This window comes from Actinoplanes lutulentus (assembly GCF_003259845.1).
Taxonomy (GTDB): Bacteria; Actinomycetota; Actinomycetes; order Mycobacteriales; family Micromonosporaceae; genus Actinoplanes; species Actinoplanes lutulentus.
The window spans coordinates 1-54931 of the sequence record NZ_QLMJ01000015.1 but is presented as its reverse complement, the minus strand read 5'-3'; the positions used below and the strand labels follow the sequence as shown (position 1 = coordinate 54931).

General features: G+C 69.9%; 59 protein-coding genes and 1 pseudogene (1 of these 60 cut by a window edge). 22 read left to right on the top strand and 38 right to left on the bottom strand.

Annotated elements, in window-relative coordinates; translation table 11 throughout:
- A protein-coding gene (locus B0I29_RS28430) for an NACHT domain-containing protein (RefSeq protein WP_111652179.1) crosses the window boundary here: on the top strand, nucleotides 1–963 show its end. Its footprint begins 1803 nt before the window's first position; the window shows 963 of its 2766 coding nt (coding positions 1804–2766); the start codon falls outside the window, past its left edge; its stop codon occupies nucleotides 961–963.
- On the opposite strand, the gene B0I29_RS28425 is transcribed toward B0I29_RS28430, so the two are convergent.
- Complete coding sequence (locus tag B0I29_RS28425) at nucleotides 960–1439, bottom strand: GNAT family N-acetyltransferase (RefSeq protein WP_146616908.1); 480 nt, start codon at nucleotides 1437–1439, stop codon at nucleotides 960–962. The two genes, B0I29_RS28430 and B0I29_RS28425, sit on opposite strands and share 4 nt — an antisense overlap.
- 56 nt (nucleotides 1440–1495) lie before the next feature.
- Here B0I29_RS28425 and B0I29_RS28420 point away from each other — a divergent pair, with 56 nt between their 5' ends.
- Nucleotides 1496–2443: a DUF2332 domain-containing protein gene (locus B0I29_RS28420; protein ID WP_111652178.1), complete on the top strand. Its 948-nt coding sequence runs from the start codon at nucleotides 1496–1498 to the stop codon at nucleotides 2441–2443.
- 94 nt (nucleotides 2444–2537) lie between these two features.
- Here the strand turns inward: B0I29_RS28420 and B0I29_RS28415 are convergent, their stop codons facing one another.
- Entirely contained in the window at nucleotides 2538–3650 is a 1113-nt protein-coding gene (locus tag B0I29_RS28415) for a hypothetical protein (RefSeq protein WP_111652177.1), read from the bottom strand.
- Complete coding sequence (locus B0I29_RS28410) at nucleotides 3647–4144, bottom strand: SigE family RNA polymerase sigma factor (RefSeq protein ID WP_111652390.1); 498 nt, start codon at nucleotides 4142–4144, stop codon at nucleotides 3647–3649. Before B0I29_RS28410 ends, B0I29_RS28415 begins: the two co-directional genes overlap by 4 nt.
- Nucleotides 4145–4225: 81 nt before the next feature.
- On the opposite strand from B0I29_RS28410, the gene B0I29_RS28405 reads away from it, so the two are divergent.
- Nucleotides 4226–5194, top strand: a complete 969-nt coding sequence (locus B0I29_RS28405) for a DUF4034 domain-containing protein (protein WP_245972790.1) — start codon at nucleotides 4226–4228, stop codon at nucleotides 5192–5194.
- Nucleotides 5195–5232: 38 nt separating this feature from the next.
- On the opposite strand, the gene B0I29_RS28400 is transcribed toward B0I29_RS28405, so the two are convergent.
- The 7 genes from B0I29_RS28400 to B0I29_RS28370 form a co-directional block, all read right to left on the bottom strand.
- Nucleotides 5233–5802 carry a TIGR03086 family metal-binding protein gene (locus B0I29_RS28400; RefSeq protein WP_111652175.1) on the bottom strand — a complete coding sequence of 190 codons (570 nt, stop codon included), beginning with the start codon at nucleotides 5800–5802 and terminating at the stop codon, nucleotides 5233–5235.
- 98 nt (nucleotides 5803–5900) lie between these two features.
- Nucleotides 5901–6680 carry a CbtA family protein gene (locus tag B0I29_RS28395; RefSeq protein WP_111652174.1) on the bottom strand — a complete coding sequence of 260 codons (780 nt, stop codon included), beginning with the start codon at nucleotides 6678–6680 and terminating at the stop codon, nucleotides 5901–5903.
- Nucleotides 6671–6874 carry a CbtB domain-containing protein gene (locus B0I29_RS28390; RefSeq protein WP_111652173.1) on the bottom strand — a complete coding sequence of 68 codons (204 nt, stop codon included), beginning with the start codon at nucleotides 6872–6874 and terminating at the stop codon, nucleotides 6671–6673. Before B0I29_RS28390 ends, B0I29_RS28395 begins: the two co-directional genes overlap by 10 nt.
- Before the next feature lie 262 nt (nucleotides 6875–7136).
- Nucleotides 7137–8159 (bottom strand): LCP family protein, encoded by a 1023-nt coding sequence (locus B0I29_RS28385; protein WP_111652172.1) that lies wholly within the window; start codon nucleotides 8157–8159, stop codon nucleotides 7137–7139.
- Between the two features lie 145 nt (nucleotides 8160–8304).
- On the bottom strand, nucleotides 8305–9138 hold the full coding sequence (locus B0I29_RS28380; RefSeq protein WP_111652171.1) for a nitroreductase/quinone reductase family protein: 834 nt from the start codon (nucleotides 9136–9138) through the stop codon (nucleotides 8305–8307).
- 139 nt (nucleotides 9139–9277) lie between these two features.
- Entirely contained in the window at nucleotides 9278–10249 is a 972-nt protein-coding gene (locus B0I29_RS28375; protein ID WP_111652170.1) for a phosphotransferase family protein, read from the bottom strand.
- A gap of 16 nt (nucleotides 10250–10265) precedes the next feature.
- On the bottom strand, nucleotides 10266–11150 hold the full coding sequence (locus tag B0I29_RS28370) for an EamA family transporter (RefSeq protein ID WP_220091415.1): 885 nt from the start codon (nucleotides 11148–11150) through the stop codon (nucleotides 10266–10268).
- Between the two features lie 69 nt (nucleotides 11151–11219).
- On the opposite strand from B0I29_RS28370, the gene B0I29_RS28365 reads away from it, so the two are divergent.
- Nucleotides 11220–12215, top strand: a complete 996-nt coding sequence (locus B0I29_RS28365; RefSeq protein WP_111652168.1) for a LysR family transcriptional regulator — start codon at nucleotides 11220–11222, stop codon at nucleotides 12213–12215.
- A gap of 128 nt (nucleotides 12216–12343) precedes the next feature.
- Here B0I29_RS28365 and B0I29_RS28360 read toward each other — a convergent pair whose 3' ends face one another.
- The gene (locus B0I29_RS28360) at nucleotides 12344–12832 is read right to left on the bottom strand and encodes a universal stress protein (RefSeq protein ID WP_181558005.1); all 489 of its coding nucleotides are present in this window, start codon (nucleotides 12830–12832) and stop codon (nucleotides 12344–12346) included.
- Between the two features lie 1441 nt (nucleotides 12833–14273).
- Between B0I29_RS28360 and B0I29_RS28355 the strand changes: the two genes are divergently transcribed.
- The 4 genes from B0I29_RS28355 to B0I29_RS28340 all read left to right on the top strand — a co-directional run bounded on the left by B0I29_RS28355 (nucleotide 14274) and on the right by B0I29_RS28340 (nucleotide 18102).
- Nucleotides 14274–15119, top strand: a complete 846-nt coding sequence (locus B0I29_RS28355) for a hypothetical protein (RefSeq protein WP_111652389.1) — start codon at nucleotides 14274–14276, stop codon at nucleotides 15117–15119.
- 30 nt (nucleotides 15120–15149) lie between these two features.
- Nucleotides 15150–15929 carry a GNAT family N-acetyltransferase gene (locus tag B0I29_RS28350; protein ID WP_111652166.1) on the top strand — a complete coding sequence of 260 codons (780 nt, stop codon included), beginning with the start codon at nucleotides 15150–15152 and terminating at the stop codon, nucleotides 15927–15929.
- Nucleotides 15930–15940: 11 nt separating this feature from the next.
- The gene (locus B0I29_RS28345; RefSeq protein ID WP_111652165.1) at nucleotides 15941–17122 is read left to right on the top strand and encodes an MFS transporter; all 1182 of its coding nucleotides are present in this window, start codon (nucleotides 15941–15943) and stop codon (nucleotides 17120–17122) included.
- Between the two features lie 113 nt (nucleotides 17123–17235).
- Complete coding sequence (locus B0I29_RS28340; protein WP_111652164.1) at nucleotides 17236–18102, top strand: helix-turn-helix transcriptional regulator; 867 nt, start codon at nucleotides 17236–17238, stop codon at nucleotides 18100–18102.
- Nucleotides 18103–18226: 124 nt separating this feature from the next.
- Here B0I29_RS28340 and B0I29_RS28335 read toward each other — a convergent pair whose 3' ends face one another.
- Nucleotides 18227–20281 (bottom strand): heavy metal translocating P-type ATPase, encoded by a 2055-nt coding sequence (locus B0I29_RS28335; RefSeq protein WP_111652163.1) that lies wholly within the window; start codon nucleotides 20279–20281, stop codon nucleotides 18227–18229.
- Between the two features lie 108 nt (nucleotides 20282–20389).
- Between B0I29_RS28335 and B0I29_RS28330 the strand changes: the two genes are divergently transcribed.
- Both B0I29_RS28330 and B0I29_RS28325 read left to right on the top strand, forming a co-directional pair.
- A complete protein-coding gene (locus B0I29_RS28330; protein ID WP_181558004.1) occupies nucleotides 20390–20911 on the top strand; it encodes a hypothetical protein in 522 nt (173 codons plus the stop codon).
- A 961-nt stretch (nucleotides 20912–21872) separates the two neighbouring features.
- Nucleotides 21873–22169, top strand: a complete 297-nt coding sequence (locus tag B0I29_RS28325) for a GlsB/YeaQ/YmgE family stress response membrane protein (protein WP_111652162.1) — start codon at nucleotides 21873–21875, stop codon at nucleotides 22167–22169.
- On the opposite strand, the gene B0I29_RS28320 is transcribed toward B0I29_RS28325, so the two are convergent.
- On the bottom strand, nucleotides 22126–23676 hold the full coding sequence (locus tag B0I29_RS28320; RefSeq protein ID WP_111652161.1) for an MDR family MFS transporter: 1551 nt from the start codon (nucleotides 23674–23676) through the stop codon (nucleotides 22126–22128). The genes B0I29_RS28325 and B0I29_RS28320 overlap by 44 nt on opposite strands.
- A 70-nt stretch (nucleotides 23677–23746) precedes the next feature.
- On the opposite strand from B0I29_RS28320, the gene B0I29_RS28315 reads away from it, so the two are divergent.
- The gene (locus B0I29_RS28315) at nucleotides 23747–24361 is read left to right on the top strand and encodes a TetR/AcrR family transcriptional regulator (protein ID WP_111652160.1); all 615 of its coding nucleotides are present in this window, start codon (nucleotides 23747–23749) and stop codon (nucleotides 24359–24361) included.
- 9 nt (nucleotides 24362–24370) lie between these two features.
- A complete protein-coding gene (locus B0I29_RS28310) occupies nucleotides 24371–25762 on the top strand; it encodes a serine hydrolase domain-containing protein (protein WP_111652159.1) in 1392 nt (463 codons plus the stop codon).
- A 15-nt stretch (nucleotides 25763–25777) separates the two neighbouring features.
- On the opposite strand, the gene B0I29_RS28305 is transcribed toward B0I29_RS28310, so the two are convergent.
- On the bottom strand, nucleotides 25778–26347 hold the full coding sequence (locus B0I29_RS28305; protein ID WP_111652158.1) for a TetR/AcrR family transcriptional regulator: 570 nt from the start codon (nucleotides 26345–26347) through the stop codon (nucleotides 25778–25780).
- Between the two features lie 73 nt (nucleotides 26348–26420).
- Between B0I29_RS28305 and B0I29_RS28300 the strand changes: the two genes are divergently transcribed.
- Entirely contained in the window at nucleotides 26421–27074 is a 654-nt protein-coding gene (locus B0I29_RS28300) for a DsbA family oxidoreductase (RefSeq protein WP_111652157.1), read from the top strand.
- A complete protein-coding gene (locus tag B0I29_RS45935; RefSeq protein ID WP_181558003.1) occupies nucleotides 27071–27238 on the top strand; it encodes a hypothetical protein in 168 nt (55 codons plus the stop codon). The genes B0I29_RS28300 and B0I29_RS45935 overlap by 4 nt, the downstream gene beginning before the upstream one ends.
- Here the strand turns inward: B0I29_RS45935 and B0I29_RS46935 are convergent.
- The 7 genes and pseudogenes from B0I29_RS46935 to B0I29_RS28270 all read right to left on the bottom strand — a co-directional run.
- A pseudogene (locus B0I29_RS46935) lies at nucleotides 27235–27501 on the bottom strand (VOC family protein); the annotation flags it as partial. The gene B0I29_RS45935 and the pseudogene B0I29_RS46935 overlap by 4 nt on opposite strands.
- Nucleotides 27390–27632, bottom strand: a complete 243-nt coding sequence (locus tag B0I29_RS46930; RefSeq protein ID WP_181558033.1) for a VOC family protein — start codon at nucleotides 27630–27632, stop codon at nucleotides 27390–27392. The gene B0I29_RS46930 and the pseudogene B0I29_RS46935, both read right to left, overlap by 112 nt.
- 51 nt (nucleotides 27633–27683) lie before the next feature.
- Entirely contained in the window at nucleotides 27684–28337 is a 654-nt protein-coding gene (locus B0I29_RS28290) for a response regulator (RefSeq protein WP_111652156.1), read from the bottom strand.
- Nucleotides 28334–29494, bottom strand: coding sequence for a sensor histidine kinase (locus B0I29_RS28285; protein ID WP_181558002.1), 1161 nt, complete (start codon nucleotides 29492–29494; stop codon nucleotides 28334–28336). Before B0I29_RS28285 ends, B0I29_RS28290 begins: the two co-directional genes overlap by 4 nt.
- A 10-nt stretch (nucleotides 29495–29504) precedes the next feature.
- Nucleotides 29505–30431 carry a D-alanine--D-alanine ligase family protein gene (locus B0I29_RS28280; RefSeq protein ID WP_111652154.1) on the bottom strand — a complete coding sequence of 309 codons (927 nt, stop codon included), beginning with the start codon at nucleotides 30429–30431 and terminating at the stop codon, nucleotides 29505–29507.
- A 1-nt stretch (nucleotide 30432) separates the two neighbouring features.
- Nucleotides 30433–31563 (bottom strand): alanine racemase, encoded by a 1131-nt coding sequence (gene alr, locus B0I29_RS28275; protein WP_111652153.1) that lies wholly within the window; start codon nucleotides 31561–31563, stop codon nucleotides 30433–30435.
- Nucleotides 31560–32177, bottom strand: a complete 618-nt coding sequence (locus B0I29_RS28270) for a M15 family metallopeptidase (RefSeq protein WP_220091414.1) — start codon at nucleotides 32175–32177, stop codon at nucleotides 31560–31562. The genes alr and B0I29_RS28270 overlap by 4 nt, the downstream gene beginning before the upstream one ends.
- Nucleotides 32178–32366: 189 nt before the next feature.
- Here B0I29_RS28270 and B0I29_RS28265 point away from each other — a divergent pair, with 189 nt between their 5' ends.
- Nucleotides 32367–32840: an SAM-dependent methyltransferase gene (locus B0I29_RS28265; RefSeq protein WP_245972789.1), complete on the top strand. Its 474-nt coding sequence runs from the start codon at nucleotides 32367–32369 to the stop codon at nucleotides 32838–32840.
- A 4-nt stretch (nucleotides 32841–32844) separates the two neighbouring features.
- Complete coding sequence (locus B0I29_RS28260; RefSeq protein ID WP_111652150.1) at nucleotides 32845–33405, top strand: hypothetical protein; 561 nt, start codon at nucleotides 32845–32847, stop codon at nucleotides 33403–33405.
- On the opposite strand, the gene B0I29_RS28255 is transcribed toward B0I29_RS28260, so the two are convergent.
- From B0I29_RS28255 to B0I29_RS28230, 6 genes are all read right to left on the bottom strand, one after another.
- Entirely contained in the window at nucleotides 33391–34050 is a 660-nt protein-coding gene (locus B0I29_RS28255; RefSeq protein WP_111652149.1) for a hypothetical protein, read from the bottom strand. The two genes, B0I29_RS28260 and B0I29_RS28255, sit on opposite strands and share 15 nt — an antisense overlap.
- Nucleotides 34051–34084: 34 nt before the next feature.
- On the bottom strand, nucleotides 34085–34720 hold the full coding sequence (locus tag B0I29_RS28250) for a hypothetical protein (protein WP_111652148.1): 636 nt from the start codon (nucleotides 34718–34720) through the stop codon (nucleotides 34085–34087).
- Complete coding sequence (locus B0I29_RS28245; protein ID WP_111652147.1) at nucleotides 34710–36101, bottom strand: hypothetical protein; 1392 nt, start codon at nucleotides 36099–36101, stop codon at nucleotides 34710–34712. Before B0I29_RS28245 ends, B0I29_RS28250 begins: the two co-directional genes overlap by 11 nt.
- On the bottom strand, nucleotides 36098–36382 hold the full coding sequence (locus tag B0I29_RS28240; RefSeq protein ID WP_111652146.1) for a hypothetical protein: 285 nt from the start codon (nucleotides 36380–36382) through the stop codon (nucleotides 36098–36100). The genes B0I29_RS28245 and B0I29_RS28240 overlap by 4 nt, the downstream gene beginning before the upstream one ends.
- Nucleotides 36382–40740, bottom strand: a complete 4359-nt coding sequence (locus tag B0I29_RS28235; RefSeq protein WP_111652145.1) for an FtsK/SpoIIIE domain-containing protein — start codon at nucleotides 40738–40740, stop codon at nucleotides 36382–36384. Before B0I29_RS28235 ends, B0I29_RS28240 begins: the two co-directional genes overlap by 1 nt.
- A gap of 63 nt (nucleotides 40741–40803) precedes the next feature.
- Complete coding sequence (locus tag B0I29_RS28230) at nucleotides 40804–41100, bottom strand: WXG100 family type VII secretion target (RefSeq protein ID WP_146616906.1); 297 nt, start codon at nucleotides 41098–41100, stop codon at nucleotides 40804–40806.
- 223 nt (nucleotides 41101–41323) lie between these two features.
- Here B0I29_RS28230 and B0I29_RS28225 point away from each other — a divergent pair, with 223 nt between their 5' ends.
- The gene (locus tag B0I29_RS28225; protein WP_111652143.1) at nucleotides 41324–42718 is read left to right on the top strand and encodes a LysM peptidoglycan-binding domain-containing protein; all 1395 of its coding nucleotides are present in this window, start codon (nucleotides 41324–41326) and stop codon (nucleotides 42716–42718) included.
- Nucleotides 42719–42761: 43 nt separating this feature from the next.
- Here the strand turns inward: B0I29_RS28225 and B0I29_RS28220 are convergent, their stop codons facing one another.
- A complete protein-coding gene (locus B0I29_RS28220; protein ID WP_146616905.1) occupies nucleotides 42762–43589 on the bottom strand; it encodes a DUF1963 domain-containing protein in 828 nt (275 codons plus the stop codon).
- A gap of 183 nt (nucleotides 43590–43772) precedes the next feature.
- Here B0I29_RS28220 and B0I29_RS28215 point away from each other — a divergent pair, with 183 nt between their 5' ends.
- Complete coding sequence (locus B0I29_RS28215; protein WP_111652141.1) at nucleotides 43773–44306, top strand: GNAT family N-acetyltransferase; 534 nt, start codon at nucleotides 43773–43775, stop codon at nucleotides 44304–44306.
- Nucleotides 44307–44333: 27 nt separating this feature from the next.
- Here B0I29_RS28215 and B0I29_RS28210 read toward each other — a convergent pair whose 3' ends face one another.
- A complete protein-coding gene (locus B0I29_RS28210; RefSeq protein ID WP_245972788.1) occupies nucleotides 44334–44819 on the bottom strand; it encodes a hypothetical protein in 486 nt (161 codons plus the stop codon).
- A 1006-nt stretch (nucleotides 44820–45825) separates the two neighbouring features.
- On the opposite strand from B0I29_RS28210, the gene B0I29_RS28205 reads away from it, so the two are divergent.
- The 3 genes from B0I29_RS28205 to B0I29_RS28195 all read left to right on the top strand — a co-directional run bounded on the left by B0I29_RS28205 (nucleotide 45826) and on the right by B0I29_RS28195 (nucleotide 47935).
- Nucleotides 45826–46101: a hypothetical protein gene (locus B0I29_RS28205; RefSeq protein WP_146616904.1), complete on the top strand. Its 276-nt coding sequence runs from the start codon at nucleotides 45826–45828 to the stop codon at nucleotides 46099–46101.
- A 290-nt stretch (nucleotides 46102–46391) separates the two neighbouring features.
- Nucleotides 46392–46799 (top strand): YciI family protein, encoded by a 408-nt coding sequence (locus B0I29_RS28200; RefSeq protein ID WP_111652139.1) that lies wholly within the window; start codon nucleotides 46392–46394, stop codon nucleotides 46797–46799.
- Nucleotides 46796–47935: an RNA polymerase sigma factor gene (locus B0I29_RS28195; protein WP_111652138.1), complete on the top strand. Its 1140-nt coding sequence runs from the start codon at nucleotides 46796–46798 to the stop codon at nucleotides 47933–47935. Before B0I29_RS28200 ends, B0I29_RS28195 begins: the two co-directional genes overlap by 4 nt.
- On the opposite strand, the gene B0I29_RS28190 is transcribed toward B0I29_RS28195, so the two are convergent.
- From B0I29_RS28190 to B0I29_RS28175, 4 genes are read right to left on the bottom strand one after another with little or no spacing between them, the layout of a single operon-like run.
- Nucleotides 47910–48443 (bottom strand): hypothetical protein, encoded by a 534-nt coding sequence (locus tag B0I29_RS28190; RefSeq protein WP_146616903.1) that lies wholly within the window; start codon nucleotides 48441–48443, stop codon nucleotides 47910–47912. The genes B0I29_RS28195 and B0I29_RS28190 overlap by 26 nt on opposite strands.
- Nucleotides 48444–48464: 21 nt before the next feature.
- Nucleotides 48465–49253, bottom strand: a complete 789-nt coding sequence (locus B0I29_RS28185; protein WP_111652136.1) for a nitroreductase family protein — start codon at nucleotides 49251–49253, stop codon at nucleotides 48465–48467.
- The gene (locus B0I29_RS28180) at nucleotides 49253–49606 is read right to left on the bottom strand and encodes a hypothetical protein (RefSeq protein WP_111652135.1); all 354 of its coding nucleotides are present in this window, start codon (nucleotides 49604–49606) and stop codon (nucleotides 49253–49255) included. Before B0I29_RS28180 ends, B0I29_RS28185 begins: the two co-directional genes overlap by 1 nt.
- Entirely contained in the window at nucleotides 49603–50319 is a 717-nt protein-coding gene (locus B0I29_RS28175; protein ID WP_260330124.1) for a methyltransferase domain-containing protein, read from the bottom strand. The genes B0I29_RS28180 and B0I29_RS28175 overlap by 4 nt, the downstream gene beginning before the upstream one ends.
- 312 nt (nucleotides 50320–50631) lie before the next feature.
- Here B0I29_RS28175 and B0I29_RS45310 point away from each other — a divergent pair, with 312 nt between their 5' ends.
- Entirely contained in the window at nucleotides 50632–50853 is a 222-nt protein-coding gene (locus tag B0I29_RS45310) for a hypothetical protein (RefSeq protein WP_146616902.1), read from the top strand.
- Here the strand turns inward: B0I29_RS45310 and B0I29_RS28165 are convergent.
- Genes B0I29_RS28165 through B0I29_RS28145 form a run of 5 tightly spaced genes read right to left on the bottom strand, consistent with a single transcriptional unit; the run spans nucleotide 50828 to nucleotide 54414 of the window.
- Nucleotides 50828–51115, bottom strand: coding sequence for an ArsR/SmtB family transcription factor (locus B0I29_RS28165; RefSeq protein ID WP_111652132.1), 288 nt, complete (start codon nucleotides 51113–51115; stop codon nucleotides 50828–50830). The genes B0I29_RS45310 and B0I29_RS28165 overlap by 26 nt on opposite strands.
- Nucleotides 51112–51891: a metal ABC transporter permease gene (locus B0I29_RS28160; RefSeq protein WP_111652131.1), complete on the bottom strand. Its 780-nt coding sequence runs from the start codon at nucleotides 51889–51891 to the stop codon at nucleotides 51112–51114. Before B0I29_RS28160 ends, B0I29_RS28165 begins: the two co-directional genes overlap by 4 nt.
- On the bottom strand, nucleotides 51888–52715 hold the full coding sequence (locus tag B0I29_RS28155; RefSeq protein WP_111652130.1) for a metal ABC transporter permease: 828 nt from the start codon (nucleotides 52713–52715) through the stop codon (nucleotides 51888–51890). The genes B0I29_RS28160 and B0I29_RS28155 overlap by 4 nt, the downstream gene beginning before the upstream one ends.
- Nucleotides 52712–53440 (bottom strand): metal ABC transporter ATP-binding protein, encoded by a 729-nt coding sequence (locus B0I29_RS28150; protein ID WP_111652129.1) that lies wholly within the window; start codon nucleotides 53438–53440, stop codon nucleotides 52712–52714. The genes B0I29_RS28155 and B0I29_RS28150 overlap by 4 nt, the downstream gene beginning before the upstream one ends.
- Nucleotides 53441–53442: 2 nt before the next feature.
- Nucleotides 53443–54414 carry a metal ABC transporter substrate-binding protein gene (locus tag B0I29_RS28145; RefSeq protein WP_111652128.1) on the bottom strand — a complete coding sequence of 324 codons (972 nt, stop codon included), beginning with the start codon at nucleotides 54412–54414 and terminating at the stop codon, nucleotides 53443–53445.
- Nucleotides 54415–54931 lie beyond the last annotated feature (517 nt).

Here is a 54931-nt window from a genome sequence, read left to right as displayed (position 1 = left end):
GACCGCGACTGCGAGGACGGCGCGACCCAGCTGCTGGAGATCGTCCTGGACGAGGCGGCCCCAGCCGGCGAAGAGATGCAAGGAGTCCTGCTGGATTTCGGCGTTCTGTGCGCGCAGACCGTGCTGCCGGACAACGACACCCTGCTCCGGCTGACCGATGCCTGCGTCACCCGCTCCCTCGCCGACCCCGACCTTCGACGCGGCTATCAATTCGACGTGCCGGCCAGGCGATTCTCCAGCCTGGACCGGCCCCTCACTCACCTGGTGAATACGAAAGCGTCGGACGACGATGCGCGGATCGGCAGAGCACTCGGTGAGTCATTGCGGGCGGTAGCCGAGGGGGCTTCAACCGGCGATGGAGCCATCCTCACGGCGATGATCATGCGCCGACCTGGAGCCTCATCGGACTTCGCAGCCGCCCTCTATAAGGCGCTGGAACCCCTGCCCAGCGAGGTAACGACCTGGCGGCGGGTGATCTCCAATCCGGTGGCTGAGGATCTGACTCGCCATGGGTTCGAGTCGTTGTTCAAGCTGACATACGCCTGTAGCCTCGCCTACGGCCGCGTCGCTGAGTACCTGGTGGGGTCAGTCTTCCCAGGGCCGATTCGAGATGGCGCGATTGACGACCTCGAAAACCTTTACCCCGCGGTGTTCATGAGCCCGGTCCCGTTCGACTTCCTCACCGAAACCGATGGCTGGTCCGATGTCCTGGGGGCGATGTCCTTTCCCCAGCTCATGGAGATCGCGAGACCCCGAGCGCGTGCTGTCGCACTCGCTCTCATGCTGCCCCTGCTGCAACCAGGTTCGAAAGAGATCCACGACCCCGGCTGCCAGTTCCTGCTGGAGATCCGGCGAAACGGTGACGCCGACGGCGCCGAACGCCTCATCCGCCGCCTGCAACTCCCCGAAGAAGCTGCCGCCATGCTTCTCGACTGGGCCGCCACACCGCTACCCAAACGCTAAAGGCACCGGCGCATACAGATCCGCGGCCACCGGTCCAGCCCGTGCTCGGCCTCCCGCTCCCGGATCTCCCGCAGCGCCGGTGTCAGCTCGGCGTCAGCGAGCTCCACAAACCCCAGCCGCCGGTAATAAGGCGCATTCCATGGCACCTCCGCGAACGTCGTCAACGTCAGCACCGGCGCCGCGAGATGCCCGATCAGCGCTCTGCCAACACCCCGCCGCGCGGCCCGCGGATGCACCGACACCTGCTCGACATGCGGATGCCCATCAACCACATCCGTGATCACATACCCGGCCGGCCCGTCCAGATCGGCAACCCAGGCCCGCCCGGCTCGCCGGTACCCGTCGAGAACCGAGACCGGCAACGGCGGATCCTCAGCGATCTCCGGCATGCCGATGTCCCGGAACGCCTGCCCGGCGGCACGCTCGATCTCCTGCAACAACTCCAGCTCGGATTCCCGGACCGCTCGGATACGCACCCGACGAGCGTACGGAAGAAACCCGCCACCACCCCACGACCGTGAGGATCACCAGCGTGACCATCGCATCCACCTATGCCGATTTTGCGGCCCGCGAGGCCCGCGGCGTCTCACCCACCTACGAACGCCTCACCCGAGCGATCTCCACAGACCCGGTCCTGGTCGACCTGCTCGGCACCGTCCCGCAGCCGAAACGCCAGCCGAACCTGCTCCTCGCCGTCGTCCGCCTGCTGGGCGGCCCGGTCACCGACCCCCAGGCCTTCCACGACTTCACCCTCACGAACTGGCCGGCGATCAGAAACGGTCTGCTGACCCGCACCACCCAGACCAACGAACCCGGCCGCTGCGCCCTGCTCCTACCGATTCTGATCACCCTGCCGCAGCCGCTGGCCCTGATCGAAGTCGGCGCCTCAGCAGGCCTGGGCCTCTTCCCGGATCGCTACAACTACCGCTACAACACCCACCGCATCGGCGACGACGAATCCGCCCCGATCCTGGACTGCACCCTCACCGGCGCCGAGCCACCCACCACCCGACCCGAGATCATCTGGCGGGCCGGCCTGGACCTGAACCCCTTGAACATCACCGACGACAACGACCTGGCCTGGCTGAACGCCCTGATCTGGCCCGAACACCAGCACCGCCGCGACCGCCTCCACCAGGCCGCCGCGATAGCCGCCGCCGACCCACCGGCCATCATCCGAGGCGACCTCGTCGACGACCTCCCCGCCCTGGCAGCCCAGGCCCCACCACACGCGACCCTCGTCGTCTTCCACACCTCGGTGCTCTACCAGGTCCCACCGAGCCACCGCGCGACCTTCACCACCCTGATGCGCTCCCTGCCCGCCCACTGGATCTCCGTGGAATCCCCAGAAGTGATCACTTTCGACCACCTCCCCCCACCCCCGGACGCGACCCTGCACAACGTCCTGGCCCTCGACGAAACCCCGCTGGCCTGGACCCGCTCCCACGGCCAATCCCTGACATTCTTCCCAAAACCCTAATTCGGTACGCCCAACGCCCCACCCGCCCCCACATCAGCGTCCTCACCGCACCGCCAGCAAAGGCATGGCGAAACCGCCCCTAAAACCCGGGGTGCTACCTGCCGAGCCACGTCAGGCCGGACGGGTCGACGGTGATACCGCCAGCAATCCGCGTCAGCTGGGCGAGGTCCAGGCCGCCGCCCTCACCGGCCAGGGTCAGCAGCCGGTTATCACCCAGGTCCACCACCAGGTAGAGCGTGTCCCGCCCCGCCGAATCGTCCCGGGTGGGCCGGCGCGCGGGCCGCCCGCCGACCGTCAGCTCCGCGCCGCCGTCGGGGGCGTCGGTCTCCGAGCCGACCGTCACGGTCAGATCGCCGTAGTTGACCGTCACCGGCGTCTTCTTGTCCTTCTCCGAGACCTCGGTTCCCTGCTTCACCACATACAGCGACCCGCGCCACGACCCGGCCGACGGGCCGCTGACGGTCAGCCCAGCGGTCTGCCAGCCGGTGGGCAGCCAGCCCAGCGTCACCGGGTTCGGGTTGGTACCGGGCTCCGGGCGTACCGACCGGGCCACCCGCAACATGTCAGCCTTGCTCAGGTCCAGCCGCGACGTGGCAAGCATCAGCACCGTGTGCTCGCCGACGATCCAGGACAGCGACGACTTCTGATCACCCTGGGCCGGCGTGTACCAGCCGTCGGCGCCGCCGATGTCGACCTTCTGGCCGCCGGACCAGACCATGCCGGCCGGATCCTCGACGGCGGTCCGCACATAGAAGTCCAGCTGAGCACTACGACCGCCGTAAGGATCACCGGTGCCGACACTCTTCTTCCACGACCGGACCAGTGACGGCCCGGCCTCGTCGTCACCGCCCGCGCCGGCCTGCCGGATGTACTCGGCGAACCCGGACGGCACCCACCCGGGCCGGTACCCGAGCCGCAGATGCGGCAGCCCCGGATCCGCGACGACAGACGGCGACGCAGCCGCAGAAGACCCACCGGAAACAGTCGGCGACACAACGCCCGGTGACACCGCCGCCGGGGTGAGCAGCGCCGGCACCATCACCGCGGGCACCGCCGCCACCGCGGTCGCGGCCAGCCCGGCACCGACCGCGACGAACCGTCGCCGGCGCCGGCGGGCGACGGCCAGCCCGGCGAGGATCCGGGCTTCGGGTACGGCCCGGGCGGCCTGCTGGTCCTGGGCGGCACGAATCAGGTCTTCGATCATCATGTCGGGTCTCCAGTGGTCACGAGGGTGCCGGGCAGGGCGTTCTGCAGACTCGCCAGGGCCCGCATGAGATGAGTCCGCACGGTGACGGCCCGGCAGCCGAGGATCCCGGCGACGCTGAGGTCCTCGTAGAACCGCAGCGCGATCACCGCCCGCTGCCGCGGCGGCAGGCCTGCGATGAGCCGCATCATGGCGTCCCGGTCGTCGCGCTGGGCGATCACGTCCGGGCCGGCCGGCAGCACCGCGGCCAGGGTGTCACCGGCGACCGGGATCGACTGCGCGGCCCGCCGGCGCCGCCAGGACAGGAACTCGTTGACGACCATCCGTTTGACGTACTGCTCCGGCGCGTCCATCCGGCTGATCCGCGGCCAGCGGGCCTGCGCCCGGACCAGGACGTTCTGGATGATGTCCTCGGCCAGGTGCGGATCCCAGGTGACCACGGTGGCGTACCGGGTCAGGGCGCCGAGGCGGGCGGCTATGAAGTCTTCGAACGTCACGACGACCAAACGCGTTCACCGCCGCTGGTTGTTGACAGGCGGGGCCGACAATTTCCATCGATGATCGTAGGCTCTGTCGCCGTGAGATTCTTCGGCCGCCGCCCACCCGACATCGTCGTCGACGTCAACCCCGCCCAGGACGACGTGGAGCTGCGGCAGGCCGCCGGGAAAGCGTGCGGCGGCGACTGGGGCCCGGCCCGGGACCTGCTTACCGCGCTGCGCCACGACTACGACCGCCGGGCCCGGGTGGTGCAGGTCCTCGCCGAGTCCACCGCCGGCGACGGGCAGCCGGCCTGGCCGGACCGGTGGGCCGGCGCCGACCCGGTCAACCCGGACGCGCTGCTCGTCCGGGCCCGCTCATTGATCGTCCGGGGGCGGCGGACAGGCGGCGACGAGTTTCACCGGCTGCTGCGTAAAGCGGTACTGCTGGGCGACGAGGCCGCGGTCCTCGCCCCGGACGACCCGACACCGTGGGCGCAGCGGCTGACCCTGATGACCGTGCTCGGCGCCGACGGCGACACCTTCGAGCACGGCTGGGCCGAGCTGACCGCCCGCGACCCGTGGCACCGCGAAGGCCACGGCTGCAAACTGACCTACCTGTGCCGCAGATGGCGGGGCTCGCACGAGCGGATGTTCGCCTTCGCCCGCGAGATCGCGCACGCCGCCCCGGCCGGGTCACCGCTGCGGGTGCTGCCGCTGCACGCCGCCGACGAGTGGGCACTGTGGGAGACCCACCACGGTGCGGACGGCGGCACCATGAGACAGGCCCTGTCGGTGATCCACACCCAGCGCGAGGACCCCCGGTTCCACGCCGAGGTGCGGGCCGCGCTGGAGTTGTGGTTCGCCCGGCCGGCATACCGGCACGGCCTGTGGTTCCACGACCTGAACCGTCTGGCGCACGCCCTGCACCGGGCCGGGCAGCATCAGCAGGCCCGGCCGGTGTTCGCGGCGATCGGCGCGTACTTCGAGGACGGGCCGTGGAGTTACGCCGGCGGCGAACCCGCCTTCCAGCAGGCCCGCCGAAAAGCGCTGACCGCCGCAACGCGCTGACCGGCGGAAAGCGCTGACCGGCGGAAAGCGCTGACCGCTTAGGCCGCGCTCCAGCGCGGGTCACGGCCGGTACGCGCGATCAGCCGCTCCAGCTCGTCGGCGTCGGCGGGTGCCTCGGCCTCGGGGCCGAACGCGCCCATCTTGCGGCCCATGTCGAGCATGGTGTCGAGGAACTCGTGGCCGGCGGCCACCAGCTGTGGCGGCGCACTGTACGGCTGGCCGGTGGCGGTGGCCACGTCCCAGCCGTGCACCAGCAGGTCGATCGTCAGCATCAGCCCGAGGGTCCGCTGCGGCAGGCCCATGCCGGGCGAGACACCGTCGAGCACGGCCGGGTCGGCCCAGGCGGCCCGGACGTCCCGCACGTCGGCGGCGAAGCTCGCCCGCCAGTCACCGGTGAGCCGGTCGCCGCCGGCCGTCCAGTCGACGTCCTTCTTGTGCGCGAGGTCCTGGAAGTTCACCGCCACCTGCAACAGGTGGTTGACCAGGTTCCGGACCTGGAATTCGGTGCACGGGGTGGGCGCGTCGAGCTGGTCGTCGCGCACACCCTGAACCGCGCCGATCGTGGCGGGTGCGGCGATGCCGAGGAGTTCGCTGATCTCAGTGGACATCCGTCTCACGGTAGAGACGTCCCCGACCCCAGGCCAGCGATTCACCCGACCGACGCAGAAAGGCGGCCTCCCACCGGGAGACCGCCTTTCTTAAATCGTCAGCGCGAGACGGCGACCGGCTCGGACTTCTCGGCCTCTGCCGCCGGGGTGTGACTCCGGGCCAGCAGCGCCGTGAACCCCAGACCCAGTACCGTCCACAGCACCACCTGGGTGCCGAGCGACGACAGCCGGAAGTCCCACAGCAGCGTCGCCGGGAACGTCTCGGGCACCTCGTTGAACGACGGCAGCAGCGCGTACCCGATCGCCACGACGACCACGAAACCGGCCACGCCGGCGAGCGCCTTGCGCCACTCGGGAGCTTGGGTACGCGCGGCGACCACCCCGGCCCAGACCGCGACCAGTCCGATGACGACCATCGCCAGGTACGTGATGGTGCGTTGGTTGATGGTGGCCGGATCACCGACGGCCGGCGGGTTCGGCGGATACTTCACGAACGGCACCAGCACGAACCCGAGCAGCACCGCGCCGGCGAGCCCGAGCGAGGCCCGCGCGTCGCTGGAGGCCCGCAGACGGCGCCGCAGCACGGTGTACCCGGTGGCGAACATGCCGCCGAGCGCGATCCCGTACAGGCTGGTCGCGAGGATCAGCCCGAACCCGGACTGCACGTCGCGCTCGACGAGCGGCTCCTCGCCACCGCCGGTGTCCCCGGCGGCCACGGCAGCGGCCTCTTCGAGCGCGATCGCCGCGTCCACATGGGGTTCGCCGAAGAAGAAGGCGAACCCGCCGGCCAGCAGACCGGCGATGAGCCCGGCGAGCAGCCCGTTGATCAGGAGCCGGCCGTAGGCAGGAGCAGGAGCAGGAGCAGCGGTCAGTGGCACGGGACACCGAGCAGGTGACGGCCGTCGTGCATGAGCTCGTGCAGGTACATGCCGGACTGCGACAGGCCACCCTGGTCGAACGCGACCAGGTAGGCGAGCAGCAGCATCACACCGGTGACACCGGCAGCGGTGGCGAGCAGCCGCGGCGAGACGGCGGGAACGGCGACGGGGGTACTGGTCTGTGTGTTAGGCACGGCGGAGTAAACCTCCTGCGGGATGACGCGTCCCGATCGATGGGGCCTGCGGCGCGTGAGCGTTCTGACTCACGGCACCCTCCGGTGCCGTTAACAGTGGCGCGACCGCACCGGGTTCTCACCGGTTTCCCTCACAACACCGCAGCTGTTCGCTCAACTTATCGGCCGGGCCGCACCCGGCACAACCGGCAGCGACACTCACCCCAGGCGGCTCGCCGCCTGCTCACTCCTTGGGTACGCCCATCGACGTGTCCAAGATCTCTCAGCGCTGTGGATCCGGGGTGACCGCACCAGGGTGGTCGATCAGGAACGGGGCCACCCGGTCGGTGGCCACCGCCGTGAAGAACGGGGCCGCGTCGACGCTCTCACCCAGATATCTGCTGTCGTCGAACACCGCGGTGCCCGGTAGGCCCACTGTGGTCACGTCGGCGGCGTTCACCCGGCGCAGCTCGTCCGCCCACGCCGCCAGGCTGTGCCGTCCACCGGAGAACGTCAGCGAGTCCCCGGCCGCCGCGAGGACCCGGCGCAGCCTGCTCGGCCCGGCCTTGCTCAGCTTCGTCACCACGGCCGTCAGGAACTGCCGCTGGTGACGCTGCCGGTCATAGTCGGAGCGCGGCAGCCCGTAACGCTGCCGGACGAAATCCAAGGCCTCCCAGGGCTTCAGGCGTACGGGATTGTCGCTCTTGGGGTAGATCTTCTGCTCTCCGGTGTAGGGACGGGCGCAATCGTGGTTGCTGCGGCACTGCGGCAGCCGATCGCGCGGGGTGCCGTCGGGCTTGCGATGCTCGGAGACGACATCCTGGTCGATGACCATCTTGACCCCGCCCAGTGCCGCGACGACGTCCTGGAAACCCCCGAAGTCGATCACCGCGCCGGCGTCGAACGCGGCGATCCCGGTGACCTGCCCGGCCGTGCGGGCCAGCAGCTCGAGACCCTGCGCCGGATCGTAACGGCCCTCGGCGACCCGTGAGCCCAGCGCCATCGCCGCGTTGATCTTCGCGCGCTGCGGCAGGCTGCCAGACTTCGCGAACCCGGGGATCCGCACGACCAGGTCGCGGGGCAGCGAGAACAGGAAGGCGCCGGACCGGTTCGCCGGAATGTGCACCACGATGATCGTGTCGGCCAGCGGCGCCGTGTGCGCGTCCCGCGGGTCGATGCCGGCGAGCAGGATGTTCAGCGGGCCGTCGATGCTCGCCGGACCGGCCGTCGCGGGAGCGGCGGCGAGCGCGGGGAGCAGCAGCAGACTGCCGGCGGCGACACAGAGCCGGTGACGGAGCGGGCCCATCGGACCTCCCTAATCAGACAACCAGCGCATAGTTGCACGAAGGGTGCGCCGGTGTCCGGCGTTCCGGCCCTGCGTCAGCAGCGCGGCTTGTTCTCGCGGTCGTGTTTCGCGCTCCGCGGCGACCACGAGAACAAGCCGGAACCGCTCAGCCGTCCAGGACCGGGATCAGGGACTTCTCCTCATAATCCAGGTGGTCCTCCACCAGCGCGGCCAGCCGGTCCACCTCGGCCGCCAGGACCGCCCGGTCCCCCACCGGATCGGCGAGCACCGCCTGCAACTGCTCCAGCAGCACCGCCATCCGCTCATGCTCGGCCCGCAACCGCTGCAGCACCGGCGCCAGATCAGGGCGCGCCGCCTCCAGCCCCGAGAACATGCCGTCGTCCTCGCGCACATGGTGACCGTGCAGCCCGGCACACAACGTCAGGCAGTTCACCCGCAGCTGCGCACCCAGCACTGTCGTGTCGGCCCGCGCCACCTCGGCCCGGATCAGCCGCAACTCCCGGCGGAACGCGTCATGAACCACCCGCAGCGCCCCACCCGGCGTCGACGCGTTGAACCGCGGCGGCCCCGGAATCGCCGCCAGCGCCACCACCGGCAACGTCCGCCCCGACTGACGCTCGTAATCCGCCCAGCCACTGTCCTGCTCGACCGCCCGGGCGAACGCGTCGTCCCGCTCCGCGCCGGACAACACCGTCGCCGCCGCGTCATAGGTGAACGTGCCGTCCTCCACGGTCACCCGCGGATGCGCGAGCACATTGTGGAACCAGGCCGGATGCCGCGGCGAACCACCCGCCGAAGCGATCACCAGAACCCGCTCGCCGCCATCCGGCAGATAACCCAGCGGCACCGTGTGCGGCCGCCCCGACCGGGCGCCCGCCGTCGTCAGCAACACCAGGCGGGCCCCGGCGAACATGCCACCCACCACGCCATTGTTGGCACGGAACTCGTCGATGATCGGAAAATTGAACTCGTTCGGCATTCTCAAGCTTTCGTCTCGAACCAGAAAAGGGCACGAAGGTGAAGCGAGAATGTGGCGGGGCCCGCCGGCGGATCAAACGCCGCCCGGGTGCCCCACTCGGTAATGGCCCAAGGCCGACCCGGCAGTCACGACCGAAACCCTACAACGCCGACGCCCACCGCGCGACAACCTCCAGCACCGGCGCCCGCCCCGCGAACCGATCCGCCGCCGCCCGCCGGTCATAGACGGGCGTGCGCGTCGAACTCAGCATCCGCGGCGCCAGCCAGAAATACTTCGCCGCACCCGTGATCCGGATCGCCCGCCGGACCGTGTCCGCCGGCACCACCCCGGCCATCCCGCGCACATAACCCTCGGTCACCGCGTCCACGACCTCATCGAGCAGCCCGACATCGATCAGCCCGTCCAGGAAGCAGTCCAGCGCCAGGTTCGCCGCGTCCTCCCCGATCGCGCCCGGTCCCGCGTACCCCCAATCAAGCAGAACCGGCCCGCGGCCGGAACCGATCAGATTCAGCGGCCACACGTCGTGATGGCAGAAGGTGCGCGGCAGCGCATCGGCTGCCGCCAGCAACACATGCCGGCGCTCCCACACCGCGGCCAGACCGGCGCGCAGCGCCGGCGGCCACCCCGCCACCGCAACCGGATCATCCCAGCGCGGGCTCGGCGGAACCGGTTGCGCCAGGGTGTAATCACGCAGCCAATCCCGCGGCAGCCAGGCGAAAACCGGCGGCCTCCCGACCATCCCGGCCTGGGCGACGCCCATTCGGTACGCGACATCGCCCAGCTCCGCCGCCGTGAAATCCGTGCCGGCCCTGCCCGCGACGTCCTCCAGCAGCATCGCCACCGAACCGTCCGCCCGGGCCGTCACGTCCAGCAATGCCGGCGCGCTGATCCCGGCATCCGCGAACACCGTCTGCGGCAGGGCCGCCTCATAAGCGCACGGCTCCCGGCGCCAATAGTTGAAATGGCCCGGATCATCACTGGCCGCCAGATGCGCCGCCGCACCGGCACGACGCGGCGTCACCACCTTGCGCACCCCGCCCGCGACCCGCCACACCCCGCCGGTGACCTCGTTCGCCGTGCTGTACAGCAGCTTTTCACCAGCGTCGTTCATCCGTGTTGCTGTTTTCTCATCCGCGCCGCTGGGCCGCCACGACCGCGACCACGTTCACCGCCACCACCATCGCGATACCCACCCACTCGTGCGCGTCGAGGAACTGACCCAGCAGCACCAGACCCGCCAGGGCCGCGAACACCGGATGAATACTCATGATCACCCCGAAGAAACGCGGCGGCACGGTCCGCAACGCCACCAGATCACACGCGTACGGAATCACCGAGCTCAACACACCGGCACCCACCGCGAACAGCACCGCCGGCCACGTCCACGAACCGCTCAGGGTCACAAAGACCAACACCGGCAGGTACATCACCGCCGACACCGAAGTCGCCGCCGCCGGCGCCTGCAAACCCGGCAACCGTACGCCCAGCAGCCTGTTCAACAGGATGTACGCCGCCCAGCACACCGCCGCCAGCACACCCGAGCCGATCCCGAACCAGTCACTGCTGCCACCCGGCAACACCAGCACGTACACACCCACGCCGGCACCCACCGCACACAACAGATCCACCCGGGTACGCGAACCCGCCAGGGCCACCGCCAGCGGGCCGAGGAACTCCAGCGTCACCGCCAGACCCAGGCCGATCCGGTCCACCGCCGTGTACAAACTCAAGTTCATCGTCGCGAACACCAGCCCGAGCAGCAGCGTCGGCCACCACTGCGCCCACGTGAACCGCCGCAGATTCGGCCTCGCCACCGGCAACAGCACCGCGGCCGCCACGAACTGGCGTACCGCCACCACCCCGGCCGGACCAATCGCGGCGAAAGCATGCGCCCCCACCGCCGCGCCGACCTGATTCGACGCCGCACTACCCATCATCGTCGCCAGACCCGCGGCCAGACTCCGGGTGGAGCGCGGCGCGGCCTCGGTCCGTTCCAGAACTTCCGCAGTCACACCCATCAGTCTCCGGGCACCCTGGCCTGCGGAGAAATACGCGACGCACCCTACTTATACGCTCAGCGCATGGATGTACAGCTGCGGCACCTGCGCGCCCTGGTCGCCGTCGTCGACACCGGCACCTTCACCGACGCCGCCACCGAACTCGGCACCTCCCAGGCCGCCGTCTCCCGCAGCGTCGCCGCCCTGGAAACAGCCCTCGGCGTACGCATCCTGCAACGCACCACCCGCCACATCGCCCCGACGATGACCGGCATGCAGATCCTGGCCGGCGCCCGCCGCATCCTCGCCGAAACCGCCCACCTGCACCGCATCGCCGAACAATCCCGCACCGAACTACGAGTCGGCTACGCCTGGGCCGCCCTCGGCAAACACACCCGGCGGCTCCAGAAAGCCTGGTCCGGCACCCCCCTGGTGTTCGTCCAATCCAACACGATCACCGCCGGCCTCAGCGAAGGCGCCGTCGACGTCGCCGTAATCCGCCGAGGCCTACCCGCGCCGACAGCCCCGCTCCCCACCGCAGCGACGCCGGCCACTCCGGTCACCACCAGCGCCACCGGTTCGGCTGCCGCGCCCGTTGATCCGGCGCTCGCCGACCCGCGCTTCGGCACGGCGCTGATCGGCCTGGAGAACCGGTGCGCGGCCATCGCCACCGACAACCCCATGGCCCGCCGGCGAACGCTGCGCGTCGAAGACCTCACTCGGTACACCGTCGCCATCGACGCCCGCACCGGAACCACCACACCCGACCTCTGGCCCACCGGCCACGGCCCGGCCGCGATCCGAGCCACCAGCGGCGTCGACGAATGGCTGACCCTGATCGCCGCCGGCCAGGCCGTCGGCATCACCTCCGAAGCAACCGCCAACCAGAACCCGCGCCCCGGAGTGGCCTACCGGATGCTGCGGGCCGTACCCCCGATCGAAGTCTGGCTGACCTGGTGGCGCGACGACCCACCCGCCCAGCTCAACGACCTGATCCGGCTGAGCCGAGAGGCCTACGGCTCCGGATCCGGAGCCAGCGCAGGCGCAGGCGCAGGCCCCACGCCGGGCACGACCGACTGACCGAACCGCGGCCAACACGATCAGATGACCGACCCGGATCAGCCGCGAGAACCGGCGCCCCCACGTGATCAGCCGCGAGGTCCGGCGGCGCCGCGTGATCAGCTGCAAGGTCCGGCGCCGCGGCGTGATCAGCTGCGAAGTCCGGCGGCGCCGCGTGACAGCGCGGTCGCCGCCTCGCGTGCCAGACGGCGACCGGAGAGCCGGGCCAGAACCGGCGGCGGAACCGTCACCACAGGACAGAGCGCGTCCCGCACCACCGGACGCAACCACCAGCGGCTCCGGGACGCACCGACAACAATCAGATCGTCCTCGTCCGTGGCGTATCCGGCGAGCGCAGCACCGGCACCACCCGGCGGCGTACGAACGATCAGGCTGACGTCCCGCGGCACCGCACCGAGGGCATCGTGGAACGCGGCATGGACAAATCGGCGGGCGTCCGCTTCCATGGCCTGCTCCCACGCCCAGATCTGAGGCGAACGCGGACTCGACGTCAGCACCCAAGAGCGAACCGCCCACAGGCTGACGTCCCGTTCGCGAGCCACGTTGACGGCGAACCGGAGCGCGGCGAGCCCAGCCGGAGACGACGAGATACCGAGAATGACTTTGCTGTCGGTCACCAGTCCACGGTGCATCACGCAGCCGGGCCCCGGCAGTTCTGTTAACGCCGTTTCAACGCCACCAAGCCAAATCTTGATGCGGGGATGTCGTTGATTCCTTTTTGTTTTTAAGGGGTTGCACCCGTCCCCCGTCACCCAGCGCACCACCCCTAAGGCATCCTAGGATGCTAGTTCGTTGCCCATGTCTGCCACCGAGCCCAAACTTGACTGCTAAACGAGCTCAAGACGATCCGCATCCAACTAGATGCGTCCGCTTGCCGCGCTCAGATTCGGCGCTTCGGATACGCCGTCTCAGCCTCGCGCTTCCGGGTCGGCGCGCAGACCTCAAAGGATCACGGAAACATCCGCAGCGGCGCCGGGGCGCACCCCTCGAGTGGTGTGTTCACGCCCCAGCCGAGCCGACCTTGTGAGTTTGCGGTCGGCAGCCCGGCACAACCTCACAAGATCTGTGTGGAGTCGCGGAGAGCAGGTCGCCGGAGCGCAACAAGACGCGACGACACCCCGGAACTTGTGAGTTTGCGCCCCCATGCCCGCCACAAACTCACAAGATCTCCTCGGCGCCCGGCGCCCGGCGCCCGACCCTCGGCGCCCTCGCAGCCCGTGCCGCGACCACGGGCACAAGCCCAGCCGGGTGCGCCTGGCTTGCGCTCGTGGTCGCGATTTGAGTGTTCAGACGGCCGCGAGGACAAGCCGGTTCGCGACCAGGTCCTGGTTCGGGGCCACGTCCCCGTTCAGGGCCACGTCCCCGTTCAGGGCCACGTCCTCGTTCTCGACCACGTCCTGGTTTGGGGCCAACGTCCCCGTTCAGGGCCACGGCCGGCTTGTGCTTACGGTCGCGGTTCGGTCGCCTGGACGACCACGAGCGCAAGCCGGCGTCTGGGCTGACGGCGGGCCTGGAGCCTGTAGGGCTGGCGCCAGCTCGGGCGGCCCGGAGTCGCCCGCCCACCGGGCCGCCCGAGCTGGCCGCCCCAGGACGGCCGAGTGGGCTTCCCGAGTGGGCCGGGTGAGCGAGCCTCCCGAGCGAGCCAGCTAAGTGAGTTAGCTAACTGGGCCTCCCGAGTGGGGCGGCTGAGCGGGCCGGGTGAGTGGGCCTCCCGAGCGGGCCGGATGAGCGGGCCAGCTGAGTGGGCGGGGTGGGTCGGGTGGGTGGGGTTTTGGGGACGGGGGTGATAGGGAGGGGGCTTGAGTGGGCACGCAGGTCGCCTGGGGCGGGGAGTGTTTTGGACGCGTAGCGGCCAGCGATACCGGGCCGGGCCCTCGGCGGGAGCTGCGGTCTGTACCCACCACCCCGCTGCGACATGGGGTTGATCTTGGTTCTTGATCTCGGGGAAATAGGGAGGCTGCTTCGCCGAGCACTCCCCCTACTGCATCCTAGGAAGATAGGACTATCGGTGGGCGGGTATCTTGATCTGCGCATATCCCGGTTTTCAGGAGGGTGTTCATGCGGACGGTGAACCGGCAGCTTGCTCTGGCGCGGGTGGATCTTGTCGACGGGGTCTGTCCGGTGCCTGATGAGATCGTTCGGCGTCTGCCGCAGGCGGACGCTGTCGGTGTCGGTGTCGTGCTGGAGCATCGGCTCTATGGGCTGGAACCCGCTGGGGAGACCTTCGCCAGCCGGCTCGACGGTGATCGGCTCAGTGGGATCGGCTGGCCTGAGGATGTGCGGCCGGGGACGCTCGTGACCGTGTCGTGGCAGCCGGCCAAGGACGAGATCCACCTGCGCACGACGCTGCTCGACGAACCGATGCGGGTGGATGGGGTCGACTACTTCCATGAGTACGACCCGGTGGTCGTGACCCGCGAGTTCGACCCGGGCAAGTCGAACCGGGGGCAGGTGCTCAACGTGGTGCTGCGCCAGGGGCGGGTGTTCGAGGACGGCAGTGCCGTGTTCGCCGAGGCCGGGCTGGCCGCCGCATGCGGGCTGGGTCGCGGCGCCAAGGGGGCGTTCCTGTTGAAGAACGCCGTTGACCAGCTGATTCGCGAAGGCTACGTGACCCGGGTGACCGGGAGTGTCAACGATGCTGGGTATCCGTCCTATCCGCAGGCCGACGGCGCCGACGGGGTGGAGATGCTGTTCTACGCGCCGCTGGTGGAGCCGGCGCCGCATCCGGAGGCCGGTGAGCGGCGGGAGCACTGGGTCAGCGGGTTCGTCCGCAAGCTGCCGCCGGGTGCGCAAGCGTCGGAACGCCAGCAGTCGCTGCACCAGAAGGCGATCGAAACCGATCAGATCGAGCAGCCCCTCGAGCCGGGGTACACATTCGTGAAGAAGCATCACCGGCATGGATAAATCGGTTGCGTCGTGTGCTGGGATCCAGGGGTGGATCATCGAGCTGTACTAGCCCTCTTCGACCGGCAGATGCGCGTCGAAGCCCGCCCCGAGACCGCCGGCACGACCATCGAGCACGCCGGGCGCGTCATCCGTTATCTCGGCGGTGACCAGGACTGGAACGCCGTCATCTGGTCCGATCTCGACGCGGCGACCGCTGACGAGACGATCGCCGGCGAGATCCGCTGGTTCGGGGAGCGTGGCCTCGACTTCGAGTGGAAGCACTACGGGCATGATCAGCCCGCCGACCTCGCCGGGCGCCTCGAGAAAGCCGGGTTCGAGCCTGAGGGCGTGGAGACCGTGATGGTCGCCGCGATCGACGAGCTCGACCTCGGCGCCACTCCCCCGGACGGGATCCGATTCGAGGAGATCGTCGATCCGGCCGGCGTCGACGTGCTGGTGACCGTGGCCGAGAAGGCGTTCGGCGCCGGGATCCCCTGGCTGCGGCCGCGCCTGCTCGCTCAGCTCCAGGACGCCCCGGGGAACGTGCGGATGTTCGTGGCCTTCGCCGGCGACGAGGCCGTCTCTTCGGCGCGGATGGATCTCACGCCGGGCACCGCGTTCGCCGGGCTCTGGGGCGGCGGCACTGTCAAAGAATGGCGCGGGCGTGGCATCTACCGCGCGTTGGTCGCTCATCGCGCGCGACTCGCGCTTCAGCTGGGGTACGCCTATCTGCAGGTCGACGCCACCGACCAGAGCCGCCCGATCCTGCAGAGACTGGGGTTCGAGGCGTTGACCACCACGACACCGTTCCAGTGGAGCAGCCGCTAGGTTGATCAACCATGCGGAAGGCGATCGTCGGGCTGCTGGTGGTCTGCCAGAGCACTCAGGGGCTGATCTTCGGTGGGCTGGCGTTGTTCCTGCCGCTGATCCGGTCCGATCTCGGGCTGACGTTCACCCAGGCCGGCACGCTGGCTGCGGCGACGAACCTGACGTACGCGCTGATGCAGATCCCGTCCGGGTTTCTGGCCGACCGGTTCAGCCCGCGGCGGCTGTTCCTGATCGGGCTGCTGGGGACGAACCTGCTGGCGGCTCTGTTCACCGTCGTTACGTCGTACGAAATGCTCTTGATCAATCAGGGTTTGACCGGGTTTTTCCGGGCGCTGGTGTTCGCGCCCGGGATGCTGCTGATGACCCGGCAGTTCCCGTCGGAGCGGCGGGCCACCGCGATGGGGCTGTACGTCGCCGGCGGGTTCTCGTCGAACATTCTGCTCAGCTCGCTGGGGCCGCTGCTGGTCGAGCCGCTCGGCTGGCGGGTGCTGTTCGTGATGTTTGCCGGTGGCGGGCTGCTGGCGCTGGCTCTGTACTGGCGGACCAGCGAACCTGATCAGCCACCGCGTGGCCCGGTGGCGCGGATCCGGGACCTGCCGGTCCTGCTGCGCCACCGGATCATGTGGCTGACCGGGGTGATCCAGTTCGCCCGGCTGGCCGTGGCACAGGGGTTCACGTTCTGGCTGCCGACCTATCTGGTCGCCGATCGCGGGCAGTCGCTGATGACGGCCGGGCTGGTCGCGGCGGCCGGTTCCGCAGCGACCGCACCGGCGAACTATCTCGGCGGCTGGGTCTCCGACCGGATCGGCCGGCCGCTCCTGGTCATCGGGGTGTCCCTGAGTGTGCTGGCGACCGGGCTGACCCTGCTGACCTATGTGCCGAGCATGCTCGGGGTGCTCGGGGTGGTCGCGTTGATCTCGGTGTTCGTGCAGGTCTATTTCGGTCCGCTGTTCGCCGTGCCGGTGGATGTGCTCGGCGCTTCGCGGGCGGGGCTGATCAGTGGGTTCGGTAATTTCTGCGCGAACCTGGGAAGTTTTGCCTTTGTTTATGCGCTCGGGGCGGTGAAGGACGCGACCGGCTCTTTTCAGGCCGGCTTTCTGACTCTGGCGGGGTTGTGTGGGGTCGCGTTGACGGCAACCGTTTTCAGCGCTCGATCATCGGGATCTGGGCCTCGGAGTGAGCGCGTCCAGTGACGCTTGTTTCACGGTTCTTCATGGCGTGTCTTCATGGCGTGTCTTCATGGCGTGGTGGAAAGGGGTACTGACAGAGACCCCCTCACCGCCCGCGGCGTGCCTAGCCTTACGGCATGGGTACCGACAATCGCGGTGAGGTCCGGGCATTCCTCACCTCCCGCCGAGCGAAGATCAGCCCGGATCAGGCCGGGATCCTTTCGTACGGAAACCGGCGGGTCACCGGCCTGCGCCGCGGCGAGGTGGCGGTGCTGGCCGGGGTGAGCGTCGAGTACTACACCCGGCTGGAACGCGGCAACCTCGCCGGCGTCTCGGAAAGCGTGCTCGACGCGGTGGCCCGGGCGCTGCGCCTCGACGAGACCGAGACGGCCCATCTGCACCAGCTGGCCCGGGCCGGTGGTCCGCAGCCGGCACGCGCCCGAGGACGCCGGGATGCGGTGACCGAGATCCGGCCGTCGGTGCGCCGGGTCCTCGACGCGATGACGGCGGTGCCGGCGCTCCTGCGTAATTACCGGTTCGAGGTTGTGGCTGCTAATGCGCTGGGGAGGGCTCTGTATGCGCCGATGTTCGCAGGTGGGCAGGGGAACACCATGCGGTTCACGTTTCTTGACCCTCGGGCGCAGGCGTTCTATCCGGAGTGGGAGTCGATTGCCCGCTCGGCGGTCGGCGCGCTGCGCATCGTTGCCGCCCAGCATCCGGACGACCAGCAGCTGATGAACCTGATCGGCGAGCTGTCGATGCGCAGCGACGCGTTCCGTACGTGGTGGGCCGCGCAGGACGTCTTCGTCCACCGCAACGGGACGAAGCGCTTCCGGCACCCGGCGATCGGGGAGCTGGAGCTGGCCTATGAGGGGCTGGAGCTGGCCGGCGACGGCGCGCTGACGATCGTGGCGTACTCCGCCGAACCGGGTACTCCGTCCGGCGATGGCTTGGAGCTGCTGGCTTCCTGGGCCGCCACCCAGGAGAGCGTCCAGGCGGGGTGATCGGTCCGGCTGTCCGGCCGGTTGGTCGGCTGTCTCGACGGCCGGAAGACAACCGTGGCAGCCGACCGTGACAGATCTTGGACCGCGGCGGGATGTAACCACGCGGGAACAGGCGCCCGGCGCACTACGGACGTAGGTGGACGCGACGCAGCAGCTGGGCGTTCAGGGCTACCACGATCGTCGAAGCGCTCATCAGGATCGCTCCGATCGCCGGACTCAGGGTGATGCCGGCACCGGCCAGAACACCCGCGGCCAGCGGAATCGCGATCACGTTGTAACCGGCCGCCCAGGACAGGTTCTGGATCATCTTGCGATAGGACGCCGCCGACAGGGTGATCACGCCGGTGACGCCGCGCGGGTCGGACGAGGCCAGGACCACTCCGGCTGACTCGATCGCCACGTCGGTGCCGGCGCCGATCGCGATGCCGACGTCGGCGCGGGCCAGCGCCGGGGCGTCGTTCACGCCGTCGCCGACCATGGCGACGGTCAGACCGCGTTCCTGCAGGGCGGCGACCGCATGATCCTTGTCGGCGGGCAGCACCTCCGCGAAGACCTCGTCCAGGCCGAGGTCGGCGGCGACCGCGTCGGCCACCGCCCGGGCGTCACCGGTGATCATCACAATGGTGCTGATCCCGTGGGCACGCAGCTGCGCGATGGCCTGCCGGGCTTCCGGGCGTACCTCGTCCTCCAGTGCGAACGCGCCGATCACCCGAGTGGTGTCGCCGATCTCCAGCAGGTGCAGGACGGCCGCACCGCGCCGGGACCACTGCGCAGCCGGTTTCGCCAGGTCGTCGGGGACGGCCGCACCGAGCTCCCGCAGCAGTGCGGGCCCTCCGATGGCATAGGTCCGGCCGTCCACTTCGGCCCGCACTCCGCGCCCGGTCATCGACCGGAAACCCGTCGCCCGGATCTGCGGGCCGGATGCGTTCCCCCCGGTCAAGCCAGCGGACGAAACACCGGCGGCCTGTGGTGCAGCAGCTCTGACCAGCGCTTTCGCCAGCGGATGCTCGCTGTCGGCCTCGACCGCTGCGGCCAGCCGCAACACCTCCGCGTCGGTACTCCCGGCGGTGGCGGCCACGGCGGTGAGCGTGTGCGCGCCCTTCGTCAGCGTGCCGGTTTTGTCGAAGAGAACCGCGTCGACAGTGCGCATCCGCTCCAGCGCGAGCCGGTCCTTCACCAGAATCCCGGCGCGGGCCGCGAGAGCCGTGGACAACGCGATCACCAGCGGAATGGCCAACCCCAGCGCGTGCGGGCACGCGATGACCAAAACCGTTACGGTACGCACAACGGCCTGGTCCAGGTCACCGATCGCCCACCAGGTCACGAACGTCAGCAGCCCCGCACCGGCCGCGATGTAGAACAGCCATCCGGCGAACCGGTCGGCGAGCACCTGGGCACGGCCCTGTGACTGCTGGGCCTGCGCGACCAGTCGGCCGATGCCGGCCAGTGCCGTGTTCTCACCGACGGCGTCGACCTCGACCCGCAGCGCCGAGTCCGTGGCGACCGTACCGGCCACCACCCGGTCACCGACACCACGCGGAACCGGACGGAACTCCCCCGTGATCATCGACTCGTCGACCTCAGCGGCGCCGTCGACGACCCGGCCGTCGGCGGGTACCCGCGCGCCGGAGCGCACCAGGACACGGTCGCCGACACGCAGCGCGTCCAGCGGCACCTGCTCGATCTCGCCGCCGGCCCCGATCCGGGAGGCTTCGTCGGGCAGCAGGGCCGCGAGCGCGGACAACGCGCCCTGCGCCTGGCCGATCGCTTTCATCTCCTGCCAGTGGCCGAGCAGCATCACGGTGACCAGGGCGGCGAGCTCCCACCAGAAGTCCAGGTCCCAGAGGCCGAGGCTGGTGGCGAGCGAGGCGGCGTACGCCACCGTGATCGCCATCGAGATCAGCAACATCATGCCGGGCGCCCGGGAGCGGATCTCACCGGCGGCGCCGGCCAGGAACGGCCAGCCGCCGTAGACGAAGACCACGCTGCCGAGGACCGGACCGACCGCGCCGATGCCCGGGAAGTCCAGCATGTAGCCGAACCAGTCCATGACCATCTCGCTGGTCACCACGATCGGCACGGTCAGCGCCAGGCTCAGCCAGAACTTCCGCCGGAAGACCTCCGGATCGTGCCCGGCGTGCTTGTCATGCCCCGAAGATTGCTCATGCACGTGTTCCACGACGCGACCATATACCCCTAGGGGGTACGCAAGCCAATGATCGACATCACTATGGCCGACCGGTGAGAATGGGAGGTGTCACCGGGCGACGCTGAGGGCGGGGAACACATGCCAGTCTGGATCACCCTGGTCACCACTGCCGTGGGCGCGCTGTCAGCAACGGTGGGTGTCCTCGTCGGAGGCTGGGTCACCCGCCGGAATCAACGCCAGCTGTGGCTTCTCGACAAGCAACTGGCCACGTACGCCGATCTGCTCGGCCATTACGCCAAGTTCTCGATGGTGCTCAAGCGCGCCCATGCCGACAGGTCAGGCTGGGACTACGACTGGGGCGCCTGGAGCGCGACGCTGACCTCGGCGAACCTCCTCGCCCCGCCGGAGGTCGCGGCCCGGATCCACGAGTTCGGCGTGGCGGTGGACGAGTTCCTGGATCGGGTAGCCCGCGACAGCACCACCGAACGCCCACTCAGCGCGGAAGCATTCCTGGAGGCGAGCCAGGACGCGGCACGGGCACAACTCACGCTGATCAACGAGATCCGCCGATCCCTCGGCAAGAGCCACGGCGAGTTGGCGGCGGCACCGGGGGTCGACCTCATCAAAGATCAAAACCTGGGCACATCGGTACGGCCGTGACCGCCCCCGAACACCGAACATTCGCTATTCGACAGGCTCCGAGATCCGTCACCGGGGCAAATATGACGCTGTGAATTCGCGGATCATCAAGCTTGATTCCCGTCCTTTCTGGATTTGAAAATTCGGCCGCGGGCGTGGTTGATGCTATCCGGGGTGAGGACAATAGGGGGATGACGCAGCTTACATTGTTCCCGACGAGGCACTTGCGGGATCGGACGCTGCGTCGCAATTATTCGGCGGCGGCTGAGGAGTTCCGGCGGGAGCACGAGCGGCACCGGTCGTGGGGCTTGGCGCAGCGCCATGCTCGGAAACTGCGCCAGTTGCGCGACCGCGAGGAGGGTTGTGAAACACCTGTCGAGCCGCCCCCAGACGCGGGTGTCACCCCTCGCGCGGCATCGTCCGGCCCGACGAGCCGAAGTGAGACTTCGGCTCTGGACCCCGGAGGAGACCACCTCAGGCAGGACAACGCAGCAGCTCAAGGCGGCATCAGGCAGCAGGACCACGACGTCCGGCAGTCCAAGACGCAGACCGAGACGCAGACCGCGGAGCCACGCCTGGCTCCCGGCACAGCGGCCCACGTCGAGCAGACCGAGCAGACCGAGCAGCGAAACGGTGTGACGCCCGGGAGGGCGCGTCGTCGCACCTTCGTGCGGCGACGACGCCCGTTCACTGTTGCTGCCAACGGCCCGTGCAGATTCGGGCGGCACATTCTTATCGCGTCTGCCAGTTCAGGAATTCCATTTTTCGCGCAGCAATACCGACCGCCGTGATCGACCGACAGAACGACTGGGATCAACAGCATTACCGGGACAATCTGGGGCCCCAGAAAGAATGGACGAAGCTAAGGGCGTGGTCAACGCCGCCCCCCGCGCCAGCTGTGGGCCCACGAGGCGGGGGTGCGTTTGACGAGGGCGTCACCATGGGCATCAGGCTGGGTGGATCGAGTGGTGGGAGGCCTGGGGTGGACGTGCAGGACTATGCGGTGGCGATCGTCTTCGGTGCGGTGATCGGGGTGGTTGCCCGGGCCGTGTTGCCCGGGCGGCAGGAGATCGGGGTCATTCCGACCGTGCTGATCGGCATGGGTGCGGCGGTGGCGGGGACATGGGCGGCCAACCGGTGGGATGTGCACAGTGACCTGCTCTTCACCGTGACCGGGCGGACGTTCGACTGGGCGGTGATCGGGGTGCAGGTCGGCATCGCCGTGGTGGGGGTGGCTATCGCGGCGCTCCTGGTGAAGGCGTTCTCGACCGACTCGTAGGCGACTCCCCCCGCGAAGCCGGGCCCACCAGAGACCCGCCCGTCGACGCCACGGGCTCGCTCACCGAAGCCGACGGCTCCGACGGCCCGGGAGACACGGCTGCCGAAGCCGACGGCCCCGCCTGCCCTGGAGACGCGCCTGCCGAAGCCGGGGATCCGCTCCCCGACGACGGGCCGGCCGGCATGGCGGCCAGATCGACCCTGGCCGGCAACGCGAACGACAACGCCACTGCCAGCCCCGTGAACCCGATCGTCCACCAGAACGCTGTGCCGAAGTCGTTGGTGCTGGTCAGGATCACCGCCAGCAACGCCACCCCGGCCGAGCCGCCGATCTGCTGGGATATCCGGGTCACGATGCTCGCGTGGGGCACCTCGTCGTGGTTCAGGCCGACGAACGCCACCGTCATCAGGGGGATCAGCACCATTCCGAGGCCGAGGCCGCGTACAAAAAGGGCTGTGAGCAGGAACCAGGTCGGGGAGGTCTGGGTCGCCAGGGCGAACGGCACCGTGGCCACGCCTACCAGGGCAAACCCGGCGAGGGCCACACCCCGTGCACCCAGGCGGTCCTGCAGACGGGCGGCGAGAGCGCGGCTGAGCAGCGAGCCCACGCCCTGCGGGATGAGGAGCAGGCCGGCTTCGAGGGCGTCGGCGCCGCGGTGTTGCTGCCAGTACAGCGGGAGCAGCACCATCGCGCCGTAGAGCGAGGCGCCGGTGAGGAACATCAGCGCGGTCGCGGCCCAGGTCGGGCGGGAGCGCAGCACCTGCAGGTCGACGAGCGCGGAACCACCGCGGCGCAGGGCCCACCCCACGAACCCGGCCAGCATCGCCGCGCCGAGCAGCATCGGCGGGGCGGATCGTTCGGACAGGCCCCAGAGCAGCAGGACCAGAGCGGGCGAGAGCAGCAGCAGACCCACGGTGTCCAGGCGGACCCGGCGGCCGGGGACGTCGGCCGGCAGCAGGCGCCAGGCCAGGGCGAGGCCGATCAGGCAGAGCGGGACGTTCACCAGGAACAGCCAGCACCAGTCGCCGGCGCCGAGGATCAGGCCGCCGATCACCGGGCCGAGGATCGGGCCGAGCGCGGCCGGCAGCGCGACCACCGACATCAGCTTGGCGCGGTCCGGACCGGTGGCCGCCTGAATGATCATGGTGCTCATCAGCGGCATCATCACGCCGCCGCCGGCACCCTGGATGACGCGGAACGCGATCAGGCTGGGCGCATCCCAGGCAAACGAACAGAGCACCGAGCCGACCAGGAACAGGGTGAGCGCGGCGATCCAGAGCCGTTTCGCGCCGAGCCGGCTCTGCAGCCAGCCGACGGTCGGGATCACCACGCCGAGTGCCAGCAGATAGGCGGTGCTGACCCACTGGATCGTGGCGACGTCCGCGCCGAGGTCGGTGGCGAGATCGTGCAGCGCGACGCTGACGATCGTGGAGTCGAGGATGACGGTGATGCCGCCGGCGAGTACCGCGATGGCGGTCCGCAGGGCATTCGGACTGATCTTGGACATGATGACGGCCTTAAGATACGCGGATGTATCTAACGCCAGGAACGCTAGCCGCGTGCGTTAAGATACGCAAGTGACTCTTAAAGGCCCGGCACGACGACGCGGCGCCGACCTCGAGGACGCCATCCTCGACGCGGCATGGGAAGTGCTGACCGAGCAGGGACACGCCGGTGTGACGTTCGAGGCGGTCGCCGCGCGCGCCGGCACCAGCCGGCCGGTCCTCTACCGCCGCTGGGCGCACCGTGACGACCTGGTGCTGGCCGCGATCACCCGGTTCTGGCGCGGGCGCCCGCTCACCCTCCCGGACACCGGCAACCTGCGCGACGACGCGATCGCGTTCCTCCGCAACGTCGACGCCGGCCGGTCCCGGATGATGACCGTGATGAGCGTCCAGTTCATGGACTACTTCCGCAACACCGGGACAAACTTCAATCAACTGCGAGATTTGGTACGCCCACCGGGCGAGCCGACTGGTTTCGAGAAGATCGTCGCCCGCGCTGTCGAACGCGGGGAACTGCCCGACGTGCCGAGATCGCCGCGCGTGGTCAACCTGCCGTTCGACCTCCTGCGCCACGACATGCTGATGTCGATGGGCCAGGTCCCGTCGACCTCGATCATGGAGATCGTCGACGAGGTGTGGCTGCCGTTGATCAACGCGGGGTCGAACCGGTTGCGGGACAAGGCCTAGGGTCGGGGAATGACCCCTCTCGCACAGATCGACCGGTGGCTGTCCGCGCGGTTCGCCGATGTGCTGGCGGCGAACCGGGTGCCCGGCGCCGCCATCGCCGTGGCCGTCGGTGACGACATCGTCGAACACGCGGCCGGTGTGCTGAACACCGCCACCGGCGTACCGGCCACGACCGACTCGGTGTTCCAGGTCGGCTCGATCACCAAGCCGATCACCGCCACGCTGGTCATGCAGTTGGCCGACGAGGGCAGGGTCGAGCTCGACGCGCCGGTGCGGCGCTATCTTCCGGACTTCCGGGTGGCCGACGAGACCGCGTCAGCGGCGATCACCGTGCGCCACCTGCTCGCGCACACCGCTGGCTTCGGCGGCGACGTCTTCACCGACACCGGGCGCAACGACGACGCGATCGAGCGGTACGTCGCGGCACTCGCCGAGGTCGACCAGGTCTTCGCGCCCGGGACGATGTTCTCCTACAACAACGCCGCCTACGTCGTGCTGGGCCGGCTGATCGAGACACTGCGCGGCCGGCCGTACGCCGCATGCCTGCGAGAGGGAGTGATCGAACCGCTCGGGCTGACCCACACCGCGCTCGGCGCGGAGCAAGCGATCATGTTCCGGGCCGCGGCCGGCCATGTCAGTGGTGAACCCGGCGAGCCCGAGAAGCCGGCGCCGGTCTGGAATCTCCCGGCCGCCCACGCCCCGGCCGGCTCGCTGCTCGCGATGCGCCCGCGGGATCTGATCGCCTTCGCCCGGCTGCACCTGCGCGACGGCACCGGCCCGGACGGCACCGCCGTACTGAGCCCGGCGAGCGTCGCCGCGATGCGCGTGCCGCAGGTGACGCTGCCCGCGCCGGGCCGGTTCGGCGACAGCTGGGGGCTCGGCTGGGACCTCGGCCACTGGCCCGGCGGTACGGTGATCGGGCACTCCGGCGGCACCCTCGGCCAGTCGTCGGACCTGCGCATCGTGCCGGCCGCGGACGTGTCGATCGCCTTCGTGCAGAACGGCGGCGAGGTGGCCCCCACGGTCCACGCGCTCACCGCCTTTCTGCTGCGCGAGCTGGCCGGGGTCGAGGTGCCGGGGCTGCCACTGCCACCGGCCCGCCCGGAGCGGGTCGACCCGGAGCGGTACGCCGGTGTCTATGTCTCGCCGGCCGGCGAGATCGTCGTGTCGGGCGACGAGCACGGCCGGCTGTGGATGGAGCAGCGGCCGGCCGGGATCTTCGCGGAGTTCGGCGGCGCCGAGCCGGCCGAGCAGATCGTCCCGCTCGACGACGACGTCTTCGTGCCGGCCCGCCTCCGGCTCGGCTGGCACCGGCCGGTCACGTTCCTGGGTGACGACGGGCAGGGGCGGTCGCAGTTCCTGCACAGCGGCCGGGCCAGCCGGCGGGTCGTCTCGTCGTAATCCTCGGTGGCGGCGTCAGGCGGGTGTGCGCAGGCCGTCCAGGACGAAGCGCAGGTGACGGCGCCAGGCGTCCGCGCACGGTGGCGCCGAGGCGCGCAGGATGCCGGAGCTCGCCTGGAACAGCACGGTCAGATCCTCGACCCGGAAGTCCGGACGCAGGCTGCCGTCGGCCTGCGCCTCGGCGATGAACCGGCCGGCGTGCCGCAGCGCGTGCTCGCACTGCTCGGTGAGCTGCGACGACTCCGGCAGGCGGCGGGCCATGATGTCGTCGACCGGCGGGCTCGCGGCCTGCGAGTCGAGCAGCGCGGTGACGTAGTGCTCGAAGCGCGCCCACGGGTCCGGCCGGGACCGGGCCTCGGCGGCGAGCTGGTCGGTGCGTTCGGCGGCGATCACCGGCGCGGCCGCCTCGATCAGCGTCTCGCGGGTGCCGTCCCGGCCGATCCGGTTGTAGAGCGTGCCGATGCTCACGCCGGCTTCCTGCGCGACGGCTTCGAGCGGGGCCTGGAATCCCTGCTGCCGGAAGACCGTGACGGCGGCGGCCGTGAGCTTCGTGACGTTCTGCTGTGCGTCGCGCCGCAGCACCATGGGCTCCTCCTCGCTGTCCGTCGTGTCATGGAGTATAACTTGAGGCCCACCCTCAAGTTAGCGAGGCATCACGGTGAACAGCCCGATCAAGGTAGACGTCTGGTCCGACATCGCCTGCCCGTTCTGTTACGTCGGCAAGCGCAAGTTCGAGGCCGCCGTCGCCGCGTCCGGCCTGCCGGTCGAGGTGGAGTACCACTCCTTCGAGCTCTCCCCGGACACACCGGAGGACTACCACGGTAGCCACGCCGACTACCTCAGCACCAAGCTCGGCGTCACCCCGGCCCAGGTCAAGGGCATGGAGAAGCAGATGGTCGGTCTCGCTGAGAGCGTCGGTCTCGCTTTCCACCACGACACGATCAAGCCCACGCGTACGCGGAAAGCCCACGAGCTCCTGCACTACGCCAAGGCGCACGGTCGTCAGGCGGAGGTCAAGGAGCGGCTACTGAAGGCGTACTTCACCGACGGCGTGAACGTCGGCCGGGTCGAGGAGCTGGCCGACCTGGGCGCCGAGCTCGGCTTCGACCGCGACGACGTGGTGCGGTCGCTGGAGAGCGGCGAGCACGCGGACGCGGTGGCGGCCGACGTGCAGACCGCCAGGGAGTACGGGATCAACGGCGTGCCGTTCTTCGTCTTCGACAACCGGTACGGGGTGTCCGGCGCGCAGGACCCGGACACGTTCGCCGGGGTGCTCGCCAAGGTCGACAGCGAGCGGGAGCCGGCCGCATGACCGGGCCCGTGAAGCCGTCGTTCGTGCTTGTCGAGGGCGACGCGAGCATGGTGTGCGAGGGCGACGTGTGCGCGGTCCCGGTGCCGCCGGAGAAGAGCGCCACACCGAAATCGGACGCGACAACGGAAACGAGCACGCCAGAACCCGCGAGCGCCGCTTCCTAGATCAGGTGGAATTCGTTGCCGTCGGGGTCGGCCAGGCCGGTCGCGGTCCTGGTCGCCCCGAGGGACAACAACCGCTCCACGTCACCCGGCGGCAGCGCGAGGTCGTAGTGCACCTGCCCGGTCTGCGGCATCAGCGGCGGACCGCCCCAGGTCACCTTCGTACCGCCGGCCGGGGACTGGATCGCGGTCTCCTCGTCCTGGTCCCAGACCAGCGGCCACCCCAGGGCTGTGCTCCAGAAGTGGCCTGTTTCGCGCGTACCGTCGGGAACCCGGTGCCGGCCGGCGGCAGCGCGACCCCGCCGTGCGGGCCCGCGGCAACCTCGCGGCTCAGCAGCTCGGACCAGAACCGCGCGACCCGCTGCGGATCCACCGCATCGAAACAGACCGTCAGCATCCGGGTGAGAATAGGAGCACGGCCAGCACACCGCACCCGGATATCGACGGCTCAGGTGAGCAGCCCGTGTTCGTGGGCGAAGACGGCTATCTGCACCCGGTCGCGCAGGGACAGCTTGCGCAGGATCGCGCCGACGTGGGTCTTCACCGTCGACTCGCCCGCGAAAATCTCCGCCGCTATCTCGGCGTTGGACAGGCCGCGGGCGACCGCGCGGAACACCGCCCGCTCCTTGTCGGTCAGCGTCAGGTAGGCGTCCGGCACCGGAGTCCGCTCCGGGAACTGACTGGTCAGCAGCGCGGACAGATCGCCCGGCGCCAGCACCGCGTTGCCGGCGAACACGCTGCGGACCGCGTCGGTCAGCTGTGCCGGTGTGGTGTCCTTCAGCAGGAAACCGCTCGCGCCGTGCCGGATCGCCGTCGCCGCGCGGTCGTCCAGGTTGAACGTGGTCAGCACCAGGACCCGCACCGGGCGGCTCCGCACACCGGCGAAGATCTGCCGGGTCGCCTCGACGCCGTCCATCCCGGGCATACGGAGATCCATCAGTACGACGTCCGGGGTCAGTTCGTCGACGAGGCGTACCGCGTCGCGGCCGTCGCCGGCCTCGCCGACCACCCGCAGGCCGGGCTGGGCGTCGAGGATCACGGCGACGCCGGCCCGGAACAGTTCCTGGTCGTCGACGACCAGGATCGTGATGTCGTCGCTCATGACAGCGGGATCCGGGCCGTCGCCACGAACACGTCGCCGTTGCGGGAGGCCGACAGGGTGCCGCCGACCGCGACGAGCCGTTCGCGCATGCCGTCCAGCCCCGACCCCGGCGATGACTCGGCGGTGCCCGGGGAGACCGCGTTGCGGACCTCCACTTCGAACGCATCGTCAGCCCAGTTACGGCGTACGATCAAAGCCCCTCCTCGCAGGCCGTGCCGGATCGCGTTGGTGAGCATCTCCTGCAGCACGCGATATGCGGTGGTCCGTCGCGCCTCGTCGAGCGGCAGCGGCATGCCCTCCTGCGAGGACAGCACCTCGTGGCCGCTGTCGCGCAGGTTACCGATCAGCTGGTCGAGGTCGTCGGCGGAGTCCCGGGTGGTGGTGAGCACCTCGCGGACATCCCGCAGCGACGTCCGCGCCGAGGTCGCGATCGTGGCGAGCGCCGATTTGAGCGCGGCCGGGTCGTCGTCGGCCAGGTACTGCCCGGACTCGGCCTGGGCCAGGATCACCGCGAGGGAGTGGCCGACGACGTCGTGCACGTCGCGGGCCAGCCGGGTCTGCGCGTCCCGGATCCGGGCGGTCTCCTCCGCCTGTGCGCGTTCCCGGGCGGCCCGGGCCAGATCGGTCCGCGCCCGGTCGGAGATCCGCAGCGCGAACCCGGCAAGCCACGGCATCCCGAGCAGCGCTCCGAGCAGCAGGAACGTCCCGATCTGCCAGCCGATGCCGAGCTCGTTCACGGTGCCGGCGATCAGGTACCACGAGGCCGACGGGATGGTGATCCGCAGCGCGTCGAAACCGAGCAGGACCATCGCGGTCACCGCCCCGGCCAGGATCGACAGGGCGCTCAGCCACAGGATCACCGGGCTGCCCCAGCGGGCCAGACCGAAAGCGATCATCACGACCGCCGCCTGGGTGATCACCAGCGGGGTGCCGGTGACCACCTGGCACACCGGGATCAGCCAGGCGAGCGCCAGGGCGAGCCACGGCAGCCGGCGCATCACGCCGACCGCGAGAGCCGTGCCGGCGACGACAAGCGCGAACAGGACGTGCCGGGTGCCGGAGTAGAACTGCCAGACCTCCGTGCCCAGCTCGATCATGCCGCTGACCAGAACGGCGACCGCCGCCACGGCACAGAGCAGCGTCCCCCGATCCTCCATCTCTCCCACGTTAGGCGAGGGCATCGCTGATGAGGGCGTCAAGGAGCGCGCTATAACTGATTCCGGCAGCGGCGAACATCCTCGGCACCTGCGAGTGCCCGGTGAACCCGGGCATCGTGTTCACTTCGTTGAGCACCGGCCCGTCCTCGGTGACGAAGAAGTCGAAACGCGCCACCCCACGGCAGCCGAGCGCCTCATAGAGGCTGGTCGCGGCGGTTTCCAGGGCCTTGACCTCGGACGGATCGATCGGCGCGGGCACCTGGAAGACCGTGCCGCCGCCGTACTTCGCCCGGTAATCGAAGAACCCTTCGGCGACGATCTCCAGGGTCGGTGAGACGGTCCCGGCGAGCACCGCGATGTCCACCTCCCGGCCGGTGATCACCTCTTCGACGAGGATCCGGTCGTCGTGGCGCAGCGCCTCGGTCAGCGCCGCCGGCAGGTCACCGGGGTCGCGGACCAGCGTGACGCCGAGGCTGGAACCGGCGGACACCGGTTTCACCACGACGGGGCCGGTCCAGGCGTACCCGCTCGCGGTTCCCGCGGTCAGCAGCCGGCCCTTCGCGGTGCGAATGCCGAGATCCTCGGCGATCAGCTTGGTCACCCATTTGTCCATCGCGAGCGCTCCCGGACGAACCCCACTTCCTGCGTACGGAATACCCGCCATCTCCAGCAGCCCGGCAAGAGTGCCGTCCTCGCCACGCGGGCCGTGCACGATCGGCAGCACGACATCGCAGGTGGTGAGGGTGGTGATGGCGTCCGCGAGTCCGAGGGGATCGCCACCGGAGTCCTGCCAGGTGCCGTCGCGGCCGATGGTCAGCCCGACGACCTGGTATCTCTCCGGGTCGAGCGCGGCCGCCACCGCCGCCGCCGAGGCGAGCGAGACGTCGTGTTCGCCGTTGCTGCCGCCGCCGATGACGGCGACCTTCGTACGGGACATGTCAGAAACCTCCGGTGACGACGCGGCGGGGCCGGGCGCCCAGGCCGGTGACGATCTCGTGCGGGAGCGTGCCCGCCCACCTGGCCCAGTCGGCGACGGTCGGTTCACCGTCGTCGCCAGGACCGAAAATGATCGCGGTGTCGCCGGGCCGGCAGTCCGGACCGGCTTCGACGACGATCTGGTCCATCGAGATCCGCCCGGCGATCCGGCGGCGACGCCCGCCGAGCAGCACCTCGGCGCGCGGGCCGGCGATCCGGGGAAGCCCGTCGGCGTACCCGGCCGGCAGCAGCGCGAGGGTGGTGTCCCGCGGCGCGCGCCAGACGTGTCCGTAGCCGACCGGCGTCCCGGCGGTGACCCGGCGCACCTCGACGACCGGGGCGGTGAACGTCATCGCCCCGCGCAGTCCGTTGCCGCCTGCCTCGTCGCGCCGGCCGCCGGAGCCGCTGTCCCGGCCGGGCCCGCCCGCCGGGTTGATGCCGACCAGGCCCGCACCCGTGCGGACCAGGTCGAAGTGCGTGTCCGGAGCGGTCAGGGTCGCGGCTGTGGCGGCCAGATGGCGTACCCTCGGGCGAAGCCCCGCGGTGAGCGCGACCGACACGCCGTGCCGGAACCGGCGCAGCGCTTCCTGCGTGTCCGGACCGGCCAGATGGCTCATCACACCGGCCACCACGATCCGCCCGTCGCGCTCGGCGTCGGCGGCCGCCCGGCACAGATCGGCCCATTCCTTCGGCGCGGCGCCGTCCCGCGCCAGCCCGGTGTCGAGATGCAGATGCACCCGCGCACCGGTCGGCATCACCGCAAGATGGTCCACACTCGGCACTGCAAGATCAACATCATTTCGTACGCCGGAAGCAAAGCCGGCGCCAAGCGGGTTCAACCAGCTCAGGATGGGTGCGCGGAGTCCGGCAGCGCGCAGTGCGAGAGCCTCGCCGAGTCCGGTGACACCGAGCCAGGTGGCGCCGGAGGCGAGCGCGGTCCGGGCCACGTCGACGGCGCCGTGACCGAAACCGTCAGCTTTGACGACGGCCATGAGGGCGCTGCGGGTGTGGCGCGCGAGCACCCGGGTGTTGTGCGCGACGGCGTCGAGGTCGACAGCGACGGTGGTGGTTTGATCGGTTATGACCGTGCTCATGCGGGCACCCGGCCGTCGATCGGGCCGTGCAGGGCTGCCGGTGCTCCGGTGATCAGTGCCCAGTACCGGTCGCCGTAACTCCAGTGCCACCACTCGCTCGGGTAGTTCACCAATCCGGCGCCGCCGAGCACCCGGGCCAGCAGCATCCGGTTGGCCCGGGCTTGCGCACTGATCCCGGCGGCAGCGAGGTAGCAGGCTCCGGCGGACTGTTCCGGGGTGGCGTCGATCGGCGTACCCATGTCCAGGTCACCGTCCGGCCCGCTGATCGTCAGATCGACGGCCGCGCCGGCCACGTGCGGCGCCACCTCGACCGGAGCGACGAACCGGCTGGTCAGCTCCCGCAGCCGAGTGCCACCAAGTCCCGGGTCGGCGGCGAGCAACTCCCCCGCGTACGCCTCGATGATCTCCCGCTGGCGCGCGACGTGCCGATGCCCCTCGACGACCCGCAGACCCAGCCCGGCGGGCAGCGCGGCCCGCGCCCAGCCGAGCCGCTCACCGAGATCCGCCCGGACCAGCGCGCGCGCCGCCCCGAACTCCGCACCGAGCCGCACCAGCGGCGTCCCCGCATCCCGCACCGGCACCGCCGCCACCCGGGGATCACTGAGAAGAATCATGCAGCCAAGATCGCCGATCGGCGGGGGCCACCACATCGTTCTGAGGTACCGCGGTGCGGCCCTCAGGTATCGCCTGCCTGGCGTCCGGGGCAGCCAAAAGTCATAGATCTTGGATAGCGTTCACGTTCTTCCCCAGATCTTGGCAAGTTCCGGATCTCGATGGACGCGCGCTGTGAAGGAGATCCACCAGTGAGCTGGAACGACCTGGTGACCATCGAACCGGTGGGGCACGTCCTCGGCGGCCGCGCGGAGGTCTTCGACGACGCCTGGGACGCTGTCGACGCCGTCATCCGCCTGGACGGCTCCCGGTTCGGCGAGGAGGCGCTGTTCGGCCTGGACACCTTCTCGCACCTGGAGATCGTGTTCCACTTCGACCAGGTGAAACCGGAGAAGATCGAGACCGGCGCCCGCCACCCGCGCGGCAACACCGGCTGGCCGCTGGTCGGCATCTTCGCCCAGCGCGGCAAGAACCGCCCGAACCGCATCGGCGTCTCCCGCTGCCGCCTGCACCGGGTCTCCGGCCTCGACCTGCACGTCAGCGGCCTGGACGCGGTGGCCGGCACGCCGGTGCTGGACATCAAGCCGTACATGGACGAGTTCGGCCCGCGCGGCGCCGTCCACCAGCCCGCCTGGGCCACCGAGATCATGCGCGACTACTACTGACGTCATGGATCAGTGGACCAGCCTGACCCCGCCTCTGCGCGAGCGACTCGACGAGCATCTGCGCGCCCGACGGCTGCTCCCGGCCATCAAGCTGCTCCGCGACAGTGGCGAGATCCAGCCCCTGCCAGGGATCTACCAGGCCCAGGACCTGCTGGTGGCGCGGCAGAACGAGCTGGCCGGGCAGGGCCTGCTGCAGCCACCGCCGGCCCCACCCACCACGGACCAGCTGATCGCGAAGGTCACCGCGATCAGCGAGCCCCTCGCGGCCGTCGAGGCATGCTGGGACGGCGACACCCAGGGCTGGTTCGTCGTCCTGGTCGCGATCGTGCGACGGCCGGGCCCGCGCCACCCGGACTTCGACGAGGCCGACCTGTGCGTGCTGCGCTTCGGCGGGGACATCCGCCTGTTCAACGGGCAGGTCCCGCCCTGGCCGGAAGCGGTGCGCGCCACCGAGCAGGGCCAGGCCGTCGCACAACGGATGGGTGTGCCGTTCCACTTCGCGAGCCCGGACGAGCCGGACGACGAGGCGCCGCGCTGGTGGGACGAGGAGCTACGTCGTGGGTGAGGCGTTCAGGATGTCGATCAGCTCGTCCTCGGTCGGCACGTCGATCCGGTCCTGCCAGCGCAGCGTCGCGACGACCGCGTCGAACAGCAGGCAGATCGCGGTCAGCACCTCGCTCTCCAGGTCGCCGTCGGTCAGCACGGTGTACGTGAGCAGCGCCCACACTCCGGTCACCTCGGGGTGCGCGATGTAATAACTGACCTTCAGCGACGGCGCCTTACGACCGATCGGGTCGCTGGCGAGGACCTCGGTGATCCGGGCCGCCGGACCGCCGCCGATCTCCAGGCGGGTGCCGTTGCCCGGGCCCGCGTCGCCGATCAGCGCGCCGATCAGCGTCAGCGGGTCGGGGGCGTCGTCGGACTCCTCGACCACCGTGATCAGCAGCGATCCGGGCACCCGCCAGCCGTCGTGGTACTCGGTCAGCGGCAGCACGATCGCGCGGGCGCCGTTGCGGGCCGCGTCGTCGGTCGCCTTGACGAGTTCGCCGCGCAGCATCTTGCGGAACGGCACGGCCTTGTCCCGCGGCAGCGACTCGGGCAGCCGCGAGGTGATCAGTGCGTCGATCGTCCGGGACCGCAGCCGCGCCGACTCGGGCGTGGTGGGGATGTGCGCCCAGCCGTCGGGCACGATCAGCTCAAAATCGATCATCAGAAGCGCTCCACGATCAGGTCAATGTCGATCATCAGGATTGCTCCGCGATTCCGTCGGCGGCGATCGTGGCCATCAGCTGCTCGACGCCGGCGCCGATCACGGCCATCTGCTGCATGTCGAAGACCCGGGTACGCAGAACGACGTCGATGCCGCTCTCGGTACGCATGGCCGCGTCGAGGCGCCCGTACGCCGTACCCTGTGATGTCCGCCCGATGGCGAAGACCCGGACGCCATCCGCGCCGGGCACGCTGACGTAGTGCACCACCGCTTCCCGGGCGTCCTCGGCGAACCCGTGCACGCCGACCACCTCCATGAGGTATTCCGGGTCGTCGGCGCGGGGCCGGTGGAACTCGGCGACGAGCGGGATCGGCGACCAGCGCACCTGACCATCGTGGAACGCGGTGCCCCAGGCGAGCCGGGCGTGTCCGGGCAGTTCGTCGGCGCGCGCCATCAGCATCGTCGCGGTCTCCCGGCCGATGTTCTCGGCGGTGAACGGGAACTCCCCGGCGGTCCAGGCGGCCTGGGCGGTGCCCAGGGTCCGGCCGGCCCACGTGTCGAAGAACTCGATCATGTGGTCGGTCCACGCGGCACGCTCATCGGCGTCACCACCGGCAGAAGGCACGAACTCCCAGTAGAACGGGATGTCGGTGAGAACGTCAGTTGACATCGGGGATCCATTCCTCCAGGCGCCCGCCCGAGTAGATCAGTCCGGGTCCGAGGGTGAAGAGGGCGTTGAAACCGCCGAAGACGAACCAGGCCGGTGACATGGTGCCGCCGATCGCGCCCATCACGTTGTTGAGGTTGCGGAAGCCGTCCATGCCGCCGATGACGCCCGACCAGTCCCGGGCGAACTGTCCCGGGTTGCGGAACAGGTTGCCCCACATGCCCAGCGCGCCCCGGCCCTGGATCAGGGTCGACTGCCAGAACCCGATCTCCGGGGTGATCTGCCCGAACCGGCTGAGCAGATTGTTGATGCCGGGCAGGTTGAACCAGTCCGAGGTGTTCTGCCAGCCGCTGGCCGCGTTGGACGGGATCCGGAAGTCGCCGGGGCCGAGCTGCTGGGTGACGGTGATGTTGGGGCTGCCGGGGCGGACCGCACCGGGTCCCAGGTTGTCCAGCTGGATGGGACGGCCGTTCCAGCTGCCGGTCAGGTTGAGTCGCGGCGGGCGCCCCGGCACGGCGTTCATCCGGCCGGTGATGCTGTTCATGGTGCGCGCCGCGTTCGCCATGTTCTTGCCGATCAGCGAGATGGCGGCGCCGAGACCGGCGAGGCCGAGACCGACGGCGCCGAGGACCACGTCCAGGACGCTGCCCTCACCGCCGGCTAAGAGCACGCTGTCGGCGATCAATGTGATGACGCCGGCGACCACCGTTCCGAGAATCAGCAGGTTGACGCCGGGGAAGATCAGGCAGAGGACGGCGAGGACCATGCCGATGATCGCGAAGATCTTGCTGATCTGCGCGAAGAACGCGTTGACCTTGTCCTTCCAGGTGTCGGTGAGCCCGTCGTCGTACCGGCGGGCGCTGACCGCGTCACCGAGGCGCCGGCCGGCCGTGTCCAGGGCGTCCAGCGCCGAGGTCAGCCGGTTCTTCGCGGCGGTCAGGGCGGCGTTGGCCTCCTCGACGGCCCGCTGCTTCTCGGTGTCCTTCTGCTGCTCCTCCGGGGGCAGCACACCGTCGGCGCCCTTCTGCCCGTCCGGGCGGGCGTTCGCCGAGCTGACCGAGCCTTTCGCGGACTCCTCGGCGGACACCGCCGCGGCGGTCTCGGTCTTGGCGTCCTCCAGCTCCGGAATGTACTTGTTGATCTCGGTGGCGGCGTCGTTGTAGCGCACCGCCGCCTTGCTGAGATCGTCCTTGATCGACTGGGCGTCCTTCTTGAGCGGCTCGACGTACGCGCCCTTGAGCCCCTCGCTGCCGGTCTCGACGATCCGGGCCAGTTTCGCGACCGTGTCGTTCAGGGTGGTGGCGATGTTCTGGTAATCGCGCTGCGCGGCCTGAACCCGGTCGACCTTGGCGCCGGCGAGCGTGATGAGACGATCGTCGCTCACTGGCCGTTCCCGTCGAGAGTGCTCTTGAGCTGCTGGTCCGCGTCGGTCCAGGCCTCGTTGACCTCCTGGACCGTCTTCGCGAACTTCTTCATCGCCTCGACCATCTTTCCGCGGTGGATCTTCCAGTTGTCGGCGAAGTCGCCCATCGACGAGTTGGCGTTGCTCTGCCCCCACTGACCGGAGTCGGTGTTCTGCAGGTTCTCCGCGCCTTCGAAGGCGCTGATCAACGCGTTCAGGTCGTTGACCAGTTCGCCCAGGTCCTGGACTACGAGGTCGGCCATCATTTCTCCCCGGTGGCGAGCAGCGGAATCTGGAGGGACTGCAGCGAGCCGTCGCCGAGGTGGGCGCGGGCCGAACCCGGCACGACCCGTTCGGCCAGGTGGGCCCGGGAGAGCCGGACGCCGACCAGGTCGCCGGCGCTCAGCGTCGGCGGGGAGAGCAGGATGCCGCGCCGGTTCTTCTTCACCTCGACCTGCCAGCCGGAGAAGCCCATCGCGACCGAGGAGATCTCACCGGCGATCACGACGGCCCGGTTGCTGCCGGACGCCGTGCGGATCAGCTGGCGCACGTAGTCGCGGGCCAGCATGTCGCGCCAGCTCTCGGCGTCGTCGATCATCAGGACGACCGGGCCGTCACCGGGCTCCAGCAGGTCGGCGAAGTCCGGGTCCCGCGGGTTCTCGTCGGTGATCACCCCGCGGACACCGGGCCGGCCGGCGAGGTCGCGCAGCGGCGAGCGCAGCGGGGCGCCGATCACCAACTCGGCGCCGCCGCGCAGCAGCGACTCGGCCATCACGCCCAGCGCGGTGCTGCGGCCGGACCGCGACGGACCGGCGATCAGGAACGTCGGCAGGTCGTTGACCAGGTCCATGCCGATCGGTTCGAGCTCGTCGCCGCCGACGCCGATCAGCGCCCAGCCCGGCGCCGGGCTGCCGACGCCCGCCCACACCTGGTCGAAGGTGAGCTGGGTGGGCATCACGGCGATCCGGTTGGGGCGCTGGTCACGCGGCACTGCAGCCTCCCGCTCGGCGAGCTGGGCCGCGAGGGCGTGCATCGCGGCGACCTGCGCCGGACCGGACGGGTCCGCGGCGATCAGCGACACCTGCATCTCGACCGAGCTGACCGCCCGATATCCGCGTCCCGGCGGCAGGTTCTCCGGGATCTTGCGGGGGTTCAGCCCGGCCATGCTGGCGTCGGTGCGGTCCGAGAGCCGCAGCACGACCTTCTCCTCGGTGAGCGAGCTGATCCGGCCGCTGAGCAGCGAATGGTCACCCGTGATGATCAGGTGAACGCCCGCGCTGGCACCCTCGCGCAGCAGTGTGTAGACGAGGTCGGTCAGCGCACCGCCGTCGTGCTCGCTGAGGGTTCCCATGAACCCTTCCCACCGGTCGAGCAGCAGCATCACGTGCGGCAGCCGGTCCTCAGGGGCGCTGGCAGCACGCTGTTCGGTCAGGTCCGCGAACCCGCCCTCGCCGAGCAGCCGCTGCCGGCGCTGCACCTCCTGCTGCAGCCGGTTCAGCAGCCGCACGGCCCGCTCGGTGTCCGATCGCTGCACGACAGCGCCGCAGTGCGGCAGCTTGGTCATCGGCAGCAGCGCGCCGTTGCCACAGTCAAGACCATAAAGATGGAGATCGGTCACCCCAGCTGCGCTGGCTCCGGCCGCGGCGATCGTACGCAGGGCCTGCGACCGTCCCGACCGAGGAGCACCGGCGATGTGCAGGTGTCCGAACGTGGCGAGGTCGATCGTCACCGGCTTCTGCTGCTGGCTGCGCGGCAGGTCCTGGACCGCCCAGGCGAAGACCGGCTCGCCGGTCGACGGCTCGGCCAGCTCCACCACGTGGTTGGTCGGCAGCGCCGGCAGCCACGGGCGGCGCTGCTGCGGCAGGCCCATCAGGTCGTTGGCCAGCCGGATCGCCGAGACCAGCACCGACAGGTCGGTGGCCTCCTCGGTCTCGGTGACCCCGCGCGGGCGCTGCGGCACGGGCCGGCCCAGGTGCTGCCAGTCGACCGCGTACAGAAACGGCGCCGCCACGGTGGCCTCGCTCTTGCGTCCGGGGCGGCGGCCGCCGACGCGTCCGGCCTGGAACGGCAGCAGGGAGCTGTGCCCGAGTCGCGCGTACCCACGTCCTGGGGTTGAGGCGGCGATGGTCGCCGCCTCGCGCGCGTCGATGACGTCGCTGCTCTCGCCGGCGTCGGTGACCCGCAGCGCGATCCGCAGGTTGGTGTTGGCGCGGATCTCCGCCGAGACCACGCCGGACGGCCGCTGGGTGGCCAGGATCAGGTGGATGCCGAGCGAGCGGCCGCGCTGGGCGATGTTGACCAGGCCGGTGACGAAGTCGGGCAGCTCCCGGGCCATCGACGCGAACTCGTCGATGACGATGAGCAGCCGTGGGATCGGGGCGAGGCCGCCGCGCCGCTCGGCGTAGTCGAGGTAGTCCTCGATGTCCTTGGCGCCGGCCGCGGCGAGCTGGTGCTCGCGGTGGGTCAGTTCGGCGCCGAGCGAGGTGAGCGCGCGTTCGACCAGGTGGGTGTCGAGGTCGGTGACCATGCCGACGGTGTGCGGCAGGTCGACGCAGTCCTTGAACGCGGCGCCGCCCTTGTAGTCGACGAGCACGAAGTTCATCGCGTCCGGCCGGTTCGCCACCGCCAGGGAGGCGACCAGGGTCTGCAGGAACTCGGACTTGCCGGAGCCGGTGGTGCCGGCGACCAGGCCGTGCGGGCCGTGGTGGACCAGGTCGAGCGCGAACGGGCCGTCCAGGGTGTACCCGATCACGGCCCGGGTGCCGCGGCCGGACGCCGACCAGCGCGCGGTCAGCGCGGCCGGGGACGGATCCTCGAGCTGGAGGACCTCCAGCAGACGGGCGGAGGCGGGCAGCGCGGACTCGTTCTGGTTGTCGCTGACGTCGCGGATCGGCGCGAGCCGCCGGCCGGTGGTGGCGAACCACTCGTCGACGACGTCGTCGACGCGCAGGTCCTCGATCCGGGCGGCGCGCTGCTGGTGCAGCGTCGTCGGCAGGCCGTCGCCACCGGCGACGACGGTGGTGCACTCCTCGGGCAGGGTGCGCTGGTCGTTGTCCACGCAGATGCTGTAGACGCCGACGGCGGGCCCGGCGAGCAGGATGTTCACCACGCCGGGCAGCGCGCGCAGCCGGCGGGCGCCGTCGAAGACCACGACGATGTCCGGGTCGGTGATCACCGCGTTGGCGCCGGCGTCGAGGCGGGCCTGGCGGCGGGCCTCGATCAGCTCGATCAGCTCGGCGACCCGGCGCGCGATCGTCTCCGCGTCGGTGCCGAGCAGGGTCAGCGTGGTCTGTCCGAGCAGCGGGCGGGTGTGCGGCAGCCAGGCCGCCCAGTCCCAGAGCGGTCCGCCGGTCGGGTCGGTGAGAACGTAGAGCTGCAGGTCGCGGGGGCTCTGCAGGACGGCCAGCTGCCCGGTCATCCAGCGGGCGAGGCGGCGCGGCCAGTCACCGCGGCCGGCGACGCCGACCACACCGGCCTGGGTGATGGAGAAGGCGACCGGCACGTCGGTGACCTGCCGGGAGTCGCGGCGCCCGGCGGATTCGCCCTCCAGCTCGATCGCGATGTCGCTGCGCAGGTCGGCGGTGCCGACCCGGACCACCAGGTGGTCGGGGTCGGTGCGGCGGCGTTCCCAGAGCCGGGCCCGCGGACCCATCGCGATGACCAGCAGTTCGGCCGGGTCGGGGCTGGCGGCCCGCCGGTCGCGGCGTTCCAGTTCGAGGGCGGCGTCGATCTCCGCCTCGACCTTGTCGCGCTGCGCCTTGTATTCGTTCACTTTGCTGCGGTGGCTGCGTTTGCCCTGCTTGCGGCCGGTGAACCAGTTCGCCACCACCATGACCGGCGACATCGCCGCCATCATCAGGTACAGCGGGTTGCGCATCACCACGGCCATCACGACACCGAACCCGGCGGGCAGGGTCGCGGCGAGCCACGGCATCGCGTTGCCCTCGGGGGACTTCGGTTCGGACGGCAACCGGTACTTGCCGGGACGCTGGGGCGGTAGCAGCCGCGGCGGCCGGTTGTAGTCCAGGTATTCGCTGTCCGGGGACGGCTCGACCATCGCGTCCGGCCGGAGCACCGGATGCGCCTCGAAGAGGGTCTCCCCCACCGTGAGCTGGGCGGTTTCGCGCCAGAGGCCCTCGCCGCCGGGCAGCGGTTCACCGTCGAGCAGCACACCCTCGGCGGCGCCGCGAAGGCGTACCGTCGCATCGACAGCGACCGCGACGGTCGCGACCAAGGGTGGGTGGCCGGGGCCGAGACCCACGGTGGAGCCCGGCGCGGAACCGAGCCGGTGCTCGCCCGCGCCGAGGCTCCAGATCCGGCCCGCACCGGTGCCGGCCACGGCCCGCAACGTCACCAGACCGCCGATCGCCGGCGGCGGCGGTCCCGGCTGGTGCAGATGAAGCATCGACCCGTCGTGGATCCCGCTGCCGCCGAGCGGCGCGTCCAGGTCGAGCTGCCGGCCGTCGAGAAAGATCATTTCAGGCCACAGCGATGGGTACGCCGCGTCGAGGCCCTCCAGCATCACTTTCACGACGTCCCGGACAGGTGTGACGGGCTCGGCGTCCACCAGGACGTCCACTGACCACGCCGACGGATGCACCAGGGTGATCAGCGCCCGCACGTTCTTCCCTTCAAAGACTGTCGCCGCGCTGTCGTGACAGCGCGGCGTCTCGATTACCGTCAGTTACTTGTTGAGCGAGTTCGCGAGCTGGGTGTCCATGTCGCGCATCGCGTCGACGGCCTTGTCCAGCCACGACGAGAGCTGCTCCAGGGTCTCCATGACCTGGTTCGCGGACGTCACGAACTCGGTGTGCACCTCATCGAACTTGCCCGATGCCTGGTCGGTCACGAAGCCCGACGCGGTCAGGTTGTCGACGATGGACTTGCACTCGGTCAGCCGCGCGTCGATGTCGTTCTTGTTGTTGCGCATGCGGGTCGCGCTGTCCGACATCTCGGTGTACGTGATGTTCAAGTTCGCCATCGGTCGTCCCTTCGGGTGGTGCCGGGCGATGGCACGCACCAGCCCGACGATCAGCAACGCGATCAAAATAGGGCGATCGGTCGATCTTGTCTATGTTGGATGAAACACTCCCGATCCCCTCTCCCCCGGCGACGCCTTAAGATGCGGCGATCATGGGCCACTGTCGTTCTTCGCCAGTGGCCCGGATCGATAACCGACCCGCTGAGGTTTCGAGGAGCACACGATGACATGGCTCGGCCGACCGGCCCGTGCCGCGCTGCGGTTTTTGATGGCCGGGGTCACCGCGGCCGCCGTCGCGGCCGTCCTTTTCACCGGGCCCGCCACCGCGGATCCCCTGCCGGCACCGGCCGACCAGGGGCAGACGGTGGCGTATTACATCGTCACCGACAGTTACCAGGGGGCGCCGGAATATCTCTACGAGATCGCCCAGCGCTTCCTCGGTACGGGCGACCGTGCGATGGAGATCTTCGAGCTCAACAAGGGTCGCTGGGAGCCCGGTGGCCAGCAGCTGACCGATCCCGAGGTGCTCGAACCGGACTGGGTGCTGCGCCTGCCCGAGGACGCCGCGGGCGACGGCGTGCAGGTCGGCGTGCTGCCCGACTTCACCCCGCCGGCCGCCGGCTCGTCGGCCGAGGCTCCCGCCGCCACCGAGCCGGCTGCCGCCGCTTCGACCGAGGCCGCCGCCCCGGCGGCTGAGCCGGCCGGCAAGTCCTCGAACTCGTGGCTGATCCCGGTGATCAGCGTGGTGGTGCTGCTGCTCCTGGCCGGTGGCGGCTGGTTCGCCCTGCGCAGCCGGGACCGGGGAACCACGAAGGCCGAACCCGCGAAGAGTGCGGCGAAGAACACACCGAAGAAGCGCGCTCCCCTGTGGCGCCGCAAAACCGCGCCGGTCGCGGTGAACGCCGTGATGGGCGACTCGGACGCCTGGACCGTCGACCGCGCCACCCGGGTGCTCGCGGCCGCCTGCAAGCAGCAGTCCCTCGCCGTACCGGAGACGATCGCCCTGGTCCTCGGCCCGGAGACGATCACCGTGCGGCTGTCCACGCCGGACGAGCGCGCCCCGGTCGGCTGGACCGTCGGCGAGGAGGGCCGCACCTGGTGGACCACTGTCGCCTACGTCCAGCAGGCCACCGTCGACGCCACCATCCCGGAGCCGTTCCCGCGCCTGGTGCCGCTCGGTCTGACCGATTCCGGACAGGTGCTGCTCAACCTGGCCCAGTCCGGCGGTGTGATCAGCCTGGAGGGTGACCGGGACCGTGCGTACGAACTGGCCCGCGCCTGGTCGGTCCGCCTCACCCGCAGCCCGTGGGCGTCGAACATCGAGGTCGTCCGGGTCGGCTTCGACCACGACCCGGCCGAGCGGTTCACCGGCATGGACGCGACGACCGTCGCCGACGCGGCCCGGATCGCCGAGGCCTCGACCGGCGGCGTTATCCTGCTCGCCACCGCCCCGCGCGGCCGCGACCTCGAATACGTCAACGGCCTCGTCGACGAGCCCCGCCAGCTGTGGTCGGTCGTGGTGATCCAGGCCGACGAGGCCCGCTGGCGCTTCTCCATCGACGCGTCCGGCAGCGTCGAGACCGGCCTGCTGCCGAAACTGGCCAGCGTCCGCGTCTGAGACGGCACGGCGCGTGGCCGGTATCGGCCACGCGCCGTTCTCCTCAGGGGTTCCAGTCCACCAGCACATACGCGCGGTCGAAGCGTCGTGCGCTCAGGTCGTCGCGCTGGATCACCCAGAAGATGGTCGCGCCAGCGCCCGGCCGGTCGACGCTGCACTCGGCCAGCAGAACCCAGTCCTCGGCCCGCGGCGACACCGGGCCGGGCCGGCGACCCGCCTTCTCCTCCTTTACCGCACACCGGGCGGCTATCCGCACCGGATCGCCGCCGTTGTAGTCCGTCCCGTAGCCACCGATCAGCAGGGGCGCTCCGCCCCACTGGTCGGCCCAGACCTCGGCCATTTCCTCGGAATGGGGATGCCCGGGCAGCGGTTCGGCCCATGGCGGCCCGGGCAGCTCGATCTCCCCGATGAAGGGCAGCGAGACGTCAGCCGTGAGGTAGAGGTCGCCCTCCGGCAGCTCCCGGTAGACCGGGCCGTAACTGTCCTCGTCGGGCGGGAACGTCCTGGGGTACCGCGCTCGCTCCTCGACAGCCGCGCCCTCCGGCACATGAACGACGTCGCCCATGCCGTTCTCCTCGGGAAAGCCGAAGAACAGCAACCGGCCGTCGGGCGGCAGCGCAAGGTCGGTCACGCCCGCCGGCAACGCCGCGCAGTCGATGGTGGCCAGTAACGGATAGACGGGATCCTCGACACCGGCCGGAAGCATCACGGGACCACCGAAGCGACCCACGACCGGCCCGTCACCGCCCTCGGTCAGCAGCGCGCACGGACGGACGAGACCCAGCCACCGCTCCACATCGGAGGCCGGAATCCCCCGCTCCAGCGCCTCGGCACGGATCTGATCGAGAATCTGCACGTTTCGGGAATTCACGCGAGCACCATAGTGGCGCTCCGCGAGGAGCGCGCCCCCGTGATCACTTCAGTCAGGGACTTCCTCGATGTGCTCAACCAACGCGCCTGCTGCGACGGGGTCCGCGCGGGCTCTAGGCCGGCCAGCGACGTTCACCGATGTTAATCGGTTGGGGTGGGTGGCGGGGGTCGGTAGCTTGCGGGCATGGAGCTTCGGGATGAGCGGGCAGGTGATTTCGGGGCGGTGGGCTCGGTGCACCGGGACGGGTTCGGGGCGGGACACGGTGAGGTGGTCGCCGGGCTGGTGGAGGCGCTGCGGCGAGATGATCCGGGTGCGCTCTCGATAGTTGCCGAAGAGGCCGGGGAAGTTGTCGGGCATGTTCTGTTCAGCCGGGCTCGCGTTGATGCTCCCGAGCGGATCGTGGCGGTGCGGACGCTGAGTCCACTGGCCGTCGCGCCGGCTTGGCAGCGGCGGGGTGTGGGGTCGGCGCTGGTCCGGGAAGGGCTGCGGCGGCTTGACGAGCGCGGAGTTCCGCTCGCCTTCCTGGAGGGCGACCCTCGCTATTACTCGCGGCTGGGGTTCGAGCCGGCCGTGGAGCAGGGGTTCCGCAAGCCGTCGCTGAGGATTCCGGATGCGGGTTTCCAGGTGATCAGACTGTCCGCCTACGAACCGTGGATGACCGGCACCTTCGTCTACGCGGACACGTTCTGGGACCACGACTGCGTGGGTCTCCGCTAACCCCGTGACGACGTCAGCACGTCAATTTCACAGCCGGGCTTGGCCGGGTCGAAGCCGTGCTCGGTCTGCCAGCGGACCACCAGAAGGCTCCGCAACAACCACCAGGCGCGGATCACGTCGAGGTCGACCGGGGTGCCGTATCCGGCGAGCAGGGCTCCTCAGCCACTCGCATTCACTGTCGAGGCTGGACGCCAGCTCGTCGAGACTCCGGCCCGGCCACGGCGGAAGTGGCGCCTCGTGCGGCGTTCGCACGGCGGCCCCGGTGGCGGCCCACGCGGCCGGCGACGCGATCGACGGCTCGCCGAGGCGGCCTCGCTCGGTGCCGGGCATGACGGAGAGCGCGAGCACGGGCGGCCTGCGCCACAGAATCTCCGGGGTACGGATCGGCGTCAGAGCCATCGCGGCGACTTCGACGTCGGCCCGGTCCTGATCAGCATCGATCTTCAGAAACACGTCACCGACGCGCAGGGTGGCACGCTCCCGATGGGCGACAACAACCTCAACCTCGTCCACACCCCTATCTTCGCCACCCCGCCCATCCACAGTCACCCGCGTTTCCAAGACCAGCCGCCGCCGCGAACTTCACAGCCAGCAGCCGCCGCCGCGAGCCTCAAGGCCAGCAGCCGCCGCGAGCCTCAAGGCCAGCTGTCACTCACGGCTGCCGGCTGTCGTTGGTGGCGGCCGTAAGTGACAGCCAACCCAAACCGGCTGCACACCACGGCCGCCACACGCGACAGCCGGCAGCCGTGAGCGACAGCCACCCTCCGGCTGCCCGCCCCGGCCGACCAGCTGGCGCTCGCGGTCGTGCCTGAGCGCTGTCCACGACCGCAAGCGCGAGCCGACCCCGCCCGGCTCGCGCTTACGGTCGCGTAACCGGCCCCCGCACGACCGTAAGCGCTAGCCGACCGTGTCCGGCTCGCGCTTACGGTCGCGTAACCCGCCCCGCACGACCGTGAGCGCTGGCCGGCCGTGGCCGGATCGGCTGGCGCCACTGCTCGGTGGTGTGCGTGGTGCGGATCGTGTGCCGTCCACTGCTGGTGAAGGCGTGCGGCCCCGCGAGCCGTAGCTCAGACACCTCATCCGGGCCCCATGACCTATCTGAGCTACGGCTCGCCGGGCTCAGCCGTAGTGCGGGCACGTTATCGCGGGCCGATGAGGTGTCGGAGCTACGGCTCGCCGCGGGGGCTCCAAGATCTGCGGCCGCGGAATGCGTTCTCCTTGAACGGGATGCGTTCTCCTTGGAAGACACGTGGGCTGGGCTGGGCACCTTGTGCGGCGCTGGGGTGGCGTCGCTCGGGGCGAACTTTCCACGGCGGGCGGGCGGAGTGGGGCGTTGGTGGGGGCGGTCTACAGTCGCGGCACTGTGTGGGTGGTGGGTTCGGCGGCGTTGGGGGTGGGTGCTGTGGCGTCTGTTGGTGTGGGCAGCGATTCTGTGGTGCCGCGGCGCCCGGTTGGGGTTGCTCGGGTGCTGGTGGGAGTGCAGCTCTTTGTCGTTGCGGCCTATCTGGCTGGGGCTGTCGTGCCTTACCTGTGGGCGCCGCGGGAGTACCCGCCTACCTGGTTGTGGATCGTGCCCGCGTGGTTGCTGGGTGTGCCGGGGTTCTATGTCGCGCTGCTGGGGCCGGTGTTCGCCCTCGCCGTCGCGGTTACTGCGGTCGCGCTGCTGGCTCGGCATCGCAGCCTGCCGGCGGGGCTGTATCGGTGGTGCGTTGTCGCTGCTGTGCTCACGTGTGCCCTTGCGGTCTTCATGCTTACCCCGCTGGGGCAGACGATCGCGGTGTTCACCGCCGACTGAAGTGGCGGGTGCTGGTGACCGGGTCACCCCGCCCTTCGGCATCCTAGGAGGCTAGGTAAGGGATGGGGTTCGCTGAGGGTGAGGGCGCACCGGTCGCGATGGGCGCGCAGCGGCCTGGGCGGGGCGGGGAGGTCGCGGTGTGGCCACGGGAGGTGCCGGCTGCGTTTGTGGGAGGCCGGAACGCGTACCGAAAAATAGGGTGAGGGAAAGTGTCGAGAATGAGTGGCGGGCTCCGTCCCTGGGGTGGAGCGTGACCAGAATGGGTCGCACCGGAGTTCAGGGAGACCATCATGGGTAAGTATTTGCTGCTCAAGCACTACCGTGGCGCGCCGGCGGCGGTCAATGACGTGCCGATGGAGAAATGGGCGCCTGAGGAGATCTCGGCGCACATTCAGTACATGAACGATTTTGCCGCGCGGCTGGAGAAGAGCGGGGAGTTCGTCGACGGGCAGGCGCTGGCGCCTGAGGGGACGTTCGTGCGGTACGACGGTGAGGGGCGGCCGCCGGTGACGGACGGGCCGTTCGCGGAGACGAAGGACCTGATCGCCGGGTGGATGATCATCGATGTGGACAGTTACGAGCGGGCTCTGGAGCTCGCCGGGGAGCTGTCCGCGGCGCCCGGGGCCGGTGGGAAGCCGATCCACGAGTGGCTTGAGGTGCGACCGTTCCTGCACATGCCGCCGACTGTCACTGAGTGAACCTGCGGGAACTCACGCCCAGCGTGATCGGGATTCTCGTCCGCCGCGGAGCTGACTTCGCGGCGGCCGAGGATGCCGTCCAGGACGCGCTCGTCGAAGCGGTACGGGCCTGGCCGGACGAGCCGCCGCGCGATCCGAAAGGGTGGCTCGTCACGGTGGCGTGGCGGCGATTTCTGGACGCGACCCGGTCGGAGGCGGCACGGCGGCAGCGCGAGGAACGTGTCAGCGAGGAGCCTCCGGCCGGGCGCGCACCCGAGGCTGACGACACGTTGCAGCTGTACTTCCTGTGTGCCCATCCGTCGCTGACCGCAGCGTCGGCGGTCGCGCTGACGCTGCGGGCCGTGGGTGGGCTGACCACCCGGCAGATCGCTGAGGCCTATCTCGTTCCCGAGGCGACAATGGCGCAGCGGATCAGCCGGGCCAAGCGGATCGTGTCCGGGGTACGCCTTGACCAGCCGGGTGATGTCGGGACCGTGCTCCGGGTGCTGTACCTGGTGTTCAACGAAGGGTATTCGGGCGATGTGGACCTGGCGGCCGAGGCGATCCGGCTGACCCGGGTGCTGTCGTCCGTTATCGATCACCCGGAGGTGCGGGGGTTGCTGGCGCTGATGCTGCTGCATCACGCCCGCCGTGCGGCGCGGGTCGCGGCGGACGGGAGTCTGGTGCCCCTCGCCGCGCAGGATCGCGGGCGGTGGGACACCACGGTGATCGCTGAGGGTGTCACGATTCTGCAGGCGGCGCTGGGGCAGGACCGGCTCGGGGAATTCCAGGCGCAGACGGCGATCGCGGCGTTGCACGCGGATGCGCGTCAAGCGTCCGAGACCGATTGGGTGCAGATCGTCGAGTGGTATGACGAATTGCTCCGGCTGACCGACAGTCCGGTGGTACGGCTCAATCGGGCGGTCGCCGTCGGCGAGGCGGACGGCGCTCGGGCCGGATTGGCGGCATTGGCCGGAGTGGATGAGTCGGTTCCGCGATATACGGCGGTGGCCGCTTACCTGCGCGAGCGCGACGGGGATCTGGTCGCGGCCGCGCGGCTCTACGCCGAGGCCGCGGTGAAAGCACCCAACCTCGCCGAGCGGGACCACCTGACCCGCCAGGCGGCGCGGCTCAACGCGGCTCGAGGTTCGCGGTGAACCAGGCGGTGAGCTCGCCGAACTCCGTGACCGGGGCGATCGCGTCGGCCTCGTCCCACAGGAAGTGGTAGAGGTCCCGCAGCGGCGCACCGGTGTCGCGCAGACCGTTCAGGACCGTGGCGGCGCGCAGCTGCCGTGCCAGATCGGCCGCGGAGTTGAGGCAGGTGAGGATGGTGCCGGCGTTGTTCGCGGCGCTCTGTGGTCCCTGCTGGATCGCGGCACTGGCCCGAACGAAGTCGATCCTGTCGATCGCGGCGTCGGTGAGGGTTTCGTCGCTGGTCAGGACGGCTTCGAACCCCGGAAGCAGGGTGAGCCGCCCGCCGCCCTCATTACGCAGGCGACGCTGCAGGTCAGCGGGTGAATCGGCGAGCAGGACCTTGCCTGTCCGGCCCGTGAGGAAGAAGTCCCGGTCGCCGTCGACGTTGCCGCCCCACAGCGTGAAGCCTTCACGTCCTCCGAAGACGAGCTTGACAGGGCGGACGTGGAGTTCGGCGAGAAGGTCGAGCACGCGGTACATCATTGCGCCGGCTCAGTCCCAGCCTTCCTGCGGGGTGGCGCACGTGCCGCGGAAGACGTACTGCGAGGGCCGCTTGCGCTGCTCGCTGGTCCAGTCAATGGGTGGCCGCCGCTGCTCCGCGGGCAGGTAGCCCAGGCGGTACACGGCCATCAGTTCGAGATCGTCCGGTACCCCGAGCAGGCGGACGATCTCGTCCCAGCGCCCGGGTACCTCCATCGGGAAGGAGATGAACTGGATGCCCATGCCGAGCTCGACGGTGGTGAGCCAGACGTTCTCCATCGCCGCGCCCATGCTGAACACGGAGTAGAAGGAGGACAACTCCCCCGGCCGGTACTCGGATCGGTCGAGCATCACGCCGAGCAGCAGTGGGGAGCCGGCAACGAGTTTGCGGTTCTCCTCGCCAAGGCTCTGCGGCACCCGCATGGCGTTCATGAGTTTCTGCCCGCGGGCGGTGAACACCTGACTGGTGAACGGGCGCAGGGGTGCGGGCAGACGGTCGAACAGCATCCCGTCGCGGCGGCGTTCCATCTCCTCCTTGCTGAATCGGAAGTACGGCTTGTACCGCTCGAAGAACGTGCCGTGGGCCATCGCCTCGGTCATGCTTTCCCCGCTGATCCGCGCGATGGCCTCGATCGCCGGGCGTTCCTCCACGATCACGAACCGCCACGGCTGGCTGTTCAGCTGCGAGGGTGCGCGTCCCGCGACCTCCATCAGAAGCCGCTGGTGCTCCTCGGAGACCGCGTCGGGCAGGAACGCGCCGTTGGTGGTCCGGCGACGGCGCACCGCATCAAGAAATTCCATCAGAGACCCCTCCAGGCCAGAACAAGGGCGGTGGCGAACACCGGCGCCGCCGAACCGGCGACGGCGGCGTGCCGGCGAAGGCGTCCACCGGCGTACGGCAGCGCGATGAGCGGACCGGCCGCCGGCAGCAGCGCGAGACCGGCGGCTCGGCGTTCGATCGCGCCGGCGGCGACCGCGGCAGTGGTCAGCGAGGCGGTCACGATGAACAGTGCGTGGTGGACCCAGCGGATGCGCCCGTTGTCGACCGCGCCCACGGCGACGGCCGTGCCGAAGGCGGCGTTGCTCACGTAGCTCACGGCTGCGGCGGTGACCAGGGGCGAGGTCCATCGGGTGCGCCGCCGGCGGTCGCTCATCGATGTTCTCCTTCGTGGGAGGTTCCTTCGTGAGTGAGCAGGACACGTTGCGCGAACATCGGCCTCACCTGCCATCCCTGCGGAACGACCGCTCGCAGCTCCGCGGGCCGGTAACTGCGGCGGATGGAGAGCAGCCCGTCCTGGTGGATGAAGGACCGGCGGGCGAACGGGAGTGTGGCCACAGCGTAAAGGCCATAACCCGCACGCGCCCGGGACAGATCGTTGTGGACGACCAGCTGACGCGACAGCGCCCGGCTGTCCGCCAGCAGAGCGGCCAGCGCCGCCGCGTCCAGGTGGTGCAGGAGGTGGTTCGAGATCACCAGGTCGTACCGGTCACCACGGGACACCAGGTCCGCACTCGACGCCTGCTCGAAGCGGACGCCGGCCGCCGGATGCCGGCGCACATGGCGGAGAGCGCGCTCGTCCGGATCGATGGCGGTTATCCGGAGCACGAGCCCGTCCCGGCCGGCCCATCCGGCGAGGGCCCGGGAGATGTCCCCGCCACCGAAGCCGATGTCCAGCAGCGTGGTGGGCCGGTCGGTGTCCAGGCGCGGCCGGATCCATTGCCGATAGATGCGCCGCCAGCCCGAGACGAGCCGGTTGACCGTACTGAACTGCTGGTAGGTGCGCTCCAGCCGCTCGGGGTCGCAACCGGGGTCGTCCATGAACTCGTTCGATACGGTGTCTCGCCGGGTCAGCCCTGCGCGGGTCATGGGGTTCCGCATACCCACAATGATCAATGGGTTAACCGAGCCGGCCACCTGTCGCATGCCGGACTCTCCCCCACCCGTTCGACCAGGGCGGAGCAGGATTTCTGCATGGCTGGAATGTCGCCAGTTGCCGAGCCGGCGATCGGCAGCCACGCGGGGGTTGCATCCGTGCCGTGAGGAGGAGGGTCACGTGATCGCCGCTGAGCTCAGCTTTGGGGAAACGGTGATGCCGATGACGAGCAGCGGAAGGCGCTGCGCGAGACATACGCACAACTGCTGGTCGCTCACCGGCTGAACCTGGATTCCTCGCGCACGATGTGGCGGGAGGTTCGAGGCCTGCGGGACGTGCTCGACGACATGCTGGAGTGTGGCAGGCGCCGGGATGCGAGAGGTGCCGAGGAGATGGTGGAGACGGCACGGGACGCGCGCCAGAACCTGGAGCGGGTGTTCCGCACCGAACTCGGATACGAGACCCTTCAGGACCGGAAGCCGTTGGGCGAACACGACAAGGTCAAGAGCGGATCGCGTACGCCATGACGTCGCGGATGAGGGTGCCGACCGCGCCCTCGGCCAGCGCGTAGAGGACGCGCCGGCCAGCGCGCCGGCGGCTGATCAGGCCGGCGGCGGTGAGGTGGCGCAGGTGGTGGGCCAGGGCTGTCGGGTGGGCCGGGACCACTTCGCCGATCGTGGCCGGTGTCGCCTCGCCGTCGCGCAGGACCACCAGGATGTGCAGCCGGTGTTCGTAGGCCATGCCGCGCAGGACCTCGACGGCCCGGTGCAGGTCCGCTGGGTCGATCATGACACGGCCTTGCGCAGCGCCCAGGACACGAGCAGAGCGAGCGTCGCCGACAGGGAGATGCTCGCGCCGGCGGCTACGTTCCACTGGGCGGAAACCGCCAGGCCGGCCAGGCCGCTCGCCACGGCCAGCAGCATCGCCAGGGTGGTGAGCAGCGGAAGCCGGTCGGTCCACAGTCTCGCCGCCGCGGCCGGGGCCACGATCAGCGACAGTGCCAGGATCGTGCCTACCGCGGGAACCACGGTCACCACGACGACCTGGATCGTCAGCAGCAGCACGACGTCCCAGGCACCGACCGCGAGGCCGGCGGCCCGGGCGCCCGCCGGGTCGAAGCCGGTGAACAGCAGCGGCCGGGCGCAGAGCAACAGGACCGCGCCGACGATCACCAGCACCCCGGCGGTGATCAGCAGGTCCTGGTCGCTGACCGTGAGGATCGAGCCGACCAGGAACGACGACAGGTCCCGGCTGAATCCACTCTGGGTGGCGATCAGGGCGGCGCCCAGCGCGAACCCGCCGGACAGCAGCACACCGGTGGCGGCCGCCGCGTTCTGGCCGCGGCGACGGGACAGCGCGGCCACGCCGAGGGCGATCACCGCGCCGGTGGCGATGCCGCCGAGCAGCAGGTTCACGCCGATGATCGAGGCGGCGACGACGCCGGGGAACGTGGCATGGGTCAGCGCCATGGTGAAGAACGAGAGGCGGCGCATGACGATGTGCACGCCGATCATCCCGGCGAGGGTGGCGACGAGGACGATCTCGATGGTTGCCCGGAATATCATGCTGCAACTCGGCGGAAGGGCATCAATATGACATAGAAGATGACGAGGAGTAGCACTACCGCCGACGCTGAGGTCAGGGCGATCTCGTAGCGCAGCGAGGCCGTCCAGCTCAGTAGCAGTCCGCAATACCCTGACAGGAACACCAGGGTGGCGCCGACCGCCGCCATCACCGCGAGCCGATCGGAGACCATTCGCGCGGCCGCCGCCGGCACGATCAGCAGCGCCACCACCAGGATCGTCCCGACCGCGCGGACACCGGCAACCACGACGAGGGCGAGCAGCACGTTCAGCCACAGATCGAGCCGGCCCACCCGGAACCCCGCCGCGGCGGCGCCTTCGGGATCGAACGCGCGGAACAGCAGCGCCCGGTGACTCACCGCCAGTGCCACCAGAATCACCACCGCGAGCACGGCCGTCTCCGCGAGCTGCCGCGACGTCACCGTCAGCAGGCGACCGAAAAGAAAAGACGTCAAATCCGATGTGTACGACGAACGGCGTGACACCAGCACGACACCGATCGAGAACATCGCGGTGAGCAGGACCGCCGTGGCAGCGTCGTCGGTGAGCCGGGCGCCGCGGGTCAGCAGGGTGAGCACCACCGCGGTGACCACGCCCGCGACCAGCGCGCCGGCGAACACCCCCTCCACCCCGGCCGCCGCGAACCCGATGACGACACCCGGGAAGACCGTGTGCGTCAGCGCGTCCGAGACGAACGACAGGCGGCGCACGAACACGAAGACGCTCACCGGGCCGCAGATCACCGCCAGCAGGGCGATCTCGGCCAGGGCACGACCCATGAAGGGTACGGAGAACGGCTCGATCACGGGTCCACCAGAACCAGCCGGCCGTCCGCCAGATCGAGGGCTCTGTGGGCGTACACAGGTCTCAGTGAACTGGCGGTGAGGGTCTCGCCTGGCGTGCCCACCGCGAATTGCCGGCCGTTGAGCAGGCAGATGAGGTCCGCGAGATCGCGGGCCACCGCGAGATCGTGCGTGCTGAGCACGAGTGCGGTGCCGGCGGCGGAGAGGTCGCGCAGGACGGTGACGATGGCGTCCTGGCTGACCGCGTCGACGCCGTTGAAGGGTTCGTCGAGCAGGAGCAGCTGGGGTTGCGCAACGATCGCACGGGCCAGCAGGACGCGCTGGCGCTGGCCGCCGGAGAGGGTGCCGAAGCGGTTGCGGGCCTTGTCGGTGAGGCCTACCTGGTCGAGTGCCTCTGCCACTGCTTGTCTGTCGGCTTTCCGGACGGGCCGCCACCAGCCGAGGCTTCGGTAGCGGCCCATCATGACGACCTGCTGGACGCTGACCGGGAAGTCGGGGTCGAGGTCGCCGGACTGCGGTACGTATCCGATGACGTCACGCGGGGGGATGATCGCGGTGCCGCCGAGGATCTCGGATTGGCCGAGCATCGACTTGATCAGGGTGGATTTGCCGGCGCCGTTGGGGCCGACGAGGGCGAGGCGCTGTCCCGCTTTTAAACGGATTTCTACGTCTATGAGTGCTTTTTTGCCCTGATAGCCGAGGCTGACCCCGGTGTACCGCAGTTCCATCGTCAGCCGGCCAGCGCCTCGACGATGACCTGGGTGTTGTGGCGCTCGGCGCCGAGGTAGGTGCCCTCGGGCGATCCGGGCTCGCCGAGGCTGTCGCCGAACAGGGCGTCCTCCCCCGCGACCACCTTCACGCCGGCCTGCTGGGCGATCGCCTCGGCGGTCTTCGGCGGCAGCGAGCTCTCCGCGAAGATGGCCTTGGTGCCGGTCTGCTTGATCTTCGCGATCAGGTCGTTCAGCTGCTTCGCGGAGAGTTCGGCGGAGGTGTCCATGCTGGGGATCACCGAGCCGACGAATTCCAGGTCGTAGCGGGCGATGTAGTAACCGAAGGCGTCGTGGTTGGTGACGAGCTTGCGGTTGGTGACGGCCTTGAAGGCGGCTTCGTTGTCGGCGTCGAGCTTGTCGAGTTCCGCGGTGTAGGCACTCACGTTGCCGGCGAACGTGCTCGCTTGCGCGGGGTCGGCCGTGGTCAGGGCCTTTTCGATGTTCTGCACCATGATTTTGGCGTTGCGGGGGTCGTGCCAGATGTGCGGGTCGTGCTCCTCTTCTCCCGCTTCTTCGGCGTGCTCCTCTTCGCCTTCCTCGTGTTCGTGGCCGCCTTCGCGGAGGGTGACGCCCTGACTGGAGTCGACGACCGTGCCGCTGAACCCGGCGGACTCGATGGTGCGGTCGAGCCACTCTTCGAGGCCGACGCCGTTCTTGACGACGAGTTTCGCCTTGGAGATCGCCTGGAGGTCGGCTGGGGTCGGCTCGTAGTCGTGCGGGTCCACGTTGGGCTTGATGATCTGGGTGACGTCGACGGCGTCGCCGCCGATGTTGCGCAGGAAGTCGGCTACTTCGGGGGTGGTGGCGACCACGGCGAGCTTCGGGGCGGCCGGGGTGGCGGCGGCGTCATTGCCGGGGTTGGCGGAGCAGCCGGTTATGGCGGTGGCGGCTACGGCTGCGGCGAGGCCGGCGAGCCAGGGGGTGCGCTTCATGAGTTTCGCTCCTGTCACTGAGGAGCGAAACGATAATCATTGCCAAAATTTATCGTCTAATCGCAAACTGACGATGTGTTGAGGGGGCGGCCGGTCGGTCGGCGGGGTGGGTGGCGGGCCAACTGACTGCCGGCGGGCTGCCGACGGGCCGACGGGCTGACTGCGGACGTGCGGCCTGGCGGCGAGCGAGCGGGCGGCAGGGCGGCAGGCGGGCGGGCAGGCGGGCTTTTGCGAGATCTTGGAAAGTCCGGGCTGGTCTCGGGTAACTCGACAAGAGCGCGAGCTGACGAGCACACCCCGCCTCCCGCGTCGGCGCCTCTCGTGTCGGCTTCGGGCGCGATCGGCGTGGCACCCGGCGCGAGCCGCGTGGCACACGGGCCACGAGCCGTAGCTGAGATAGGTCATCCGGCCCGATGACATTGCTGAGCTACAGAGAGGATTGGTGGTGAGCACCTCCCGCCCGGGGTCTGACCCACTGAGCTACTGACTTCGGGTCTTCGAGCCGATCTGTCGGCTT

What these genes read in the sequence shown, in the direction of transcription:
- B0I29_RS28320 (WP_111652161.1), bottom strand. Translation starts at nt 23,676, where the DNA reads ATGTCCAAGATCAGTCCGAATGCCCTGCGGACCGCCATCGCGGTACTC.
- B0I29_RS28225 (WP_111652143.1), top strand. Translation starts at nt 41,324, where the DNA reads ATGACATGGCTCGGCCGACCGGCCCGTGCCGCGCTGCGGTTTTTGATG.
- B0I29_RS28240 (WP_111652146.1), bottom strand. Translation starts at nt 36,382, where the DNA reads ATGGCCGACCTCGTAGTCCAGGACCTGGGCGAACTGGTCAACGACCTG.
- B0I29_RS28375 (WP_111652170.1), bottom strand. Translation starts at nt 10,249, where the DNA reads ATGAACGACGCTGGTGAAAAGCTGCTGTACAGCACGGCGAACGAGGTC.
- B0I29_RS28270 (WP_220091414.1), bottom strand. Translation starts at nt 32,177, where the DNA reads ATGATTCTTCTCAGTGATCCCCGGGTGGCGGCGGTGCCGGTGCGGGAT.
- B0I29_RS28185 (WP_111652136.1), bottom strand. Translation starts at nt 49,253, where the DNA reads ATGGAATTTCTTGATGCGGTGCGCCGTCGCCGGACCACCAACGGCGCG.
- B0I29_RS45310 (WP_146616902.1), top strand. Translation starts at nt 50,632, where the DNA reads ATGTGGCGGGAGGTTCGAGGCCTGCGGGACGTGCTCGACGACATGCTG.
- B0I29_RS28330 (WP_181558004.1), top strand. Translation starts at nt 20,390, where the DNA reads ATGCCAGTCTGGATCACCCTGGTCACCACTGCCGTGGGCGCGCTGTCA.
- B0I29_RS28345 (WP_111652165.1), top strand. Translation starts at nt 15,941, where the DNA reads ATGCGGAAGGCGATCGTCGGGCTGCTGGTGGTCTGCCAGAGCACTCAG.
- B0I29_RS28260 (WP_111652150.1), top strand. Translation starts at nt 32,845, where the DNA reads ATGGATCAGTGGACCAGCCTGACCCCGCCTCTGCGCGAGCGACTCGAC.
- B0I29_RS28340 (WP_111652164.1), top strand. Translation starts at nt 17,236, where the DNA reads ATGGGTACCGACAATCGCGGTGAGGTCCGGGCATTCCTCACCTCCCGC.
- B0I29_RS28215 (WP_111652141.1), top strand. Translation starts at nt 43,773, where the DNA reads ATGGAGCTTCGGGATGAGCGGGCAGGTGATTTCGGGGCGGTGGGCTCG.
- B0I29_RS28285 (WP_181558002.1), bottom strand. Translation starts at nt 29,494, where the DNA reads ATGGAGGATCGGGGGACGCTGCTCTGTGCCGTGGCGGCGGTCGCCGTT.
- B0I29_RS28165 (WP_111652132.1), bottom strand. Translation starts at nt 51,115, where the DNA reads ATGATCGACCCAGCGGACCTGCACCGGGCCGTCGAGGTCCTGCGCGGC.
- B0I29_RS28230 (WP_146616906.1), bottom strand. Translation starts at nt 41,100, where the DNA reads ATGGCGAACTTGAACATCACGTACACCGAGATGTCGGACAGCGCGACC.
- B0I29_RS28380 (WP_111652171.1), bottom strand. Translation starts at nt 9,138, where the DNA reads ATGCCGAACGAGTTCAATTTTCCGATCATCGACGAGTTCCGTGCCAAC.
- B0I29_RS28385 (WP_111652172.1), bottom strand. Translation starts at nt 8,159, where the DNA reads ATGGGCCCGCTCCGTCACCGGCTCTGTGTCGCCGCCGGCAGTCTGCTG.
- B0I29_RS28365 (WP_111652168.1), top strand. Translation starts at nt 11,220, where the DNA reads ATGGATGTACAGCTGCGGCACCTGCGCGCCCTGGTCGCCGTCGTCGAC.
- B0I29_RS28160 (WP_111652131.1), bottom strand. Translation starts at nt 51,891, where the DNA reads ATGATATTCCGGGCAACCATCGAGATCGTCCTCGTCGCCACCCTCGCC.
- B0I29_RS28255 (WP_111652149.1), bottom strand. Translation starts at nt 34,050, where the DNA reads ATGATCGATTTTGAGCTGATCGTGCCCGACGGCTGGGCGCACATCCCC.
- B0I29_RS46930 (WP_181558033.1), bottom strand. Translation starts at nt 27,632, where the DNA reads ATGCTGACGGTCTGTTTCGATGCGGTGGATCCGCAGCGGGTCGCGCGG.
- B0I29_RS28180 (WP_111652135.1), bottom strand. Translation starts at nt 49,606, where the DNA reads ATGAGCGACCGCCGGCGGCGCACCCGATGGACCTCGCCCCTGGTCACC.
- B0I29_RS28150 (WP_111652129.1), bottom strand. Translation starts at nt 53,440, where the DNA reads ATGGAACTGCGGTACACCGGGGTCAGCCTCGGCTATCAGGGCAAAAAA.
- B0I29_RS28290 (WP_111652156.1), bottom strand. Translation starts at nt 28,337, where the DNA reads ATGAGCGACGACATCACGATCCTGGTCGTCGACGACCAGGAACTGTTC.
- B0I29_RS28305 (WP_111652158.1), bottom strand. Translation starts at nt 26,347, where the DNA reads ATGGTGCTGCGGCGCGACGCACAGCAGAACGTCACGAAGCTCACGGCC.
- B0I29_RS45935 (WP_181558003.1), top strand. Translation starts at nt 27,071, where the DNA reads ATGACCGGGCCCGTGAAGCCGTCGTTCGTGCTTGTCGAGGGCGACGCG.
- B0I29_RS28200 (WP_111652139.1), top strand. Translation starts at nt 46,392, where the DNA reads ATGGGTAAGTATTTGCTGCTCAAGCACTACCGTGGCGCGCCGGCGGCG.
- B0I29_RS28250 (WP_111652148.1), bottom strand. Translation starts at nt 34,720, where the DNA reads ATGTCAACTGACGTTCTCACCGACATCCCGTTCTACTGGGAGTTCGTG.
- B0I29_RS28415 (WP_111652177.1), bottom strand. Translation starts at nt 3,650, where the DNA reads ATGATGATCGAAGACCTGATTCGTGCCGCCCAGGACCAGCAGGCCGCC.
- B0I29_RS28280 (WP_111652154.1), bottom strand. Translation starts at nt 30,431, where the DNA reads ATGTCCCGTACGAAGGTCGCCGTCATCGGCGGCGGCAGCAACGGCGAA.
- B0I29_RS28355 (WP_111652389.1), top strand. Translation starts at nt 14,274, where the DNA reads ATGCGGACGGTGAACCGGCAGCTTGCTCTGGCGCGGGTGGATCTTGTC.
- B0I29_RS28400 (WP_111652175.1), bottom strand. Translation starts at nt 5,802, where the DNA reads ATGTCCACTGAGATCAGCGAACTCCTCGGCATCGCCGCACCCGCCACG.
- B0I29_RS28310 (WP_111652159.1), top strand. Translation starts at nt 24,371, where the DNA reads ATGACCCCTCTCGCACAGATCGACCGGTGGCTGTCCGCGCGGTTCGCC.
- B0I29_RS28145 (WP_111652128.1), bottom strand. Translation starts at nt 54,414, where the DNA reads ATGAAGCGCACCCCCTGGCTCGCCGGCCTCGCCGCAGCCGTAGCCGCC.
- alr (WP_111652153.1), bottom strand. Translation starts at nt 31,563, where the DNA reads ATGAGCACGGTCATAACCGATCAAACCACCACCGTCGCTGTCGACCTC.
- B0I29_RS28175 (WP_260330124.1), bottom strand. Translation starts at nt 50,319, where the DNA reads ATGACCCGCGCAGGGCTGACCCGGCGAGACACCGTATCGAACGAGTTC.